Source organism: Sphingomonas hankookensis, assembly GCF_028551275.1.
In the GTDB taxonomy this organism is placed as follows: domain Bacteria; phylum Pseudomonadota; class Alphaproteobacteria; order Sphingomonadales; family Sphingomonadaceae; genus Sphingomonas; species Sphingomonas hankookensis_A.
In genome coordinates, this window is record NZ_CP117025.1 from 3,250,065 (window position 1) to 3,307,735 (window position 57,671).

The 57,671-nt window shown below is 67.1% G+C and carries 43 protein-coding genes and 1 pseudogene (1 of these 44 only partly in view); 23 read left to right on the forward strand and 21 right to left on the reverse strand.

All coding sequences use genetic code 11. The features are described 5' to 3' along the window. Window positions 1–3: 3 nt before the first annotated feature. Complete coding sequence (locus tag PPZ50_RS15490; protein WP_066689305.1) at window positions 4–825, reverse strand: hypothetical protein; 822 nt, start codon at window positions 823–825, stop codon at window positions 4–6. A gap of 126 nt (window positions 826–951) precedes the next feature. Between PPZ50_RS15490 and PPZ50_RS15495 the strand changes: the two genes are divergently transcribed. The 8 genes from PPZ50_RS15495 to PPZ50_RS15530 all read left to right on the forward strand — a co-directional run bounded on the left by PPZ50_RS15495 (window position 952) and on the right by PPZ50_RS15530 (window position 9,496). After that, on the forward strand, window positions 952–1,629 hold the full coding sequence (locus PPZ50_RS15495; RefSeq protein ID WP_232307891.1) for a DUF4129 domain-containing protein: 678 nt from the start codon (window positions 952–954) through the stop codon (window positions 1,627–1,629). Continuing rightward, window positions 1,626–2,852, forward strand: coding sequence for a hypothetical protein (locus tag PPZ50_RS15500; RefSeq protein WP_066689299.1), 1,227 nt, complete (start codon window positions 1,626–1,628; stop codon window positions 2,850–2,852). The genes PPZ50_RS15495 and PPZ50_RS15500 overlap by 4 nt, the downstream gene beginning before the upstream one ends. Next, complete coding sequence (locus tag PPZ50_RS15505) at window positions 2,849–3,805, forward strand: AAA family ATPase (RefSeq protein WP_126014981.1); 957 nt, start codon at window positions 2,849–2,851, stop codon at window positions 3,803–3,805. The genes PPZ50_RS15500 and PPZ50_RS15505 overlap by 4 nt, the downstream gene beginning before the upstream one ends. Then, window positions 3,802–5,034: a DUF58 domain-containing protein gene (locus PPZ50_RS15510; RefSeq protein WP_066689293.1), complete on the forward strand. Its 1,233-nt coding sequence runs from the start codon at window positions 3,802–3,804 to the stop codon at window positions 5,032–5,034. The genes PPZ50_RS15505 and PPZ50_RS15510 overlap by 4 nt, the downstream gene beginning before the upstream one ends. Further along, complete coding sequence (locus PPZ50_RS15515; protein ID WP_272815456.1) at window positions 5,031–6,023, forward strand: stage II sporulation protein M; 993 nt, start codon at window positions 5,031–5,033, stop codon at window positions 6,021–6,023. Before PPZ50_RS15510 ends, PPZ50_RS15515 begins: the two co-directional genes overlap by 4 nt. 22 nt (window positions 6,024–6,045) lie before the next feature. Then, window positions 6,046–6,912 carry an RDD family protein gene (locus tag PPZ50_RS15520; protein WP_066689290.1) on the forward strand — a complete coding sequence of 289 codons (867 nt, stop codon included), beginning with the start codon at window positions 6,046–6,048 and terminating at the stop codon, window positions 6,910–6,912. 47 nt (window positions 6,913–6,959) lie between these two features. After that, complete coding sequence (locus tag PPZ50_RS15525; protein ID WP_272815457.1) at window positions 6,960–8,729, forward strand: sensor domain-containing diguanylate cyclase; 1,770 nt, start codon at window positions 6,960–6,962, stop codon at window positions 8,727–8,729. Between the two features lie 98 nt (window positions 8,730–8,827). After that, a complete protein-coding gene (locus PPZ50_RS15530) occupies window positions 8,828–9,496 on the forward strand; it encodes a hypothetical protein (RefSeq protein WP_066689287.1) in 669 nt (222 codons plus the stop codon). Window positions 9,497–9,632: 136 nt separating this feature from the next. Here PPZ50_RS15530 and PPZ50_RS15535 read toward each other — a convergent pair whose 3' ends face one another. The 7 genes from PPZ50_RS15535 to PPZ50_RS15565 all read right to left on the reverse strand — a co-directional run bounded on the left by PPZ50_RS15535 (window position 9,633) and on the right by PPZ50_RS15565 (window position 18,557). Then, complete coding sequence (locus tag PPZ50_RS15535; RefSeq protein ID WP_066689286.1) at window positions 9,633–10,472, reverse strand: HpcH/HpaI aldolase/citrate lyase family protein; 840 nt, start codon at window positions 10,470–10,472, stop codon at window positions 9,633–9,635. Further along, the gene (locus PPZ50_RS15540; RefSeq protein ID WP_066689285.1) at window positions 10,469–10,918 is read right to left on the reverse strand and encodes a MaoC family dehydratase; all 450 of its coding nucleotides are present in this window, start codon (window positions 10,916–10,918) and stop codon (window positions 10,469–10,471) included. Before PPZ50_RS15540 ends, PPZ50_RS15535 begins: the two co-directional genes overlap by 4 nt. Next, the gene (locus PPZ50_RS15545) at window positions 10,915–12,774 is read right to left on the reverse strand and encodes an acetyl/propionyl/methylcrotonyl-CoA carboxylase subunit alpha (protein ID WP_272815458.1); all 1,860 of its coding nucleotides are present in this window, start codon (window positions 12,772–12,774) and stop codon (window positions 10,915–10,917) included. Before PPZ50_RS15545 ends, PPZ50_RS15540 begins: the two co-directional genes overlap by 4 nt. Window positions 12,775–12,886: 112 nt before the next feature. After that, window positions 12,887–13,795, reverse strand: coding sequence for a DUF3088 domain-containing protein (locus tag PPZ50_RS15550; RefSeq protein ID WP_272815459.1), 909 nt, complete (start codon window positions 13,793–13,795; stop codon window positions 12,887–12,889). A gap of 445 nt (window positions 13,796–14,240) precedes the next feature. Beyond that, window positions 14,241–15,836, reverse strand: coding sequence for a carboxyl transferase domain-containing protein (locus tag PPZ50_RS15555; RefSeq protein ID WP_272815460.1), 1,596 nt, complete (start codon window positions 15,834–15,836; stop codon window positions 14,241–14,243). Beyond that, the gene (locus tag PPZ50_RS15560; protein ID WP_272815461.1) at window positions 15,833–16,993 is read right to left on the reverse strand and encodes an acyl-CoA dehydrogenase family protein; all 1,161 of its coding nucleotides are present in this window, start codon (window positions 16,991–16,993) and stop codon (window positions 15,833–15,835) included. The genes PPZ50_RS15555 and PPZ50_RS15560 overlap by 4 nt, the downstream gene beginning before the upstream one ends. A 370-nt stretch (window positions 16,994–17,363) precedes the next feature. Then, window positions 17,364–18,557, reverse strand: a complete 1,194-nt coding sequence (locus PPZ50_RS15565) for an MBL fold metallo-hydrolase (protein ID WP_272815462.1) — start codon at window positions 18,555–18,557, stop codon at window positions 17,364–17,366. Window positions 18,558–18,655: 98 nt separating this feature from the next. Between PPZ50_RS15565 and clpB the strand changes: the two genes are divergently transcribed. Beyond that, window positions 18,656–21,232 (forward strand): ATP-dependent chaperone ClpB, encoded by a 2,577-nt coding sequence (gene clpB, locus PPZ50_RS15570; RefSeq protein ID WP_272815463.1) that lies wholly within the window; start codon window positions 18,656–18,658, stop codon window positions 21,230–21,232. 60 nt (window positions 21,233–21,292) lie between these two features. On the opposite strand, the gene PPZ50_RS15575 is transcribed toward clpB, so the two are convergent. The 5 genes from PPZ50_RS15575 to folD form a co-directional block, all read right to left on the reverse strand. Beyond that, entirely contained in the window at window positions 21,293–24,370 is a 3,078-nt protein-coding gene (locus PPZ50_RS15575) for a TonB-dependent receptor plug domain-containing protein (protein WP_272815464.1), read from the reverse strand. Between the two features lie 259 nt (window positions 24,371–24,629). Further along, window positions 24,630–24,764: a hypothetical protein gene (locus tag PPZ50_RS15580; RefSeq protein ID WP_269746891.1), complete on the reverse strand. Its 135-nt coding sequence runs from the start codon at window positions 24,762–24,764 to the stop codon at window positions 24,630–24,632. A 206-nt stretch (window positions 24,765–24,970) separates the two neighbouring features. Beyond that, window positions 24,971–27,997 (reverse strand): TonB-dependent receptor plug domain-containing protein, encoded by a 3,027-nt coding sequence (locus tag PPZ50_RS15585; RefSeq protein WP_420038494.1) that lies wholly within the window; start codon window positions 27,995–27,997, stop codon window positions 24,971–24,973. A gap of 283 nt (window positions 27,998–28,280) precedes the next feature. Next, window positions 28,281–28,901, reverse strand: a complete 621-nt coding sequence (locus tag PPZ50_RS15590; protein ID WP_066689270.1) for a MarC family protein — start codon at window positions 28,899–28,901, stop codon at window positions 28,281–28,283. Further along, complete coding sequence (gene folD, locus PPZ50_RS15595; RefSeq protein WP_066689268.1) at window positions 28,898–29,773, reverse strand: bifunctional methylenetetrahydrofolate dehydrogenase/methenyltetrahydrofolate cyclohydrolase FolD; 876 nt, start codon at window positions 29,771–29,773, stop codon at window positions 28,898–28,900. Before folD ends, PPZ50_RS15590 begins: the two co-directional genes overlap by 4 nt. Window positions 29,774–29,884: 111 nt before the next feature. Here folD and PPZ50_RS15600 point away from each other — a divergent pair, with 111 nt between their 5' ends. The 4 genes from PPZ50_RS15600 to PPZ50_RS15615 all read left to right on the forward strand — a co-directional run bounded on the left by PPZ50_RS15600 (window position 29,885) and on the right by PPZ50_RS15615 (window position 34,279). Further along, on the forward strand, window positions 29,885–30,187 hold the full coding sequence (locus PPZ50_RS15600) for a GIY-YIG nuclease family protein (protein ID WP_084401393.1): 303 nt from the start codon (window positions 29,885–29,887) through the stop codon (window positions 30,185–30,187). Window positions 30,188–30,369: 182 nt separating this feature from the next. Then, the gene (otsB, locus tag PPZ50_RS15605; RefSeq protein WP_066689266.1) at window positions 30,370–31,113 is read left to right on the forward strand and encodes a trehalose-phosphatase; all 744 of its coding nucleotides are present in this window, start codon (window positions 30,370–30,372) and stop codon (window positions 31,111–31,113) included. Continuing rightward, a complete protein-coding gene (locus tag PPZ50_RS15610) occupies window positions 31,110–32,906 on the forward strand; it encodes a glycoside hydrolase family 15 protein (protein WP_066689264.1) in 1,797 nt (598 codons plus the stop codon). Before otsB ends, PPZ50_RS15610 begins: the two co-directional genes overlap by 4 nt. After that, on the forward strand, window positions 32,903–34,279 hold the full coding sequence (locus tag PPZ50_RS15615; protein WP_066689262.1) for an alpha,alpha-trehalose-phosphate synthase (UDP-forming): 1,377 nt from the start codon (window positions 32,903–32,905) through the stop codon (window positions 34,277–34,279). The genes PPZ50_RS15610 and PPZ50_RS15615 overlap by 4 nt, the downstream gene beginning before the upstream one ends. A 392-nt stretch (window positions 34,280–34,671) precedes the next feature. On the opposite strand, the gene PPZ50_RS15620 is transcribed toward PPZ50_RS15615, so the two are convergent. After that, window positions 34,672–36,192 carry a fumarate hydratase gene (locus tag PPZ50_RS15620; protein WP_272815465.1) on the reverse strand — a complete coding sequence of 507 codons (1,521 nt, stop codon included), beginning with the start codon at window positions 36,190–36,192 and terminating at the stop codon, window positions 34,672–34,674. 120 nt (window positions 36,193–36,312) lie between these two features. On the opposite strand from PPZ50_RS15620, the gene PPZ50_RS15625 reads away from it, so the two are divergent. From PPZ50_RS15625 to trhO, 6 genes are all read left to right on the forward strand, one after another. Continuing rightward, window positions 36,313–38,379, forward strand: coding sequence for an EAL domain-containing protein (locus PPZ50_RS15625; RefSeq protein ID WP_272815466.1), 2,067 nt, complete (start codon window positions 36,313–36,315; stop codon window positions 38,377–38,379). A 183-nt stretch (window positions 38,380–38,562) separates the two neighbouring features. Beyond that, window positions 38,563–40,701, forward strand: a complete 2,139-nt coding sequence (gene ligA, locus PPZ50_RS15630) for an NAD-dependent DNA ligase LigA (RefSeq protein ID WP_272815467.1) — start codon at window positions 38,563–38,565, stop codon at window positions 40,699–40,701. A 153-nt stretch (window positions 40,702–40,854) separates the two neighbouring features. After that, complete coding sequence (locus tag PPZ50_RS15635; RefSeq protein WP_272815468.1) at window positions 40,855–43,371, forward strand: TonB-dependent receptor; 2,517 nt, start codon at window positions 40,855–40,857, stop codon at window positions 43,369–43,371. A gap of 148 nt (window positions 43,372–43,519) precedes the next feature. Beyond that, window positions 43,520–44,620, forward strand: coding sequence for a sensor histidine kinase (locus tag PPZ50_RS15640; protein ID WP_272815469.1), 1,101 nt, complete (start codon window positions 43,520–43,522; stop codon window positions 44,618–44,620). Beyond that, the gene (locus PPZ50_RS15645) at window positions 44,617–45,429 is read left to right on the forward strand and encodes a LytR/AlgR family response regulator transcription factor (protein WP_066689248.1); all 813 of its coding nucleotides are present in this window, start codon (window positions 44,617–44,619) and stop codon (window positions 45,427–45,429) included. The genes PPZ50_RS15640 and PPZ50_RS15645 overlap by 4 nt, the downstream gene beginning before the upstream one ends. After that, the gene (trhO, locus tag PPZ50_RS15650; protein WP_272815470.1) at window positions 45,429–46,361 is read left to right on the forward strand and encodes an oxygen-dependent tRNA uridine(34) hydroxylase TrhO; all 933 of its coding nucleotides are present in this window, start codon (window positions 45,429–45,431) and stop codon (window positions 46,359–46,361) included. The genes PPZ50_RS15645 and trhO overlap by 1 nt, the downstream gene beginning before the upstream one ends. Window positions 46,362–46,473: 112 nt before the next feature. Here trhO and PPZ50_RS15655 read toward each other — a convergent pair whose 3' ends face one another. Then, window positions 46,474–46,764 carry a DUF3297 family protein gene (locus tag PPZ50_RS15655; protein ID WP_066689243.1) on the reverse strand — a complete coding sequence of 97 codons (291 nt, stop codon included), beginning with the start codon at window positions 46,762–46,764 and terminating at the stop codon, window positions 46,474–46,476. Window positions 46,765–46,856: 92 nt separating this feature from the next. Then, window positions 46,857–47,270 (reverse strand): hypothetical protein, encoded by a 414-nt coding sequence (locus PPZ50_RS15660; RefSeq protein WP_066689242.1) that lies wholly within the window; start codon window positions 47,268–47,270, stop codon window positions 46,857–46,859. Between the two features lie 141 nt (window positions 47,271–47,411). On the opposite strand from PPZ50_RS15660, the gene PPZ50_RS15665 reads away from it, so the two are divergent. Continuing rightward, a complete protein-coding gene (locus PPZ50_RS15665; protein WP_272815471.1) occupies window positions 47,412–47,810 on the forward strand; it encodes an EVE domain-containing protein in 399 nt (132 codons plus the stop codon). Between the two features lie 278 nt (window positions 47,811–48,088). On the opposite strand, the gene PPZ50_RS15670 is transcribed toward PPZ50_RS15665, so the two are convergent. Then, the gene (locus tag PPZ50_RS15670) at window positions 48,089–49,372 is read right to left on the reverse strand and encodes an MFS transporter (protein WP_066689239.1); all 1,284 of its coding nucleotides are present in this window, start codon (window positions 49,370–49,372) and stop codon (window positions 48,089–48,091) included. 142 nt (window positions 49,373–49,514) lie between these two features. Continuing rightward, the gene (locus PPZ50_RS15675) at window positions 49,515–50,345 is read right to left on the reverse strand and encodes a 2-keto-4-pentenoate hydratase (RefSeq protein ID WP_066689237.1); all 831 of its coding nucleotides are present in this window, start codon (window positions 50,343–50,345) and stop codon (window positions 49,515–49,517) included. A 118-nt stretch (window positions 50,346–50,463) separates the two neighbouring features. Here PPZ50_RS15675 and PPZ50_RS15680 point away from each other — a divergent pair, with 118 nt between their 5' ends. Beyond that, a complete protein-coding gene (locus PPZ50_RS15680; RefSeq protein ID WP_066689235.1) occupies window positions 50,464–51,501 on the forward strand; it encodes a LacI family DNA-binding transcriptional regulator in 1,038 nt (345 codons plus the stop codon). A 130-nt stretch (window positions 51,502–51,631) separates the two neighbouring features. Next, complete coding sequence (locus PPZ50_RS15685; RefSeq protein WP_066689233.1) at window positions 51,632–53,173, forward strand: carboxylesterase/lipase family protein; 1,542 nt, start codon at window positions 51,632–51,634, stop codon at window positions 53,171–53,173. Between the two features lie 134 nt (window positions 53,174–53,307). Here PPZ50_RS15685 and PPZ50_RS15690 read toward each other — a convergent pair whose 3' ends face one another. From PPZ50_RS15690 to PPZ50_RS15700, 3 genes and pseudogenes are all read right to left on the reverse strand, one after another. Then, on the reverse strand, window positions 53,308–53,658 hold the full coding sequence (locus PPZ50_RS15690) for a cupin domain-containing protein (RefSeq protein WP_232307894.1): 351 nt from the start codon (window positions 53,656–53,658) through the stop codon (window positions 53,308–53,310). A gap of 84 nt (window positions 53,659–53,742) precedes the next feature. Then, a pseudogene (locus PPZ50_RS15695) lies at window positions 53,743–54,495 on the reverse strand (ThuA domain-containing protein); the annotation flags it as partial. Beyond that, window positions 54,393–55,772 carry a pectate lyase family protein gene (locus PPZ50_RS15700; RefSeq protein ID WP_126014217.1) on the reverse strand — a complete coding sequence of 460 codons (1,380 nt, stop codon included), beginning with the start codon at window positions 55,770–55,772 and terminating at the stop codon, window positions 54,393–54,395. The gene PPZ50_RS15700 and the pseudogene PPZ50_RS15695, both read right to left, overlap by 103 nt. Before the next feature lie 233 nt (window positions 55,773–56,005). On the opposite strand from PPZ50_RS15700, the gene PPZ50_RS15705 reads away from it, so the two are divergent. Beyond that, on the forward strand, window positions 56,006–57,671 hold the 5' portion of the coding sequence (locus PPZ50_RS15705) for a TonB-dependent receptor (protein ID WP_272815472.1). The gene runs 1,172 nt beyond the window's last position; the window shows 1,666 of its 2,838 coding nt (coding positions 1–1,666); it begins with the start codon at window positions 56,006–56,008; the stop codon falls past the right edge of the window.

Here is a 57,671-nt window from a genome sequence, read left to right on the forward strand (position 1 = left end):
TGGTCACGCGAAGACGGTTTCGAGGTCGTGGGTCCCCGACCCTTCCTTCGCGGTGCGGATTTCGTGGTAGACGGCGGCGGTGCCGGTCGCGGGCAGCACGCCGAGCAGCGTCGCGAAGACCGCGCGGATCACCGAAGCGGTCCAGCCGCCACCGGCACCCAGCAGCAGCACGATCGGCCCCTGCACGAGCAGGCTGACGACCAGCCACAACAGGCCGACGATGACGAGCAGCAGCAACAACCGCCAGCGCATGCCGCGCATCAGCTGGCTGCTGCGGGAAAAACATTCGAGCGCGCCCCGCCCTTCGGCCGCCATCACCGGCACGACGACGAACCAGGTCAGGATCACGAAGATCGCGGGCAAGAAGAACAGCACCATGCCGGCGAATACCGCGATGCCGAACAGCAGGAACATCGCCAGCGCCGGCAGGAACCGCCGCAACGCCATGCGCAGCGTCGCCGCCGGATCGACCGGTCGCCCCGCCAGCGTGTCGACCGCTAGGCCCGCCATGAACACCATGACCGGGGGATAGAGCAGCAGCCCGAGCATCCCCAGCGGCGCGACCGACGACCCGGCCTCGACCAGCCGGTCGGCGTCATAGGCGTTGGGCGCGAACAGCGGCATCAGCAGTTGCGCGGGCGCATTGAGCAGCGCGCTGGCGGCGAACAGCGGTAGCGGGGCACCGCCGATCGCCGCGAAGCTGTTGGAGATCACGCGGCCCATCGCAAAGGGATAGGGCGAGCGCCGCGCCTCGAAAAACGCACCCACGATCGCCGCCACCAGGAACAGGAGGGGCAGCAGCAACAGCAGGAATAGAAACGTCATCACCGGCAGGTCCCCCGGAGCCGCCCCGGCCCTTAACCGAAAGTTAGGGTGGAAAAGCGTTGCATGTAAATCGGCGATTTGCTCCAAGCGTCGCCATGCCACCGGCGGTGACAGGGGGACGGGAGTTTGGCGGGGGCTGAAGCGGCGGACGGACTGGGCCAGGCCGCCGCATCGGTGCCGCCGATCGATTCGGCGAAGGTCGATGCCGCGTGGAAGACGATCCGCGCCGACGGGTCGATCCAGTTCGACCTGCCCGAAAAACTGCCCGAACCGCGCGATCCGCCGCCCGAATGGCTGGAACCGGTACTGCGCGCGATCGGCAATTTCGTCCAATGGGTCGGCGGCGGCTGGCAGGTGATCCTGTGGGTGATCGGCATCGTCATCGCAATCGCGCTGCTGTTCGCGCTGGTGCCGTCGCTCCGCGAATGGATCGCCGAACGGCTCGGCCGTCGCCGCGTGGTGGAGGAAGCGCCCCCCTGGACACCGACCGAAACCCGCGCGCGCGCGCTCTTGGAGGATGCGGACGCGCTGGCGGCTGAGGGTCGGTTCGACGAGGCGGTCCACCTGCTGCTGTTCCGCAGCATCGACGACATCGTCGCATGGCGCGGCGACGTGGTGCGCCCGGCCGATACCAGCCGCGACATCGCCCGTGCCGAGGCGCTGCCGCCGCACGCGCGCGGCGTGTTCGCCGGTATCGTCGCGGCGGTCGAGCGGAGCCTGTTCGGCGGGCGGGCGCTGGGCGCCGACGACTGGCAGCGCGCGCGGGCAGACTATGCCGGCTTTGCACTGAAGGGCGCGCGGTGAGCCAGCCCTCCCCCTTTGCCGCGCGGACGGTCGTCATCCTGGTCATCGGCGGCGCGCTGCTGCTGCTCGCCTCCATCCTGATGTCCGGCTTCGGCGACGAGATCGCGCGCGCGACCGGAGAGGCACCGGCGGCGGATCGCAAGGACGGCGCGGGCTATCATGCGTTCCAGCGGCTGGTCGAGGCGGTGCAGCCGCCCGAGGGGGACGTGACCGAATCGACGGCAGCGGCGTCGATCCTGATCCTGACCCCGACCGAGGCGACCCGGCCGGAGGATGTGCGCGCGATCGTCAATCAACGCATCGCGCTGGCATCGCGGATGACCGGCGGCGACGATTTCGTTGCAAGAGAGGGGCATCCGCTGCTGCGCTATGCCACGCTGATCATCCTCCCCAAATGGCAGGTCGAAAAGCTGCCGTTGCAGGGCGGCCGGGTGCAGCGCACCGGCCAGGTCGATGGCGCCAAGTTGCAGCAGCTGGTCCCGGCCGAGGCGGAATGGCATACCGAGGACCGGTCCGACATCGGCGTGATGCGGGCGGAATATCCTGGCCTGCGCGCCTTCGCCCTGCCCGACCGCCGGGTGAACGCGATGGCCGGCGACACCATCACCCCGCTGATCGGTGCGCGCGACGGCGCGGCGGTGCTGGGGCAGATCGGGTCGAGCGACACGTTCGTGCTGGTCGATCCCGATCTGGTCAACAATCGCGCCATGGCCGACGAGCGCAATGCGAAGGCCGCGCTGGCGATGCTCCGCGCGATCGATCCCGAACATGACGGGCGCGCGCTGTTCGATCGGTCGTTGCATTACACGCGGGGCGACCGCAATCTGGTCAAATTGCTGTTCCTGCCGCCGTTCCTGGGCGTCACGCTGGCGCTGATCGCCGCTGCCGTGCTGGCGGGGATCGCCGCCGCCGGGCGGTTCGGCCCGCCGCTGCGCGAAAGGCGCGCGGTAGCCGCAGGCAAGCGCGCGCTGATCGACAATATCGTCGCGCTGACCCGGCTGGCCGGGCGTACCCCGCTGGTCGGGCCGCGCTATGCCGACATGATGCTGGAGCTGCTGTCGCGGCGGTTGCTGGCGGGCGAAGCGCCCTCGGCCGACCGGCTCGACCGGGTGCATCCCGGCTATTCCGAACTCGACCGTCGCCTGCGCGATGCCCGCACCGAGAGTGAGGCATTGGCGGCGGCGAAGGACCTGACCGCATGGAAGAAGGAAACAGGCGCATGACGCTCGACGAGGTACGGTCGCTGGGATCGGCGATCGACCGGGAGATCGCGAAGGCGGTCGTGGGACAGGCGGATGCCGTCCGGCTGCTGACCATCGCGCTGTTCTCGGCCGGTCACGTCCTGTTGGAAGGGCCGCCGGGCACCGCCAAGACGTTGCTGGCGCAAAGTTTCGCGCGGACGCTGGGGCTCGATTTCGGGCGCATCCAGTTCACGCCGGACCTGATGCCCGGCGACATTATCGGGTCGAACCTGTTCAATTTCCAGACCTCGACCTTCGCGCTGACCCGCGGGCCGGTCTTCTGCGAACTGCTGCTGGCCGACGAGATCAACCGCACCCCGCCCAAGACGCAGGCGGCCCTGCTGGAAGCGATGCAGGAACGGCGCATCACCATCGACGGGCGGACCGAGCATCTGTCCGACCGCTTCACCGTCGTCGCGACACAGAACCCGATCGAGCAGCAGGGCGTCTACCCGCTGCCCGAGGCGCAGCTCGACCGGTTCCTGTTCAAGATCGCGATCGGCTGGCCGAGCCTCGACGCCGAACGCGCGATCGTCGCCCAATATGGCAGCCGCACCGGCACCCCGGCCCCGCAGGATTCAGGCGTGGCGCAGGTGGCGGACGGCGGCGCCATCGCCGCCGCGATCGATGCGGTGGGTCAGGTGCGGCTGGTCGACGAGGTGATCGACTATATCGTGCGGCTGATCCGCGCGACCCGCGAGCATGGCGACCTGTCGTCGGGTGCGTCCCCACGCGCCGCATCGGCGCTGGCGGCGGCGGCGCGGGCGGGCGCGGCATTGGACGGACGCGACTATGTGATCCCGGACGATGTGAAGGCACTGGCCCCCGCCCTGCTGCGCCACCGGCTGATCCTGTCGCCCAGCGCCGAGATCGACGGACGACGGGTCGATGACGTCGTCGCCAGCCTGATCGCATCGGTCGAAGCGCCGCGATGATCGTTCCCACGCCCCGTGCCATCCAGCTGACCGCGCTCGCCGCGCCGGTCGGGCTGGCGCTGGGCGTGCTGGCCCCGGCGGCGTGGATCGCGGCGCCGTTATGGATCGCGGGCGTGCTGGCGCTGATCGTCGCCGATGCGCTGCTGGCGAAGAAGCCGGTGCTGGCGATGCCGGAGGGGCTGCCCGCGACGCTGAACATCGGCGAGCGCTTCACGCTCGGCAATGCCGACATGGCCGCCGACTTCGACGGGCCGATCAAGCGGACCGCCCCGGGCAGCTTTCGTGCCGAGCGACGCGGCAAGGCGCGGCTGCGGCGGCTCTGGGCGCGGCGCGCGGGGCCGATGGGGCTGGCATGGCGACAGGCGACCGGCCGCGCCGATCGCGATATTCCGATATTGCCCGACATCCGCCCGGTTCGCGACCAGGGAATGCGGCAATATCTCAACAGCCTGAGCGTCGGGAACCGGCTGCGCCGCGACCATGGCGACGGGCAGGACTTCCAGGTGCTGACCGATTTCGAGGCCGGCATGGAACGCCGCGCGATCGACTGGAAGGCATCGGCCCGCCATGCATCGCTGCTGGCGCGCGAATTCCATACCGAACGCGACAATATGATCGCGTTCGCCATCGATGCCGGGCGGGCGATGACCGATCCGGTCGGCGATATCCCGCGCATCGACCGCGCGGTGTCCTCGGCCCTGCTGGCGGCGTTCGTGGCTCTAAAGTCCGGCGACCGGGTGCGGCTCTATTCGTTCGGCGCGCGGCCGCAGGTCGACAGCGGCAGCATCGGCGGGGGCACGCGCGGCTTCGCCCGGCTGCACCACGCCGCCGCCGATATCGATTACGGCGCGGAGGAGAGCAACTATACGCTCGGCCTCGTCACGCTCGACCAGAAGCTCGACCGGCGCGCTTTGGTGGTGATCTTCACCGAATTTACCGACACGACCAGCGCCGAACTGCTGCTCGCCGCCGCGCAGCGGATGCTGAAGCGGCACCGCGTCCTGTTCGTGCTGTTCCGTGATGTCGAGCTGGAGGGATTGCGCGATGCCGAGCCGGGCCATGCCGACGATCTTGTCCGCGCCCATGTCGCGCACCTGCTGCTGCGCGACCGGGCGATCGTGGTCGAACGGCTGCGGCGGATGGGGATCGACGTGATCGAGGCGACGGCGGACGCCATGCCGCTCGCCCTGGTCGAACGCTATCTGAACCACCGGGAGCGCGGCCGATGACCGTCACCTTCGCCACGCACCATTTCCGCGCCGAACGCGAGGGCGACTGGGCACGGCTGGAAGCGCTACTCGACCAGCTGGAAAAGAAATCGCCGCGCCGCCTGTCGGACGAGGATCTGGTCGACCTGCCCCGCCTGTACCGCGCGACCCTGTCGGCGCTGTCGATCGCGCGGGCGACGTCGCTCGACGCGTCGCTGGTCGGCTATCTGGAGGCGCTGTCGACGCGGGCCTATTTCGCGCTCTATTCGGCGCGCGAGCCGTGGTGGCAGCAGGTGAAGGCGTTCTTCGTCAGCGGCTGGCCGCGCGCGGTGCGGGCGATCGCGCCCGAACTGCTGCTGTCGACCGCGCTGCTGATCCTGAGCGCGTTCGCCGCCTATCACCTCGTCCGCAGCGATCCGGCATGGTATTCGGCGATGATCTCGCCCGAACTGGCGAGCGGACGCGACATGAATGCGAGCGCCGCGACGCTGCGCGCCTCGCTCTATTCGCCGCCGACCCAGGGCGGGCTGCACGTTTTCGCCACGTCGCTCTTCACCCACAATTCCCAGGTCGCGATCATGGCCTTCGCGCTGGGCTTCCTGTTCGGCATTCCGACCATCATCCTGTCGGTGCAGAACGGGGCGATGGCGGGTGCGATGTTCGCGGCGTTCGTGCCGCACGGGCTGGGCTGGGGCCTGTTCGCGTGGCTGATGATCCACGGCACGACCGAGATCGGCGCGATTGCCATCGCCGCGGCCGCGGGGTTGCATATCGGCCGCGCCATCGCCTTTCCCGGCGAACGTACCCGCATGGCGGCTGCTGCCGACGCCGGGCGGCGCGGGACGGTGGTGATGATCGGCGTCATCCTGATGCTGCTGGTCGCCGGACTGCTGGAGGGGTTCGCCCGGCAGCTGGTCATCGACGACAGCGCGCGGCTGGCGGTGGGCGGGTTCATGCTGGCGCTGTGGACGCTCTATTTCACCGTCGGGGGCCGTCGTGGCAAGGCGTGAGCGAAAGCCCCGCCGGCCGCGCATGCCGCGCACGCTGGAACGGCAGCTGGTCACGCCCGAGGGGGTCCCGCTGAACCTGCGGCTGGGGTCGGCGGGTGCGCGTGCCGGTGCCTTCGTGATCGATGCGATCATCATGCTGGCGGCGCTGATCGGCGCGTCGCTGCTGATCCTGGCGCTGGCGATCGGGGGACCGAGGGGTGCTGCGTCGATGTATGCGGTGGTGTGGCTGCTGGGGTTCTTCCTGCTGCGCAATTTCTACTTCGTGCTGTTCGAGGCGGGCAAGCGCGCCGCGACGCCGGGCAAGAGGCTGATGAAGCTGCGCGTGGTGTCGCGGGATGGCGGGCGGCTGACCGGATCGGCGGTGCTGGCGCGCAACCTGATGCGCGAGATCGAGATATTCCTGCCGCTGATCTTCCTCGCCTTCGCCTTTGCCGAAGGGATGGCGACGGCGTGGACCGCGACGCTGGCACTCGGATGGTCGTCGATCCTGCTGTTCCTGCCGCTGTTCAATCGCGACCGGCTGCGCGGCGGCGACCTGATCGGCGGCACCTGGGTCGTCGAGCGGGAGACGCGCAAGCTGGGCGAGGATTTGCTGGTGCAGACCGCGCATGAACAGGACCGCGCCCGCATCGCGCCGTTCACCGCCGCCGAGCTGGACACCTATGGCGCGTTCGAACTGCAGCGACTGGAAGAGGTGCTGCGCCGCAACGACCGCGCCGACCTGTATGCCGTGGCCACCGCGATCCGTCGCAAGCTGGGCCGGCAGGAGGAAGGCTATGACCATGCCTTTCTCGAGGCCTATTACGGCGCGCTGCGCCATCATCTTGAACGAAAATTGCTGTTCGGACAGCGCAAGCGCGACAAATACGACCGGATTGAAGCGAGTTAGACTTAGGTTATACTAGGCGTTAACGGGTCCCGCGCCATGGAGACGCCATGGGGATGACGACGAACAGGCAACGGATCGGACTGGCGACGGCGCTGGCCTATTTCGTCTTTTCGTCGTTGACGATCCTGTCCAATCATCAAGGCGGCCTTGCCAGCCTGGCGCCCGCTACGCCGTTCGCGCTGGCACTGCTGATCGCGCGACCGCGGCGCGACTGGACCGCGATCCTGATCGGCGGAACGATCGGCAGCATGGCCGCGACGTCGCTGTTCGGCTTCGGCCCGCTGGCGGCGGCGCCGATGGCGATCGCGAAGGTTGGCGAGGTCGGCCTGGCGGCATGGCTGTTCCGCAAGTTGCGCGGACGGCGCGGCTATTTCGGGTCGCTCGACCGGATCGGGCGGTTCGTCGCATCGGTCGGTATCGTCGCCCCGGCGCTGGGCGCGACCGTCGCCGCCACCGTCGCCGCGCTGAAATTCGGCCTGCCGTTCGACCGGCAATGGCGCATCTGGTTCGTCGGCCACAGCCTGAGCATGATCACGCTGACGCCGGTGCTGTCGCTGATCCTGAGCGGTGCGATCGAACGGCGGTGGCGCGATGCCAGCCGGCAGTTGCGGATCGAGGCGACGGTGCTGATCAGCGCGACGGCGGCAGTGGCGGTGGCGGTGTTCTTTCAGAACGAACGGCCGCTGCTGTTCCTGCCCGCGCTGCCGGTGATGCTCACCACCTTCCGCCTGGGATTGCCCGGGGCGGCGGCGTCGGCGATCGTGCTGGCGGTGATCGGCAGCTATGCGACGCTGCACGGCATGGGGCCGACCAGCTTCATCGGCGGCGACCTGCAGGGGCGGATGGAGTTCCTCCAATTCTATCTCGCCTGCACCGTACTGACGACCTTTCCGGTCGCCGCCGACCTCAGCCGGCGACAGGCACTGTACCGCCGGTTGCGCGAAAGCGAGGCGCGCTATCGCCTGCTGGCCGACCATTCGACCGATATCGTGCTGGGCATCGATCGGGGCGGGCGCATCACCTACCTCTCCCCGTCGATCGAACAGATTGTCGGGCGCAACCCGGCGCAACTGCACGGGCGCCGCGCGCTGGAGATGGTACATCCGGTCGATCGCGACCTGGTGCTGGTGTCGCATCGCGACGCGCTGACCGATGTTCAGGGCACGCAGATCGTCGAATATCGGGCGCGGGTGACCAATGGCGCGCTGCGCTGGTTCGAATCGCATACCCGCGCGGTGCAGGACGATGACGGCCGGGTGACCGGCACCGTGTCGATGATCCGCGACGTGTCGCATCGCAAGACGCTGGAGGCCGAACTGTCGCGCGCGGCGTCGACCGACCCGTTGACCGGCCTGGCCAATCGCCGGGTGTTCGATGCGGCGCTGGCGCAGCGGATCGAAATCGCCGCGCAAGGGGGAATCGCCGGCTGCGTCGCGGTGTTCGACATCGACCATTTCAAGGCGGTCAACGACCGGCACGGCCATGACGCCGGCGACCATGTGCTACAGGCATTCGCCCGGATCGCGCGCGGGGTGATGCGCGACGGTGACGTCGTCGCCCGGCTGGGCGGCGAGGAGTTCGGCATCCTGTTCCCCGGCACCGGCATCGAACAGGCGCATTGCCTGTCCGAACGGCTGCGCACGACGCTGGCGGCGACCAAGCTGCGCCACGGAGCGGCGATCGTCGAGCTGACGGTCAGCGCAGGCATCGCGCCGATCGACGGCATGGGCGGTGCAGCGGCGGTGCTGCGCGCGGCGGATACCGCGCTGTACGGAGCCAAGGCCGAAGGGCGCGACCGGCTGCGGCTGGCGGCCTGACCTTCCCATCGCGGCACGCCTGGCGGCGATTGGCGGTGTCGACCGGTGCGCGATCGGTGCTAGGGTCGGCGGCTATCGGTGACTGTGGAGGGGCTGCTTTGCGCGAGACATGGTATCGCGACCCGCGACTGGGGCTGGCCGCGGCGGTGCTCGCCGCCGTCGTGGTCGGCATCGCGGCGGGATCGGCCGGACTGCCCGGTTGGCGCATTCTGCTGCTGGCGCTGGCCGGGTTCGCGCTGGTGGCGTGGGGCTGGTTCGCGGTGCAGGGCATCGCCTGGCTCTGGCGGCAGCCCGACCGCGCCGATGTGCTGCGCGCGCTGACCCTGCAGCGCAGCCAGCATGCCTTCAACCATGCCGCGTGGAGCCGGTTCGACCGCGACGCGGCGATGCTGCGGATGCTGCTGGCCGAACGCGCGCTGATCCCGATCGAGGCGGAACTGGTGCGCCACGCGATGGCGGTAGAGCAGTTCGACGCGGTGGCGGAGACGCTGCCCGGTTTCTCGCAAGCCGCGGCGCATTGGTACGATATCGCGTCGCAGGGCCATGGCGGCCTGCCCCCCGCCACCCCGGTGCCGACGCCCGCCGCGCTGGAGGAAGCCGCGCAGCAGGTGCCGGCGACGCTGACGTCAGAGGAGGATCGCCGCGCGGCGCTGCATTATCTGGCGGTGCGCAAGCGGCTGGCCGCCGACCGGGCGGCGGTCGAACGCGAGCGGACGGCGGCGCTGCGCAAGCTGGCCGCCCCGCCACCCAGCCCGCCGGTGGAGTAAGGTCGCTTCCCCTTTCGGGGAGCCGTGGCCGGGGGCGATGTTCGACGGGGTTCGCCTTCACAACGTAACCGCGTCGTCCGCTGACAGCCCCCTCCACCATGCTGCGCACGGTCCCCCTCCCCGTGCCGGGGAGAATTTAGCGTCGGGCCAGCACCCTGCGCGCCTGCTTCAGATGGGGGGCGTCGACCATGCGGCCATCGACTTGCAGCACCCCGGCCTCCGGGTTCGCGGCGAAGGCATCGACGATCACCTGAGCGCGCTCGACCGCCTCGGCCGAGGGGGTGAAGGCGGCGTTGATCGCCGCGACCTGTGCCGGGTGCAGCGCCATCATGGCCGTGAACCCGTCGCGGGCGGCGCGGGCGGCATAGGCGGCGAGGCCCGCTTCGTCGCGGATCGCGGGATAGACGGTGTCGATCGCGGCGACCCCGGCGGCAAGCGCGCCGAACAGGGTGAGCGAGCGGGCGAGTTCATAGGGCGCGGTGTAGCGGCCATCCGCCTCGCGCGAGGTCGTTGCACCGATGGCGGCGGGCAGATCCTCCGCGCCCCAGGTGATGCCCAGCAGCCGGTGGGCGACCGCGGCATAGCTGCCGAGCTGAAAGATCGCCGCCGGGGTTTCGGTCGCGATCGGCAGCAGCGGCACCTCGGCCAGTCCGCGCGCGGCGAGCAGCGGGTCGAGCGCGGTGATGGTCGCCTGCCCTTCCGCCTTGGGCACCATGATCGCATCCGGGCGGGTGCCGGCCAGCGCGTCGAGATCGGCGAGCGCGAGCGGCCCGTCGACCGGGTTGATCCGGACGATGCGCGGGAGCGATGCCTCCTCTGCCAGCCAGTCGCGAACGGCAGTGCGGGCGGTGTCCTTAGCAGAGGCGGCGACCGCATCCTCGAGGTCGAGGATCAGCGCGTCGGCGCCGCTTCCCGCCGCCTTGGCGAAGCGATCCGCCCGGTCGCCGGGGACGAACAGCAGCGAGCGGAGCCTCATGGGCGCCGCTTCAACAGCGCGGTGCGCAGGCAGCGGCAGACGACCTCGCCGCGCTGGCTGTGCAGTTCGTGGGTGAAGGTGACGATCCCGGCATCGGGACGCGAGCGGCTGTCCTTGAGCGCGGTCACCTCGGTCGTGGCGCGCAGCGTGTCGCCAAGGAACACCGGCTTGGGCATCACCAGCTGGTCGTAGCCGAGGTTCGCGACCAGCGTGCCGAGCGTCGTTTCCCCCACCGACAGCCCGATCATCAGCGCGAAGGTGAAGGTCCCGTTGACGAGGATCTGGCCGAATTCCGACGCCCTTGCCGCCTCCGCATCGATATGCAGCGGCTGCGGGTTGTGGGTCATGGTAGAGAACAGCAGATTGTCGGTCTCGGTCACGGTGCGGCGGATCGGGTGTTCGATCCGGTCGCCGATCTGCCAGTCGTCGTAGAAGCGTCCGGTCATGCGGCGTCCTTTTCGATGCGGGCAAGCAGCACCCCTTCGGCGACCTGTGCGCCCGGCGCGGCGGACAGGTCGGCGACCATACCGTCGAACGGGCTGAGCAACGCCTGTTCCATCTTCATCGCCTCCAGCACCACCAGCCGCTGCCCGGCGGTGACGCGGTCACCCGCCGCGACCTCGACCGCGACGATGCGGCCGGGCATGGGCGAGAGGATCGCGCCGTCGCCGGCCGAGGCGCCACCGCCCTGCCCCGCGACCGGCGCGGCGAAGGGAAAGGCCTCGCCATCGGCGAACAGGACGCGCTCACGGCCGAGCTGTGCGACGGTGCCGCCGGTAACGGGCGTGGCGATGCGGGTGGCGCCACCGATGCTGACCGCGACGCGATCGTCGGGCGCGGCGTTGAGGCGGAAGCCAGTCAGCGCGCGCCATGGGTCGGTCGGGTCCGCCCGTACCAGCACCGCAGCGGCAGCTCCGACGGCGGCGTCGGACACGTGGCCGTCGGGGACCAGCCGGTCGGCATGGCGTTCGATGAAGCCGGTATCGATCCGCTGCCCCACGAAATCGGGGTCGCCGGCACAGCGGGCGAGGAAGGCGGCGTTGGTGCGGACCGGCCAGACCTGGACCGATGCGGCTGCGGCGGCGAGCTTCGCGGCGGCGGCGGCGCGGTTGGGGGCATGGACGATCAACTTGGCGATCATCGGGTCGTAATGCGGCGTCACCGCATCCCCCTGCCGCACGCCGGCATCGACGCGGATGTCGGTGGGGAGATGCAGGTGGGTCAGCGGTCCGGTCGAGGGCAGGAAGCCGGTCGCCGGGTTCTCGGCATAGAGCCGCGCCTCCATCGCCCAGCCGGTGATCGACAGTTCGTCCTGCCGTTTGGGCAGAGGCTCGCCGGACGCGACGCGGAGCTGCCATTCGACGAGGTCGGTGCCGGTAATCGCCTCGGTCACGGGATGTTCGACCTGCAGCCGCGTGTTCATTTCCATGAACCAGATGCGGTCGGCGCGCAGGCCATCCGAGGCATCGGCGATGAATTCGATCGTGCCCGCCCCGGCATAGTCGACCGCGCGGGCGGCGCGGACGGCGGCGTCGCAGACCGAGGCGCGGGTTTCCGCGTCCATGCCGGGGGCCGGCGCTTCCTCGATCACCTTCTGGTGGCGGCGTTGCAGCGAGCAGTCGCGTTCGAACAGATGGACCGCATTGCCATGGGTGTCGCCGAAGACCTGCACCTCGATATGGCGGGGCGACAGGATGTATTTCTCGATCAGCACGCGGTCGTCGCCGAACGATGCAGCGGCTTCGCGGCGGCAGCTGTCAAGGGCGTCGGCGAAGGCGGACGCGTCGTCGACGCGGCGCATCCCCTTGCCCCCGCCGCCGGCCACCGCCTTGATAAGGACCGGATAGCCGATCGCGTCGGCCTCGGCACGCAGGCGCTCGGGCGACTGGTCCTCGCCGAGATAGCCGGGGGTGACCGGCACGCCGGCGGCGATCATCCGAGCCTTGGCCGCGTCCTTCAGGCCCATCGCGCGGATCGCCGAAGCGGGGGCACCGACCCAGACGAGGCCGGCGGCGACGACCGCTTCGGCGAACTCGGCATTTTCGGACAGGAAGCCATAGCCGGGATGGATCGCGGCGGCGCCGGTCGCGCGGGCGGCGGCGAGGATTTTCGCCTGGTCGAGATAGCTTTCGCGCGCCGGGGCCGGGCCGATGCAGACGGACTGGTCGGCTTCGGCGACGAAGGGCAGGCCGGCATCGACGTCGCTATGGACGGCGATGGTCCGCACCCCCAGCCGGCGGGCGGTGCGGAGGATGCGGCGGGCGATTTCACCACGGTTGGCGATGAGCAGCGATTCGATCATCGCGCCGCTCCGAAGGTGGCGAAGGTGCCGCATAGCGATGCTTTTTCGGGGGCGTCGGCGCGGCGCCCGGCGGGCGGGACAGGATAGGTCGGGCGGGCGTTGTAGGAAAGGGTCATGGATGCGCCTCCGGGAAGCCGTGACGGACGTGCAGCGCGTGGAGCAACGCCTTCAGATCGCTGACAAAATAAGTGCCGTCATGCCGTCCGTCGGCGAGGGCCGGATCGGCATTGGGGGCGAGGACCAGCAGCGGCAGGTTCTGGTGCGCCTCTCCCACGACCGCGATCACCGCGTCGCGCGGGCGGGGATAGGGGATGCGGATGACGTCCAGCATCGTCGCCTTGTCCGGAAAACGTGCCAGCAGGCCGTCGATGGTGACACAGTCGCGGCAATAGAAGGTCCGGTCGGGATAGGCCGGGTCGGTAAAGCTCGCTTCGAGCAGATAGAGGCGGTCGCGCATGGGCTGTTCCATCAGGGTCGGGTCGCGGTCGGGATCGGTCGCGCGGGGGTCGGTGGTCGGGATCGGGCGGTCGGGGTCGACGCGCGCGCCCATCAGGGCGGCGGCGGCGAGCGCGAGGTCGCGGGCGCTGACCTCCGCCGGGGTGGCGGGCGGGGGTTGCAGCGGATCGGCGAAGGCGGCGCGCGCGGTCGCCGGGTCGGCGGCGAAGGCGGCGGCGAGCGCCCGCGCGACTGCTTCGGGGAGCGGCGTCGTGGCACCTTGCGCCGGGGTTGCGGTCGGGGCCATCCCCTGCCCGTCGGCCGGCGGGTTCGCGGCGACCTGCGCCTCCACCTCCGCCGTCACGCGGGCGACGGTGGCGATGAAGCTCGACAGCGCCAGGCCCGGCGGCAGGCTGGCGATGGCGCGGGTGACCATCGCCACGATCGCGTCATAGGCGACGGTGTCGATGCCGAGCGCGGTCGTGGGGGTGGTGGGGGTCGCCGGCGGCTGTGGTTTGCCGGGGGTGACGGTGACGTCGTGCGGGCCGGGCGGGCGGATGGGAGGGAGGCTGGGGATGGTGGTCATGCCATCAGCCCCTCACGGCAGTCGCCGTACCCCAACGAAGGCGGGACGTCTGCGAAAGTCCGCTTCACCGTATCCCCGCGCAGGCGGGGATTCAGAGCCACACACGCAAGCCCCAGTTTTGCCTGGCCCTGGCCCCCCGCCTGCGCGGGGGTACGGTTGCGTTTTCGGGTACGAGCAAGACTTTCGCAGCAGTCTCGCGAAGGCCGGGGTCCGGTTGTGGGCCGGGTGCGGTTATGCGGCAGCGTCGCCCGACTGGGCCCCGGCCTGCGCCGGGGTACGTCCAGTTTGCTGGGTAAGGCTCCGCCCCACGCGACCGCGTACCCCCGCGCAGGCGGGGGTCCAGGGTTATCAGCCACCACGGCCGGCGTTCGTGGCTCTGGATCCCCGCCTTCGCGGGGATACGGGGGGCCGTAGGGATACGGGCGGGGTGCGCGGAGGGCCGCCATCACATCCGGAAGATGCCGAACTGTGCGCGGTCGGCGATCGGTGCGTTGAGCGTTGCCGACAAGGCGAGGCCCAGCACGTCGCGGGTCTGTTCGGGCAGGATCACGCCGTCGTCCCATAGCCGCGCGGTGGCGTAATAGGGGCTGCCCTCCGCCTCGTAACGGTCGCGCACCGGGGCCTTGAACGCCTCGGCCTCCTCAGGCGTCCAGTGGTCGGCGTCGCGATGGACGGTCGCCAAGACGCTCGCCGCCTGTTCGCCGCCCATCACCGAGATGCGGCTGTTCGGCCAGGTGAACAGGAAGCGCGGCGAATAGGCGCGGCCGCACATGCCGTAATTGCCGGCACCAAAGCTGCCGCCGATCAGCACCGTGAGCTTGGGCACCTGCGCGGTGGCGACGGCGGTGACCAGCTTCGCGCCGTGCTTGGCGATCCCCTCCGCCTCGTACTTGCCGCCGACCATGAAGCCGGAGATGTTCTGGAGGAACAGCAGCGGCGTGCGGCGCTGGCAGGCGAGTTCGATGAAATGCGCGCCCTTTTGCGCGCTTTCGGAGAACAGCACGCCGTTATTGGCGAGGATCGCGACCGGCATGCCCCAGATACGGGCGAAGCCGCAGACGAGCGTCGTGCCGTAGAGCGGCTTGAATTCGTGCAGCTCCGAACCGTCGACCAGCCGGGCGATCACCTCGCGCACGTCATAGGGCGCGCGGACGTCGGTGGGGATGATGCCGGCAAGGTCGGCGGGATCGTGGAGCGGGGCGCGAGGTTCCGCCAATGCGATCTCGGCGCGGCGCGGCGGCGGCAGGGTCGCCACGATGTCACGGACGATCAGCAGCGCCTGTTCGTCATCCTCCGCGACATGATCGACCACGCCCGACTTGCGGCCATGGGTGTCGGCCCCGCCCAGTTCCTCGGCGCTGATGACTTCGCCGGTCGCGGCCTTGACCAGCGGCGGGCCGGCGAGGAAGATCGTGCCCTGGTTGCGGACGATCACCGTCTCGTCGGACATGGCAGGGACATAGGCGCCGCCGGCGGTGCAACTGCCGAGCACGCAGGCGATCTGCGGAATGCCCTTCGCCGACATCTGCGCCTGGTTGAAGAAGATGCGGCCGAAATGGTCGCGGTCGGGAAAGACCTCCGCCTGATGCGGCAGGTTCGCGCCGCCGCTGTCGACCAGATAGATGCACGGCAGATGGTTTTCGGTCGCGATCTCCTGTGCGCGGAGATGCTTCTTGACCGTCATCGGGAAATACGCGCCGCCCTTCACGGTCGGGTCGTTGGCGACGATCATCACCTGCCGGCCATGGACCTGACCGATGCCGGCGATGACGCCCGCCGCCGCCGCTTCGTCGCCGTACATTCCGTTCGCCGCCAGCGCGCCGATTTCGAGGAACGGCGAGCCGGCGTCGAGGACACGGTGGATGCGGTCGCGCGGCAGCAGTTTCCCGCGGGAAACATGGCGTTCGCGGCTGCGTTCCGGTCCGCCCAGCGCCGTCGTGGCAATGCGGGCGCGCAGTTCGTCGGCGAGCGCTTCGTTATGCGCGGCATTGGCGGCGAAGGCATCCGATCCGCGATCGATCAGGCTCGGCAGCACCGTCATTGTGCGCGCGTCCCCTCGCCCAGCAATTCGCGACCGATCAGCATCCGGCGAACTTCGTTGGTCCCGGCACCGATGTCGAGCAGCTTCGCATCGCGGAAATAGCGTTCGACCGGCCAGTCGCGGGTATAGCCCGCGCCGCCCAGCGCCTGGATCGCGTCATTGGCGACCTTTACCGCATTTTCGGACGCCAGCAGGATCGCGCCTGCCGCATCGTGGCGGGTGGTACGGCCGGCGTCGCAGGCGCGCGCCACGGCATAGACGTACGCACGGGCGGAGTTGAGCGCGACCGACATGTCGGCGATCTTGCCCTGCATCAGCTGGAACGCACCGATCGGCTTGCCGAACTGCTTGCGCTCCGCGACATAGGGCAGGACGGTGTCGAGGCACGCCTGCATGATACCGAGCTGGATACCCGACAGCACGACGCGTTCGTAATCGAGACCCGACATCAGCACGCCGACGCCGCCGTTCAATGGCCCCATGACGTTGTCGTCGGGCACGAAACAGTCGTTGAACACCAGCTCGGCGGTGGGCGAGCCGCGCATGCCCATCTTGTCGATCTTCTGCCCGATCGAAAAACCGGCAAAGTCCTTCTCGATCAGGAAGGCGGTGATCCCCTTCGATCCGGCATCGGGCTGGGTCTTGGCATAGACGACCAGGGTCGCGGCATAGGGCGCGTTGGTGATCCAGAACTTCGTGCCGTTCAGGCGCCAGCCGCCATCGACCTTGTCGGCGCGCAGCTTCATCGAGACGACGTCGGAGCCGGCGCCGGCTTCGGACATGGCCAGCGAGCCGACATGCTCGCCGCTGATGAGCCTGGGCAGGTATTTCGCCTTCTGCTCCGCATTGCCCCAGCGCGCGATCTGGTTGACGCAGAGGTTGGAGTGCGCGCCATAGGACAGGCCGACCGAGGCGGAGGCGCGCGCCACTTCCTCGCAGGCGACGACATGTTCGAGATAGCCGAGGCCGAGGCCGCCATCCTCTTCGCTGACGGTGATGCCGTGCAGGCCGAGCGCGCCCATTTCGGGCCATAGCTCGATAGGGAAGCGATCCTCCGCATCGACCGCCGCCGCTACGGGTGCGATGCGGTCGGCGGCGAAGCGCTGCGTGGTCTCGCGAATGGCATCGGCCATCTCGCCGAGCGCGAAATCGAGCATGTCTCTCTCCAATGGTCCGGTCTCTGCCGGATCGTATCTGTCGTTACTATTAGGCCGGCGGGCCTGGTCAACGCAAGCATCGCATCGTCAGCCCGGAAGCAAGGTAAGACCGGCGGCCAGGCCCCCCTTCCGTATCCCCGCGCAGGCGGGGATCCAGAGCGACCAGCACCAGCCCTCGCTTTGTGTGGCCCTGGACCCCCGCCTGCGCGGGGGTACGTGCTGGCACTTCCAGCGGCATTGGACGCCGACGCCTGGACCCCGCCTGCGCGGGGGTACGGGTGTCGCCATCGACCTCGCCCTCCTTGCTGGCCCTGGCCCCCCGCCTGCGCGGGGGTACGGTACGGTTCTGCCCGGCGGTCGGAACGACCATTCATCGCAACGCATTGCCGGCCGGACCGTCGAGACAGCGCAGGACGGCGGCACGGTCGAACGGCGCTGCGGCAGGCGTGGTCGTCGGGGCGATGTCGACCGGGCGGCCGATGGTGGCCGCGCCGAAGCGGCGGTCGCCCTGCCCTGCGCAACGCTTCGCCGCGGTGAGCAATTTGGGCGGCGTCGCCCAGCCTTCATAGGACAGGCGGAACGTGCCCCAATGGATCGCCATTCCCCTCGACGCGCCGAGCCGGCCGAACACGTCGAGCGCATCGACCGGGCCGATATGCGCGCCGCTCGCCATCTGTCCGGGCTGGAAGCGGAAGGCGCCGATGGGGATCAATGCGAGGCGGATCGGGCCGAGCGCGGCGGCCTCTCGCACCCACTTGCCGTCGCCCATGCCGGTGTCGCCCGCGAAGAACAGATTGCCGCCGGGCAGTTCGACGACGAAAGCCGACCACAAGGCGCGGTTGCGGTCGACGAACCAGCGGCTCGACCAGTGATGGTTGCGCACGACATGGACGGTGGCGCCGCCCACGCGCTCCGCCTGTCGCCAGTCGAGCGCGGTCGCGGCCATGCCGGCGCTGCGCAGGATCGCGTCGTTGCCGAGACTGGTGACGATCGCCGGGCGGTCGCGGTCGTACAATGTCTTGAGCGTCGACAGGTCGAGATGGTCGTAGTGATTGTGGCTGATGAGGATCAGGTCGATCTTCGGCAGGTCGGCAAGCGCGATGCCGGGTGCCGCGACCCGCTTCGGGCCGAAGCCGAACGGGCCGGCGCGGTCGCTCCAGACGGGATCGGTCAGGATGTTGAGGCCGGGGGTCTGCACCAGCACCGACGCATGGCCGACCCAGGTGACGCGCATCGGCGTCTGCGCCGGTTCGCGGGCGGGACGGGTCGTGGCGGGGAGCAGTTCGGCGGGCTTGGCGGGGGTCACCGGCACGTGATCGGGCCAAGCCGGTCGGCCGTCGGCCCCCGTCGCCTGTCGCCAGAGATAGCCACGCCTGCTGCCGCCCGGAGGCGCGGCGGTATCGTCGCCATCGGGATTGAAAAAGCGTGCGCCATCGAAATGGTCGCCCGCGACCCCGCGATAATAGATGCGGTCGAGGAAGCGCGGCACGATTGTCACGGCAAGGCACAGGGCCGCGACGATCCACACGATGGTCCAGACCAGCCCCTTGATGATGCGCCCCATCACTCCCGAACGTCCCGGTGCGATTTTCGATGCGCCGGCACTCTTGTGTTGCTCATTTACCACACCATATCGCCGGCAACATCACAGGGGAGCATCCCATGAACCTAGAGAAATTCACCGATCGCGCGAAAGGCTTTTTGCAGGCCGCGCAGACGGTCGCGATCCGCAACAGCCATCAGCGGATCAGCCCGGAACATATCCTCAAGGCGCTGCTCGACGACGAGCAGGGCATGGCGTCGGGCCTCATCAACGCCGCCGGCGGCGACGCGCGGCGCGCGAATGCGGAGACCGATGCCGCGCTGGCCAAGGTGCCGTCGGTGTCGGGTTCGGGGGCGCAGTCCTCGCCGGGGCTGGACAACGACACGGTGCGCCTGCTCGACCAGGCCGAGCAGATCGCGACCAAAGCGGGCGACAGCTTCGTCACCGTCGAGCGGCTGTTGCTGGCGCTTGCGCTGTCGCCCGGCGCGGCGGGCAAGGCGCTGACCACCGCTGGCGTCACCCCGCAGGGGCTGAACGCCGCGATCGACAAATTGCGCGGCGGGCGCAGCGCCGACACGGCGGGGGCCGAGGATCGCTATGACGCGCTCAAGAAATTCGCCCGCGACCTGACGGCGGCGGCGCGCGACGGCAAGCTCGATCCGGTCATCGGCCGCGACGAGGAAATCCGCCGCACGATCCAGATTCTTGCCCGCCGGACCAAGAACAATCCGGTGCTGATCGGCGAGCCGGGCGTCGGCAAGACCGCCATCGCGGAAGGCCTCGCGCTGCGTATCGCCAATGGCGACGTGCCCGATGGCCTCAAGGACCGCGCGCTGATGTCGCTCGACATGGGGTCGCTGATCGCCGGCGCGAAATATCGTGGCGAGTTCGAGGAACGGCTGAAGGGCGTGCTCGACGAGGTGAAGGGCGCCGATGGGCAGATCATCCTGTTCATCGACGAGATGCACACGCTGATCGGTGCGGGCAAGTCCGAAGGGGCGATGGATGCGGGCAACCTGTTGAAACCGGCGCTTGCCCGCGGTGAACTCCACTGCATCGGTGCGACCACGCTCGACGAATATCGCAAGCATGTCGAAAAGGACCCCGCGCTCCAGCGGCGGTTCCAGCCGGTGTTCGTCGGCGAACCGACCGTCGAGGACACGATCAGCATCCTGCGCGGGCTGAAGGAGAAGTACGAGCTGCACCATGGCGTGCGGATCACCGACGGCGCGCTGGTGTCGGCAGCGACGCTCAGCAACCGCTACATCACCGACCGCTTCCTGCCCGACAAGGCGATCGACCTGATGGATGAGGCCGCCAGCCGCATCCGCATGGAGGTGGAGAGCAAGCCCGAGGAGATCGAAAGCCTCGACCGTCGCATCCTGCGCATGAAGATCGAGCGCGAGGCGCTGCGCCGCGAGAGCGATGCGGCGAGCATCGACCGGCTCGACACGCTGGAGGAGGAACTGGCCAATGCCGAGGAGCAGCTGGCGGGCCTCACGACGCGGTGGCAGGCGGAGCGCGACAAGATCGCTTCCGAAGCCAAGCTCAAGGAACAGCTCGACGCCGCGCGTGTCGCGCTGGAACAGGCGCAGCGGTCGGGCGACTTGGCCAAGATGTCCGAGCTGACCTATGGCACCATCCCGACGCTGGAAAAGCAACTGGCCGAGGCGCAGCAAAATGCCGGCGGCGCGATGCTGCGCGAGGAAGTGACCGCCGACGACATTGCCGCCGTGGTCAGCCGCTGGACTGGCATCCCGGTCGACCGGATGCTGGAGGGCGAGCGCGAGAAGCTGCTGACGATGGAAGCGGCGCTGGGCAAGCGGGTGATCGGCCAGGCCGAAGCGGTGCGCGCCGTCGCCACCGCCGTCCGCCGTTCGCGTGCCGGTCTACAGGACCCGAACCGGCCGCTGGGGTCGTTCCTGTTCCTTGGGCCGACCGGCGTCGGCAAGACCGAGTTGACCAAGTCGCTGGCCGAGTTCCTGTTCGACGATCCCAACGCGATGGTGCGGATCGACATGAGCGAGTTCATGGAAAAGCACGCGGTCGCCCGGCTGATCGGTGCGCCTCCGGGCTATGTCGGTTATGAGGAAGGCGGCGTGCTGACCGAAGCCGTGCGGCGTCGGCCCTATCAGGTCGTGCTGTTCGACGAGGTGGAGAAGGCGCATGGCGACGTCTTCAACATCCTGTTGCAGGTGCTGGACGATGGTCGCCTGACCGATGGGCAGGGTCGCACGGTCGATTTTTCGAACACGATCGTGATCCTGACGTCGAACCTCGGCTCGCAATACCTGACCAACCTCGCCGACGGGCAGCCGGTCGAGGAGGTCGAGCCGCAGGTGATGGACGTGGTCCGCGCGCATTTCCGGCCGGAGTTCCTCAACCGGCTGGACGAGATCATCCTGTTCCACCGCCTCGCCGCCGATCACATGGCGCCGATCGTCGACATCCAGGTCGGGCGCGTCGGCAAACTGCTGGCGGACCGCAAGGTGAAGATCGAACTGACCGACGCCGCGCGGGCGTGGCTGGGGCGGGTCGGCTATGACCCGGTCTACGGCGCGCGACCGCTGAAGCGTGCGGTGCAGCGCTATCTGCAGGACCCGCTGGCCGACCTGATCCTGCGCGGCGAGGTCCGCGACGGGTCGACGGTGCGGGTCGACGAGGGTGACGGGGCGCTGAGCCTAAGCGTCGCGTAACGAAAAAGGCGGCGGGGGATCGCTCCCCCGCCGCCCATTCGTCTGGCTGGACCGGCTCGCTTAGAAGCGGGCGCGAGCCTGGACCGTGTACGACCGACCGAAGATGATCGGGCCGTACCAGGTGGTGTCGACGCCACCCTGATCGAAATAGCCGTTCGGGGTGCGCTTCGCCTTCGCGTTCAACAGATTGTTGACGATGAAGGTGAAGTCGAACTTTTCGCCCACGCCCTGACGCACGGTCAGGTCATAGTAGCTGAGCGTCGGCGTGACCGGATTGACCGGCAGACCGAAGTCTTCCTCGACGCGCGAGACGAAGTTCCAGCGGCCCTGGATCGACGTCCGGTCGAGGTCATAGCCGACCGTCAGCGTCGACTTGTACGCTGGGATCGCACCACCATTGCCGCCCGACGACTTGCCGGCGAACTCCGTATCGTCGAGCTTGTAGCTGTTGGTCCAGGTGAAGACTTCCTGGAAGCGCAGCTTGCCGTTGAAACCGAACTGATCCAGCGGGAGGATCAGGTTCGCCGCCGCATCGATACCGTTGGTGCGGCGCGTGCCCTGGTTGCCGGTGGCGGTATTGATCGCGTCGATCTGCCCCGTACCGGCGTTACGACGGATGCGGTCGCAGGCCGTCGAGACATTCTGAACGTAGCACTGATTGATGAAGAACCCGGCACCCAGCGTGGTGATCAGATTTTCGATTTTGATGTTGTAGTAGTCAACGGTCAGCGAAAGCGTACCGAAACCGATCTTCGGCGTCAGCACCGCACCGAGCGTGTAGGTTTCGGCCTTTTCTTCCGAGATATTCGGGTTGCCGAACGCAAAGGCTTCGACCTGGCTGTTGTTCTGCAGGAACCCGTTATAGCCACCCGCCGCTGCGAATGCCGGGGTCTGCGCCGAACAGATGGCGAGCGCTTGTGCGGTGCGGCTGGCACCGGCGTTGCAGGGATCGACATAGCTCGGGAAGCCCTGATCGCCGTTCTGGAAGAGTTCGATGATCGAGGGAGCGCGTGCTGCCTTGTTGTAGATACCGCGGAAGCGCATCCAGTTGATCGGTGCCCACTGGGCGCCGGCCTTCCAGTTGAACAGGCTGCCAATGGTCGAATAGTCGGAGTAACGGGCACCGGCTTCCACGGACAGGTCGTGGAAGAACGGAATTTCGGCGAGCAGCGGAACGCGGATTTCGCCGTAGCCTTCCTTCACGTTAATCGAACCGCCCTGACTCTGCACAGCGTTGAAGCCGTAGATGTTGCCGGTGCGCTGCGCATCATCGACGGTCACGGCGCCGCGGTCGGTGCGAACTTCACCACCGAGCGCGATCTGGACGTCGCCATAGGGGAGCTTGAACAGCGAACCCGACACGTTGGCAGCGGCACGGACCTGTTCGAACTCGCGTGATTCCTTGGTGTCGATGCGTACGAACGACAGCATCGCCGGGGTCAGCGTATTGGCGCCGAAAATATTGACCGGCACGCAGCCCGGCAGCGAACCGGTCGGGCAACCGTTCAGCCCCTGAGCGACTGCAGTGCGGTTGATATTACCCAGCGACGTCGCCAGCGCATCGACCTTGCCATAGCTGACCGTCGCGTCCCAGTTCCAATCTTCGCTCAGTTTGCCCGACAGCGTGCTGCGAATGGTGAAAGTCGTCGAATCGTAGATGCCGACGCGTGGGCCGGTTTCGCTGAAACGACGCGCATAGGTGAACGGTGCGGTCGGGTTCGGACGGCTAGCCAGGGCAATACGCAGGTCGGCCGGCAGCAACGGGCTGTTGTACGGAACGCTGATGCCCGTAGCGGGCGTCGGCGCGAGATTGACCGTCTGCGAGGTATCGACGTAGTTCGCCAGCACCTTCAGCTGGATGTTGTCGGTGATCTCGTACCGCGCCGTCGACGTCAGGATCAGCCGTTCGTACGGAGTCTGCAACAGGTTCAACGGATTGAAGTTGAAGCGGCTCGATCCCGACGCGCGATCGGCATAAGCACACAGGCCGCTGCCGAAATAGGGGCTCAGCTGGCCGTTGCTGTTGAACGACAGCGTACCGCCGTTGACGGCCACCCCGGCAGTCGCCGGATTACAATCGGTATTGGCCGCCGCAAAGGTGCCGGGAAGCAACGTAGCAAGATTGCGGAACGGGTTTGCAGCATTGTTCGACACCTGGCCCCACGGCGGCGTACCCGAGCCACCGGACGCGTATAGATAGTCGTTGTTGGCAGCGGAAATCAGCTCCAGCGGACGGCCAACGCGGATTCGGTCGTCGCCTTCCGCCTCAGTGCCCGCATCGTTGTAAATCAGGACCGATGCCGGCGTCGTAATCCGACGATCGCCTTGGCCGATCGCTTCACGGGTATAGTAGCTACCCGACAGAGTCAGATTGCCGCGACCGTCGTTGAAATTGCCTCCGAGCACGCCCTGGACGTTGAAGGTCGCCCCGTCACCCTGCTCGTTGATGCCGTACTGGGCCGACAGTTCGGCACCTTCGTAGCGGTCCTTGAGGACGAAGTTGACGACACCCGCGATCGCGTCCGAACCGTACACGGCCGACGCACCGCCGGTGACGACGTCGACGCGCTCGATCAAGCCGGTCGGAATGGTGCCGATATCAACGACGCCGGTCGCCGACGATGCGGGAACGCGCTCGCCGTCGATGAGGATCAGCGTGCGCTGCGGGCCCAGACCGCGAAGATCGAGGGTCGAGAAGCTCTCACCGCCCTGGTTGTTGGACACGCGGGTGTTGCCTGGGATCAGCTGCGGCAGTTCGTTCAGCAGCGTTTCAACGGTGACGGTGCCGGTCAGGTTGAACTGCTCGGCGGTAACCGTCGTCACCGGGCTGGGTGCGTCCAGATCGGGACGGGCGATACGCGAACCGGTGACGGTGATTTCCTGGGCGGTATCGTCGGTCGACGAATCTACCGGCCCCTGCGCGACCTGCGCCATCGCGGGCGATGCCACGCCGAACAAAAGCGTGGATGCCAGCAGAGCGCTACGTGCGTTCATCTTCATATATGCCCCTATTCCCCAAAGCACCGTAATCCCGATGCAATATTGCGAGACTAACGGCGTCCGAAGTTGCGAGGCAATTCTTGGAAACGGACCAGACACAAAATGCGAGATATCGTGTTTTTTCGGTAACAGTGGCAACTACAGGGGCACTTTGGCGGTAATTTTAGTCAAATAATTGCAATGCATGGGCTAATAGCAGTATCAATGTATTCTTACGATTGTCAGACGACCGTTGTTTTCTGATAATCGATACATGCCAATGTACTAAAAAATTGTACTATTTTACTGTACTATAACAGCATAGCGCCAGCAAATTTGCCGCTTCTTACGGCAACATGCACAAAAAATGGGCGCCCCGTTGCCGGAGCGCCCATCAGTTTCACCAAGGTCGGTGGATTTAGAAGTCGACCCGTGCACCGACGCGGATGAAGCGGCCGAGGATGTTCGCGCCGGACCAGGCCGGGTTGAACTGGCCCTGGCTGTAGGCGGCGCTGGGGTCGAACGGGGCCTTCAGGTCAAGGACGTTCAACACGTTGGTGTAGATCGAGAAGCGGTCGCTGACCTTGTAGGTCGCCGACGGACTCCAAGGAAAGGAAGTCCGAGGTCAAACTACTGCGCGACCAGTGCAGGGAGCAGGCTCTCCACGAGACTTCAGCATCCGCCAAACCTCACCCACCCAAACAAAAAGGGGCAGCTCCTTGCGGAGCCGCCCCTCTTCTGGCGTCGATGGAACGGTTCTTACAGACCGACCTTCACACCCGCGCGGAAGTACCGGCCGAGGATGCCGAGGCCGCCCTGCACCGGGTTGTAGAGGTGCGCGCCATAGGTGACGTTGTCGAGCGGCGGCAGCCGGTCGAACAGGTTGATGGCGTTCACGTAGAAGGTGAAGCGATCGTTGACCTTGAACGAGGTGTTCAGATCGACGGTGATGTAATCGCTGACCTTGCAGGGGATGGTGCCGTCCGAAAGGCCGCAGTCACCCGCGGTGCCCGGACCGGTCTGGTCCTCCGCCGACAGGTCATACCCGTCGAAATAGTTGACCGTCGCGCTGACCAGCACGTCACGGAACTCGACCGTGTTCAGCCACGTACCACGCCACTGCGGCGTGCCCGAGCCTGCCGTCAGGTTGTAGTTGCCCAGCGTCCCTTCGTAGCGTTCCTTCGAACCGTCGGGGAAGGTCGTGCTCAGTTCGAGTATGTAGCTCGCCTCGAGGTTGCTCGACACGCGCAGGTCGTCGTTGAAGCGATAGTTGGCGTTGATCCCGAAATCGATGCCTTCTGACTTGATCGTGTTGGCATTGATGAAGGGCGACTGCACGAACGCGATGCGCGGACGCGCGGTCGGGTTGTTAATGTCGACCGCGTCCGGGATGACCGTGTAGCCGGCCGGGATCGCCTGACCCGCATAATAGGCGGCAATCGCCGGAGCGTTGTTCGCGGTCGTGATCGCGTCGGTCTTCTTGATGTTATAATAGTCTACCGTGAACGACACGTTGCGGATCGGTTCGAACAGGATGCCGGCAGTGTAGCTGCGCGACTTTTCCGCCTTCAGGTCCGGGTTCGAAATGCTCGTCTGACCGTAGGTCGCTGCCGAGATGTAGGACGGGCAGCGGGTATAGGTCGCCAGCGAGCAGCCATATTGCGACAGGAAGGCGTCGTTGTAGATGCCCTGCGTCGCGCTGACGTAACCGGTGGTCGGGAAGGTCGCATTGGCTTCGCCGAACGACGGGATACGGAAGCCCTTCGACCAGGTACCGCGCACCACCAACTGGCGGATCGGGGTGAACTTCGCACCGATCTTCGGCGAGAAATTGTCCTGGCCGCTCGAGTACTTGTCGTACCGGCCCGAGGCGTTGATCAGGAACTGATCGACGATCGGCGCTTCGAGTTCGGCATAGGCCGAATAAACGGTGCGGTTACCCTTGGCTGCGAAGCCGTTCAGGCGGAAATAGCGCTGCGTCGGGCCGTTGATGTCGCTATTGGCGCTGGGCGCATCGACCGCTTCGTAGCGGATCGCGGTGCCGACACCGATGGCGAGCGGACCGCCGGGCAGTTCGAACAGCGACGTCTGGACGCTGGCCTGTGCCTGGTACAGGTCGGACGTGGCGTTGTTGATGTTTTCCGGCGCGATCTGGTCCAGCACCGCCTGGCTGTTGGCCTGCGGATTGATGAAGTTGTAGCTGCCGGTGTTGACCGCGTTCAGCAGGTTCTGAATGCGGACATAGCCGTTCGCGCGGGTCTGCAGGTCGATGTGCATCGCCGTCGCGCCGACATTGTAGCTGACATTGTCGGTGATGTCGCCGGTAACGCCGAGTGCCGCACGATAGGCGCGGGTGCGCGTCTCGTTTTGTTCCCGCAGGTTCGGGATGCGCCCGATGATCGCCGCCGTCTGGTTCTGCGCCGCGAACGGGTTGTTCGGGTTCAACACCCGGTCGGCCGCGGTCGAGCAGTTCACGCCCGACTGGCAGATATAGACCGGCAACTGCAGGATGGTGTTGTTGCCATAGGCAGCGATATTCGCCGAGGTGCTGTAGCGCGGGAAGTAGAACCCGGCCGGCGCATTGCCGCGGATCGTTGCCGGCAGACCTTCATAGAAGGTGTTGGTCTGCAGGAAGTTGAATTCGCCATAGGCTTCGCCATTGTCGCCGAACTTCGCGGTGGCGCGGGCCGAACCGCCGAAGCGTTCGATACGCGGCGCAATGTTGCCATAGAGCAGGGTCAGGTCTTCCTGGCACACCACGCCATTGGCCGGCGCGGCGGCATTTTGCGCCAGCGCCAGTTCGGCGGTGCTCAGCTGCGCAGTGGGCAGGCCCTGGCAACCGTTCAGATACTGATAGCGGCTCGACACGCCCGGGATCGCGGCGCCGGTGATGGGATCACGCGGACGGACCGCGAACGGCGTGGTGATTTCGAAACCGCCGGTGTTGCCATCAGCTTCCGTGCCGTTCAGCACGCCGTTGGCACCGCAGTTCCCTTCGTAGCACACCTGACGCAGATCGTCGGTGTTGTAGGGATAGCGGCGGTTGGCGGCGCGCAGCGCTTCCGAACGATAATAGAAGCCGCTGCCATAGATGTTGAAGCCGTCGTCCGACAGGTCGCCGATACCGGCGGTCAGAGACATGCGATACTGGCTCGCATCGCCCCGCTCGGAAATACCGGCTTCGGCGCGGCCACCGACGCCCTTGAACTGCTTCTTGGTGATGATGTTGACGACGCCCGCGACCGCGTCCGCGCCGTAGAGCGACGATGCACCGTCGCGCAGGACCTGCACTTCCTGGACGATATCGTCGGGGATGGTGTTCAGGTCGACGAAGTTGCGCGTGCCGTCGTCGGCCAGCGGGTAATAGGCGCCACGCAGGCCGTCGAAGAGCACCAGCGTCGAGTTCGACGACAGGCCGCGCAGCGACACCGCCGACGCACCGCCGGCGAAGGCGCCGTTGGCGGTGAACGAGTTGGTCAGCGCCGGGCCGTTGTTCGACGACAGCGTCTGCAGGCCGTCCTGGATCGTCGCGAGACCGCGGCGGTCGAGGCTTTCGGTCGTCACAACGGTAACCGGCGACGGCGTTTCGGCGTCGGCGCGGCGCAGCAGCGAACCGGTGACGACGATCGTCTCGTCGTCTGTCTGGGCGGCGGTGGTCGTCGGAACGGTCGCCGGCTGGGCGGCCGGCTCGTCGGCCGTTACCGTCGACTGCGCGAAGGCCGGACCGGCGATCGTGCTGACGATGAGCGCGGACAAAGCCGCTCCGTGGCGCAACGACGTGCGCATTGAGATGGCAACCATGGAAACAGCAATCCCCTTTAACCCAGACGGGCGTTCCAAGCGGCCGACCCGCATCGCTGGCGGGCCGAACCGGGCAAGTATCGGGCGTTACAAGCCTATTTGTAAATACGGATGGCTGTATTCTAGAAATTACGTGTCAGCTGTAACTATTGCGCAACACTTTGTCATAGAACGGATAGTGTGAGGAAACGATCCGCCCGTGGCGAAGCGGCATGCCGCCGCCTCGCAAGCGTTGCGAAGACCCGCCCGGACCGGTCGGAAAACGGCGTTACAGGAAGCTCGCGCGGACCCCGTCGATGACGAACTGCGCCGCCAGCGCCGCCAGCAGCACGCCGAGCAGGCGGGTGATGACCGCCTCGATCCGCGCGCCCAGCAGCTTCATGATCGGGCCGGCCGCCAGCAAGGCCGCAAGCGTCAGGGCGAGGATCGTGCCCAGCGCCCCCAGCACGACGGCGCGCGCGCCCCAGTCGCCGACCTGGCTCATCAACAGCATGACGGAGGCGATCGACCCCGGCCCGGCGATCATCGGCATCGCCATGGGGAAGGTCGAGACGTCCTCAACCTCGGGGGTTTCGATGATCTTCTGCGCGCGGTCCTCGCGGCGCTGGGTGCGCTTTTCGAACACCATTTCCAGCGCGATCAGGAACAGCATGATGCCGCCCGCGATGCGGAAACTGTCGAGGCTGATCCCGAGCGCCTTCAGCAGCGCCTGTCCGAACAGCGCGAAGACGACGAGGATCGCGGTGGCGATGCCGACCGCGCGGATCGCCATCGACCGGCGCTGGATGTTCGACGCGCCAGTGGTCAGGCCGGCATAGATCGGCGCGCAGCCCGGCGGATCGATCACCACGAAAAAGGTGATGAACGACGAGACGAACAGCTCGATCACAGTGTCTTGTCGTCGAACGCGATGCCTGCCCGGCGATACGCCGCGACCAGCGTGTTGCGCAGCAGGCAGGCGATGGTCATCGGCCCGACCCCGCCCGGCACCGGGGTGATCGCGCCCGCGACCTCCTTCGCCGACGCGAAGTCGACATCGCCGACCAGTCCCGCATCGGTGCGGTTGATGCCGACATCGATCACGGTCGCACCGGGCTTGATCCAATCGCCCGGCACAAAGTTGGCCCGCCCCACTGCCGCCACGACGATATCGGCGCGGCGGACATGGTCGGCCAGGTCGCGGGTGCGCGAATGGGCGATGGTGACGGTGCAGCTCTCGGCGGTCAGCAGCGCCGCCATCGGCTTGCCGACGATGTTCGAGCGGCCGACGACGACCGCGTCCATCCCCGAGAGATCGCCCAGCACGTCGCGCAGCAGCAACAGGCAGCCATAGGGGGTGCAGGGCACCATCCCTGGCAGGCCGGTCGCCAGCCGGCCGGCATTGACCGGGTGAAAACCGTCGACATCCTTGTCCGGGTCGATGGTCAGCAGCACGGCGTCGCTGTCGAGATGCTTGGGCAGCGGCAGCTGGACGAGGATGCCGTCGACCGCCGGATCGGCGTTCAGCTGTTCGACCCGCGCGATCAGGTCGTCCTGCGACACATCGGTCGACAGGCGATGTTCGAAGCTGGCCATGCCCGCCTCGCGCGTCGCCTTGCCCTTCGAGCGGACATAGACGGAGGACGCCGCATCCTCGCCCACCAGCACGACCGCGAGCCCCGCCGGACGACCGGCAGCGGCCGCGAAGGCGGCGGCATGGGTGGCGACACGCGCGCGCAAATTCGCGGCGAAGGCTTTTCCGTCGATGATCCGGGCAGTCATAGGGGTTGCATAGAGGGTGGCGGCAGGGTTCGCCACCCCCGGATTTTGCTCCCCCACACACACGTCACCCCGGGCTTGACCCGGGGTCTCGCTTCTTCTTCTCTTCACATCATGGACGGAGAGCGGCAGGGAGGCTGGGTGTACATCATGGCCGACCGCTATCGTGGTGCGACCTATGTCGGTGTTACCGCTGATCTCTTAATTCGTATTCATCAGCATCGAACCGGTCACGGTTCGATCCATTGCGCCAAGTACAATCTTGCCCGCCTTGTCTGGGCCGAACGCGGTGACGACATTCTCGCGTGCATCGCGCAGGAAAAACGCATGAAGCGCTGGCACCGGGACTGGAAGTTCGAACTGATAGAACGCGGCAATCCAGATTGGCGTGACCTTTCTACAACCATCTTCGGGTGAAGAAGCGGGACCCCGGGTCAAGCCCGGGGTGACGAGGTGGAAGCGGCTAAGCCAACTCCCCGCCGTTGCGATCCGGGCGGGGTCAAGCCCGGGGTGACGTGGAGGCGCGGAGGATGCGCCCCCACGTCAAAATACACCGCACCTGCGAAACGATTTCCCCCGACCCGGCGTTCATCGGACCGATGCCCTACCAGGACCTCCCTCCCCCGCCCGCCGGCCTGCTCGACGACGCCGGCCTGTTCCTCGATTTCGACGGCACGCTCGTCGACCTGGCCGACCGGCCGGACGGCGTGGTCGTCGGCGACTCGCTCCACGCGCTGCTGCGCCGCCTGCCCGACCGGCTGGGCGGACGGGTCGCGATCGTCAGCGGGCGGTCGGTCGAGCAGATCGACGGCTTTCTGGGCGATACGATCCGCGACTTTGCCGTCGTCGGCAGCCACGGCGCGGAAATCCGCCCGGCCGGTGGCACCACCCTGCTGCCCGATCGCCCGGCCAGCCTGACCGCCGCCGAACGCGCGTTCAAGGATCGCTTCGCCGACGACCCGCGCATTGTGATCGAGATCAAGACATTGGGCGTCGCGATCCATTATCGCGGCGCTCCCGAAGTCGAACAGGAGGCGCATGCGCTGGTCGACGCCTTCGCGCAACGCGACGGGCTCACGGCACAGGCAGGCAAGATGATGATCGAACTGCGCATGGCCGGCCATGACAAGGGCACCGCGATCGCGACCCTGTGCGAGGACGCGCCCTTTGCCGGCCACGCGCCGGTGTTCGTCGGCGACGACCTGACCGACGAACCGGGCATGGTGGTCGCCGCGCATCATGGCGGGGCGGGCATCTTGATCGGACCGATGCGCGATACCGCCGCCGCCTACCGGCTGGACGATGTCGCCGCCTTTCTCGACTGGCTGGAGAAGAATGCATGACCGCGACGATGGACCTTTGGCCGATCGGGAATTGCCAGGTATCGGCGCTGGTCGACCGTAACGGACGGTTCGTCTGGGGCTGCCTGCCGCGAGTCGATGGCGATCCGGCCTTTTCCTCGCTGCTCGACGACCGGCGGCGCGGGTCGGACGGCGCGTTCGGCTTCTGGGAGATCGATCTCGACGGCTGTGTCGAGACGCAGCAGACCTATATCCGCAACACGCCGGTGCTGGTGACGCGCCATGTCGACGGCGACGGCAATGCGATCGAGGTCGTCGATTTCTGCCCGCGCTTCAAACGGCACGACCGCATGTATCGCCCGGTCGCCTTCTGCCGGATCGTGCGCCCGATCGCGGGGTCGCCGCGCATCCGCGTGCGGCTGCGCCCGTCGGTCAACTGGGGCAGCGCGCAGGCGGAGCGGACGCGCGGGTCGAACCATATCCGCTACCTGCTCGACAGCGAAGCGATCCGCCTGTCGACCAGCGCGCCGGTCGGCTGGATCGAGGACGAGCGGCTGTTCCGGGTCGAGCGCACGCTGCATTTCTTCCTTGGGCCGGACGAGAGCTTTTCCGACGAGCTGCCGGCTTCGGTCGAGCGGATGCTGAAGAACACCATCGACGAATGGCGCCACTGGGTCCGCGGCCTCGCCACCCCGGTCGAATGGCAGCAGGCGGTGATCCGCAGCGCCATCACGCTGAAGCTATGCCAGCACGAGGAAACCGGCGCGATCGTCGCCGCGCTGACCACCTCGATCCCCGAACATGCGAATAGCGGGCGCAACTGGGACTATCGCTACTGCTGGATCCGCGACGCCTATTATACGGTGCAGGCGCTGAACCGGCTGGGCGCACTGGACGTGCTGGAGGGGTATCTCGAATATTTGCGCAACATCGTTGACAATGCCGCCGACGGGCAGATTCAGCCGCTCTATGGCGTGGGCGGTGAGGCGACATTGGTCGAACGCGAGGCGGAGGGGCTGGACGGCTATCGCGGCATGGGTCCGGTGCGCGTCGGCAACCAGGCCTATGAGCAGATCCAGCACGACGCCTATGGCCAGATCATCCTGTCGAACGCACAAGGGTTCTTCGACCAGCGGCTGTTCCGCGTCGGCAAGCAGGCCGATTTCGAGGCGCTGGAGCCGATCGGCGAGCGGGCATGGGAAAGCTACGACAAGCCCGATGCGGGCCTGTGGGAACTGCGCACCAAGAGCCATGTCCACACCTATAGCGCGGCGATGTGCTGGGCGGCGTGCGACCGCCTCGCCAATGTCGCCGGCACGCTGGGCCTGACCGAGCGCGAGATCTTCTGGCGCGACCGGGCGACGGCGATGCGCGCCAAGATCGAGCGCGAGGCATGGCGGCCCGAGACGAACCGCATGTCGGCGACCTTCGGCGGCGACGATCTCGACGCCAGCATCATCCAGCTGCTCGACCTGCGCTTCCTCGAACCGAGCGACCCCCGCTTCATCGGCACGCTGGAGGCGGTGGAAAAGGGTCTGCGGCGCGGCAGCCACATGCTGCGCTATGCTGTCGAGGACGATTTCGGCCTGCCGCACACCGCGTTCAACGTCTGCACCTTCTGGCTGATCGAGGCGCTGCACGCGACCGGCCGCTATGACGATGCGCGCGAACTGCTGGAGGAGATGCTGTCGCGCTGCACCCCGGCGGGCCTGCTGTCCGAGGATATCGACCCCGAAACCGGGGAATTGTGGGGCAATTATCCCCAAACCTACTCGCTGGTCGGCATGATCAATTCCGCCGTCCTGCTGAGCAAGTCATGGAATGTCGTCAGATGAGTCGCTTGATCGTCATCTCGAACCGGGTGCAGGCCCCGCAGCCGGGCACCGGCGGCGGTGCGCAGGGCGGCCTTGCCGTCGCGCTGAACGCCGCGCTGGCCGAGGAGGACGGTATCTGGTTCGGCTGGTCGGGCGATACCAGCGACAATCGCGAACTCCGCTTCCAGACCTATGGCGGCGTCACCAGCGCGGTGATGGATCTGTCCGAGCAGGACGTGGAGGAATATTATGACGGCTATGCCAACCGGACGCTGTGGCCGCTGTTCCACTACCGGCTCGACCTGACAGAGTTCGAACGCGATTTCCAGGGCGGCTATGAACGGGTCAACCGCGTGTTCGGCGAACGCATCGGCCCGCATATCGAACCCGACGACCTGGTGTGGGTCCATGATTACCACATGATCCCGCTGGGCTGGGTGCTGCGGCAACAGGGGATCACCAACCGCATCGGCTTCTTCCTGCACATCCCGTGGCCGCCGCGCCGGCTGCTGACCGCGCTGCCCGACCATCGCCGGCTGGTCGAGGCGCTGTTCGCCTATGACGTGGTCGGGTTCCAGAACGAGGAATGGCTCGACAGCTTCTTCAACTATGTGAAGGAGGAGATGGACGGCACGGTCGACGGCAACAACGTCACCGTCGGCGGGCGCACCATCTGCGCGATCAGCTGCCCGATCGGGATCGAGGCGAAGGACTTCATCGCCGGCGCCGCTGGGCCGGTGGCGCGCGCGGCGCAGCTCAACCAGCTCGAAAGCGCGGTCGGGCGCAGCCTGATCGTCGGCGTCGACCGGCTGGACTATTCGAAGGGGCTGCCCGAACGCTTCGCCGGCTACGAACGCTTCCTGCAGAACCATCCCGACCGGCGGGCGTTGGTCTATCTGCTGCAGATCGCCCCGCCGTCGCGCACCGCGGTGCAGACCTATCGCGACATCCGCAACAACCTCGAACAGATGTCGGGGCGGATCAACGGGGCCTATGCCGATACCGACTGGGTGCCGATCCGCTATGTGAACAAGGGCTATCCGCGCGAGGTGCTGGCCGGCATCTACCGCGCGGCGCGGATCGGGCTGGTAACCCCTTTACGCGACGGCATGAACCTGGTTGCGAAGGAATATGTCGCGGCGCAAGATCCGCGCGATCCGGGCGTGCTGATCCTGTCGCGCTTTGCAGGTGCCGCGCAGCAGCTGTCGGTCGGGGCGCTGATGATCAATCCCTATAGCGCCGAGGACATCGCCGACGGCATCGACAAGGCGCTCCGCATGCCGCGCGCCGAGAGGATCGACCGGTGGCAGGCGATGATCGAAAATGTGGTGGAAGAGGACGTCATCTGGTGGCGCAAGCGGTTCATCGACGCGCTGTCGGCGGAGACGCAATAGCCGACCTGCGCGTCACCCCGGGTTTGACCCGGGGTAACGCTTCCTTGCGGCGGTAGAAGAAGAAGCGGGACCCCGGATCAAGTCCGGGGTGACGTGGGCGGGAAGGAAGTGTCCCGCCCCCGGCCCCCGGCCCCCGTCATCCCGGCGCAGGCCGGGATCCAAGGTTCCGCATGCGCCGAAGTCTTGGGGGTATGCGGTACGGTGGATCCCGGCCTTCGCCGGGATGACGAAGGGGAGAGGTAACGGCTCCGTGCCACTCCCTCGTCGTTCCCGCGCAGGCGGGAACCCATAGACGCTGACGGTTCGGATAGAGGCGCGAGCGTTGCGGCTATGGATTCCCGCCTTCGCGGGAATGACGACGGGGGCGTTACCGGCACACCTCGAACGAGTGGTCACGCCCCCTCGAGCAACCGCTCCTTCGCAATCTTCTCCCGCCACACCAGCGGGGCGAGGTGGTGGACATTCTGCCCTTCGCTATCCACCGCGACGGTGACCGGGAAGTCCTGCACCTCGAACTCGTAGATCGCTTCCATGCCGAGGTCCTCGAAGCCCACGACCTTCGACCCCTTGATCGCCCGAGCGACGAGGTACGCCGCCCCGCCGACCGCCATCAAATAGGCCGACTTGGCCTCCGCAATCACCTTGGTCGCGTCGGCACCGCGCTCCGCCTTGCCGACCATCGCCAGCAGCCCCTGGTCGAGCATCATGCGGGTGAACTTGTCCATGCGGGTGGCGGTGGTGGGGCCGGCCGGGCCGACCACTTCCTCGCCCACCGGATCGACCGGACCGACATAATAGATCACCCGGCCCCGGAAATCGACCGGCAGCTCCTCGCCCTTGGCGAGCATGTCGGCGATCCGCTTGTGCGCGGCGTCGCGGCCGGTCAGCATCTTGCCGTTGAGCAGCAGCCGGTCGCCATGCTTCCACGTCGCGACGACTTCGGGCGTCAGCGTGTCGAGATCGACGCGGATCGCCGCCTTATCCGGCGTCCAGTTGACGTCGGGCCAGTCGGCCAGATTTGGCTGTTCGAGATAGGCGGGGCCGCTGCCATCCAGCGTGAAATGCGCGTGGCGGGTCGCGGCGCAGTTGGGGATCATCGCGACCGGCTTGGACGCGGCGTGCGTCGGCCAGTCGAGAATCTTGACGTCCAATACGGTCGACAGGCCACCCAGCCCCTGCGCACCGATGCCGAGCGCATTGACCTTGTCCATCAGCTCGATGCGCAGCGCCTCGACATCGCTCTGGGGCCCGCGTGCCTTCAGCTGGCCCATGTCGATCGGTGCCATCAGCGATTCCTTGGCGAGCAGCATCGCCTTTTCGGCGGTGCCGCCGATGCCGATGCCGATCATGCCCGGCGGGCACCAGCCGGCGCCCATCTGCGGGATCATCTCCAGCACCCAGTCGACGATCGAATCGCTGGGGTTCATCATCTTGAACTTGGACTTGTTCTCCGACCCGCCGCCCTTGGCCGCGACATCCACATAGACCTTGTCGCCCGGCACCATTTCGACGTGCAGCACCGACGGCGTATTGTCCTTGGTATTGCGCCGGGTGAACGCCGGATCGGCGAGGATCGAGGCGCGCAGCTTGTTCTCCGGGTGCAGGTACGCGCGGCGCACGCCTTCGTCGACGACCTCCTGCAACGACCGGTCGCTGTCGAGCCGGCAATTCTGCCCCCACTTCACGAACACGGTGACGATGCCGGTATCCTGGCAGATCGGGCGATGCCCCTCCGCACACATCCGGCTGTTGGTCAGGATCTGCGCGATCGCGTCCTTGGCGGCCGGCGACGTCTCGGCGGCATAGGCCTCGCCCAGCGCGCGGATGTAATCCATCGGGTGATAATAGCTGATGAACTGGAGCGCGTCGGCGACGCTGTCGATCAGGTCGGTTTCGGTGATGGTGACGGTCATCGCGTGGTCCATGTCTGTCGAAAAATCTTTCCCGCCCTACAGGGGGACGACACTGGCTTGCAAAGAATTCGTTCACTTGTCGCACGCTATCCTCCCTTCGTATCACCCGGGGGAAGCGCATTGGCGAGCGGCGGTTTGAAGGCGGCACTGCGATCGTTGGTCCAGGGGACCGACGACAACGCACGCTCGCCCGGCGACCCCAGCCGGCGCCTGATCAGCGAAGCCGAGCATCACAGCCCCAACTGGTTCTGGCAGACCGACCGCAATGGGCGGATCTCCTATCTGAGCGACAAGATCGTCTCGGTACTGGCCGCCGCCGGGATCGATGCGATCGGCGCATCGTTGGTCGACGTGCTGCGCATCGCCGGCAGCGATTCGACCGCCGGCGACAACGAACGCACCATCGCCTTTCACCTGTCGGCCCGCACCGCCTTTACCGACTATGCCGTCACCCCCGCCTCAGCCACGCATACCGACCGCAGCTGGACCGTATCGGGCAGCCCGTTCACCGACCCCTATGGTCGGTTCGAAGGGTTCGTCGGCACCGGCACCGACATGGCCGCCGTGCGCCAATCGGATGCGGCGATCACCCGCCTCGCGCTGTTCGACAGCCTGACCGGCCTTGCCAACCGGCAACGGATGCGGATGTCGCTGGAACAGACCCTGGCCCAGCCGGGCTATGACGGCACCGCGCTGTTCCTCCTCGATCTCGACCGATTCAAGGCGGTCAACGACACGATGGGCCATCCGGTCGGCGACGCGCTGCTGAAGCAGGTGGCGCAGCGGCTGGAGCGGACGGTCGGCGATGCCGGGCTGGTCGGGCGGCTGGGCGGAGACGAGTTCCAGGTGATCCTGCCGCGCATCGCCAGCCGGTCGGACATGGTGACGCTGGCGCAGGCGATCATCACCGCGCTGTCGCAGCCCTATTTCCTGAACGGCGCCGCGGTATCGATCGGTTGTTCGATCGGCATCGCCGTATCGCCCGATCACGGCGCGACCCCCGACGCGCTGGTCGCCAATGCCGACCTCGCCCTCTATGCCGCCAAGGATGCCGGGCGCGGCGTCGCCCGCTTCTTCCACGACACCCTGCTGGATGGCGCGCGGTCGCGGCGACAGATGGAATCCGACCTGCGCGTCGCGCTGTCGCTCGACCAGATGCGCATCGTCTACCAGCCGGTCGTGGCGCTCGACGACAGCCGCATCACCGCGTTCGAAGCACTGCTGCGCTGGGAGCATCCGACGCGCGGGTCGCTCGAACCCGCCGAGTTCGTCGGCGTGGCGGAGGAGTGCCAGCTGATCGAATCGATCGGCGAATGGGTGTTGCGCACCGCCTGTCACGATGCCGCCGCCTGGCCCGGCGAGTCGCGGCTGGCGGTGCCGTTGTCGGGGGCGCAGTTCGCCAACCCCGCCCTGCCCGCGATCATCGCCAATGCCGTCGCGCGGTCGGGCCTGTCGCCCGAACGGCTGGAACTCGACCTCGACGAAGCCAGCGTGCTGCGCGACATGCGCGCCGCGGTCGGCAGCTTCGCCGCGCTGCACGGGATCGGCGTCCGCCTCGCGCTCGACGATTTCGGCGCGGGACCGGCGTCGATGTCCTGCCTGCGCCGGTTGCCGTTCGACCGGATCAAGCTCGACCGATCCTTCGTGCGCGGCGTGAGCGATCCCGAAGGCCGCAACGCCGCCGTCGTCCGCGCGATCACGACTCTGGGCGAGGCGCTGGGCATCGATGTCACCGCCAAGGGCGTGGAATATCAGGACGAACTGAACGCGCTGCGCGATCTGGGCTGCTCCGACGTGCAGGGTCTGCTCTATGGCCCGCCGGTCGACAATGCGGCGGCGGCATCGCGGCTACTGGCGGAGGGCGGCGCGATGACCCCGCGCGGTCCCAAGGCGCCGCGCGCGCCGCGCACCCGCATGCTGCGCTCGACCACGATCGAGCTGAACGGCACGCGCCGCTCCGCCCGCATCCGCGACCTGTCGAGCGACGGCGCGCTGATCGATCTCATCGATTTCGACGAAGCCGCGATCGGCACGACGCTCCGGATCGATACCGGCGGCGGGCAATGGGTGGCGGCGACGCTGCGCTGGGCAGAGGACGGCCGCGCCGGGCTGCACTTCGACCACCCGATCACCGTCGAACGCCGCGTGACCATCCGCCGCAGCAGCGTGCGCGAACCCGGGGCGTAACGCTCCCCCCTCCGTCTCCCCCCCGTTTGCTTCGAGCGCAGGTTCGAGCCTGTCGGGAACCGCAGTCGAGAAGGGGTTGCCCCAATCACGACGTTCTCGACCACCGCTTCTCGACAAGCTCGAAGCTGCTCGAACCGAACGGGAGCCTTGATCGCCCCGCATCCCCCCGATAGCGCTGGCGCCATGACCACCCAGCCGCTCCCCGCCACCCAAGACGATGCCCGCGCCGAACTGGCCGATCTGGCCGAGCGCATCGCGCGGGCCGACACCGCCTATCATGGCGAGGACGCGCCGGAGATCAGCGACGCGGAGTATGACGCGCTGGTCCGCCGCAATCGGGAAATCGAGGCGGCCTTCCCCGCGCTGGTCCGCAGCGACTCCCCCTCGCTGCGTGTCGGTGCCGCCCCCTCCGGCCATCTGGCCAAGGTCGCCCATGCGCGCCCGATGCTGAGCCTGAACAACGCATTTGCCGACGAGGACGTGGCGGAGTTCGTCGCCAGCGTCCGCCGCTTCCTGCGTCTGTCCAACGACGAACCCGTCGCGCTCACCGCCGAGCCGAAGATCGACGGCCTGTCCTGTTCGCTGCGCTACGAAGGGCGCAAGCTGGTCCGCGCGCTGACCCGCGGCGACGGCGCGGTCGGCGAGGACGTGACCGCCAATGTCGCGACCATCGCCGACATTCCCCAGACCCTGCCCGCCGCCGCGCCGGACGTGTTCGAGGTGCGCGGCGAGGTCTATATGGCCAAGGACGATTTCGCCGCCCTTAACGCCCGACTGCTCGCCGACGCCGCCGACCCGGCGAAGGCGCGGCAATTCGCCAATCCGCGCAACGCCGCCGCCGGATCGCTGCGGCAGAAGGACGCCACCGTCACCGCGTCGCGCCCGCTCAAATTCCTGGCGCATGGCTGGGGCGAGGTCGCCGCCCTCCCCGCCGACACCCAGGCCGGCGTGGTGGAGGCACTGAAGGACTGGGGCTTCCCCATCGCCGACGCGTTCCAGCGCTGCGACGGCGCCGCGCAAGCCCTCGCCGTCTATCGCGCGATCGAGGCGGCCCGCGCCGACCTGCCCTATGACATCGACGGCGTGGTCTATAAGCTCGACCGGCTCGACTGGCAGGAGCGGCTGGGCTTTGTCGGCCGCGCCCCGCGCTGGGCGATCGCGCACAAATTCCCCGCCGAACGCGCGCAGACCACGCTGAAGGCGATCGATATCCAGGTCGGCCGCACCGGCGCGCTCACCCCCGTCGCCCGACTGGAGCCGGTGACGGTCGGCGGCGTCGTCGTCACCAACGCGACGCTGCACAATGCCGACGAGATCGAGCGGCTGGGCGTCCGTCCGGGCGACCGCGTCGTCGTGCAGCGGGCCGGCGACGTCATCCCGCAGATCGTCGAGAACCTGACCCGCGACGAAGTGCGCGCCCCCTGGACCTTCCCGACCAGCTGCCCCGAATGCGGTTCGCTCGCCGAACGCGGCGAAGGCGAAGTCGTCGTGCGCTGCACCGGCGGTCTCGTCTGCCCGGCGCAGCGGGTCGAGCGGCTGATCCATTTCGTATCGCGCCACGCCTATGACATTGCCGGGTTGGGGCTGGTCCGGGTCGAGGAATTTTTCCGCGACGGCCTGATCGCCTCGCCCGCCGATATCTTCCGCCTGCACAACCACCGCGACGCACTGATCCAGCGCGAGCGCATGTCCGAGCTGGTCGTCGATAAGCTGCTCGCCGCGATCGACGCACGCCGCAGCATCGGGCTCGACCGCTTCCTGTTCGCGCTCGGCATCCGCCATGTCGGCGAAGTCACCGCCCGCGACCTCGCGCGGCGCTACGGCACGATCGAGGCGTTCCTCGACATGATCGAGCGCGCGCTGGCGGTCCGGGCCGAGACCGTGCCGGCGATCGGCGAGAACGACCGAAAGTTCGTCCTGCGCCGCGGACGCGCCCTCGTCGCGGCGGTCGAGACGGCGGGCATCGGCCCCGAAGTCGCCGACGCCCTCCTCGCCTTCTTCGCCGAAGAGCATAACCGCGCCGTGGTCGACGACCTGCTGCGCGAAGTCACCCCCCTGCCGGTCGAGCACAAGGCGGTCGCGTCCGAACTGACCGGCAAGACCGTCGTCTTCACCGGCAAGCTGGAAACGCTCAGCCGCGACGAGGCCAAGGCGCAGGCCGATGCGCTGGGCGCCCGCGTATCGGGATCGGTGTCGAAGAAGACCGACCTGGTCGTCGTCGGCGCGGATGCGGGGTCGAAACGGGCAGAAGCGGAGGAACTGGGCATCCGCGTGATCGACGAGGCGGCATGGGCCGAGATCGTATCCGCTGCAACAACGTGACGTTTTTGCAACGCACACAAAGAGACTGAGTTCCCCGCTTTCGGTTGTCGCAAAATAGAAATATGGCGCGTCCATTGGCGCCGGGACGGTGAATGCCACCGCCTGAACCAGCGTACCGAGTCGCGCCACGACCTTGCGATTCAAAGGGGACTTATGAACACCAAGCTCTATGCCGGCGTGGCCTTTGCCGCGCTCCTGCTCCCGGCCTCCGCCTTTGCGCAGTCGACCGGCTCGACCGATTTCGAATCGGAAGAAATCGTCGTGACGGGTTCGACCGTGAACAACGGCGTCGACGGCATCAAGATCCCCGACGGCCCCAAGGCGCGCGTCGTGCTGGATCAGGAATTCCTGGCCAAGCAGACCCCGGGCAACACCGTCCTCGACGCGTTGAACATCGTTCCCGGCGTCAACTTCACCCAGAGCGATCCGTTCGGTTCGTCGGGCGGCAACATCCGTATCCGCGGCTTCGACGGCAACCGCGTCTCGCTGACCTTCGACGGTTTCCCGCTGAACGATTCGGGCAACTACGCGATCTATTCGAACCAGCAGCTCGACCCCGAGCTGGTTGACGAAATAAACGTCAACCTCGGCGCGACCGACGTCGACAGCCCGACCGCATCGTCGTCGGGCGGCACGATCAACTATCGCACGCTGATCCCGTCGGAAACGCTGTCGGCGACGCTGGTCGCGTCGTATGGTGATTTCGATTTTCACCGCGTGTTCGGCCTGATCGAGACCGGCAACCTGACCTCGTTTGGCACCCGCGCCTTCCTGTCGGCGTCGAAGGCGTCGAACGACAAATTCCGTGGTCCGGGCGAAATCCGCAAGCAACAGTTCAACGCCGGCATCTATCAGCCGCTCGGTGATAATGGCGACTTCATCCGCATCTCGGGCCACTATAATGAGAACCGGAACAACCAGTATCGCAACCCGTCGGTCGGCGACATCCGCAACCTTCTGGGCACTGGGGTCATCCCCGCGAACGCATCGGCGACCCCGGAAAATCCGATCCGCATCGATCTGAACAACAGCCAGTTCGAAACGGTCAGCAACTTTGAAAATAACGAATTCTGCAACCGCCCGACCCCGATAAACGGTGCCGTTCAGAACGAATCGACCGGCGATGCTGCCAACTGTTCGAACTATTATGGCGTCCGTATCAACCCGTCGAACACCGGCAACGTGCGCGCCAACTCGCGCTTTTCGCTGACCGACAACCTGACGCTGACCCTCGACGGGTCGTATCAGTATGTGCTGGCACATGGTGGCGGTACCTCGACTTTGGAAGAGACGTCCGCGCGTGCGCGTGGCACGGCGAATGTCCAAGGTGTCGACTACAACGGTGATGGCGATTTCGGCGCAGTTGTCGGCGGTGTTTTCCGTCCTGATGTCGTCCGCTTCTTCTCGCCAAACATCACCAACACCAACCGCTACACCGGCATCGCGTCGCTGCGCTACGACTTCAACGAAGACCAGCGCGTCCGTGTCGCCTACACCTACGACAATGCGCAGCATCGTCAGACCGGCGAATGGGGCTATCTCTATTCGAACGGCATGCCGGAAAACCCGTTCTCGGGCCGCAACGGCCGTCCGGTGCTGACCGCCGACGGCTTCACCCTGACCCAGCGCGACCGCAAATCGGTGGCGTTGCTCAACCAGATCTCGGGCGAGTACATCGGCCGCTTTTTCGACCGTAACCTGACGATCCAGGCCGGATTGCGCGTGCCGTTTTTCAAGCGCGATCTGGAAACCTACTGCCCGATTGAGGCACGCGGTTCGGGCTTCGCCTATTGCACCAGCGAACCGGCGGCGGGCCTGCGTATCATCGCGCCGGACGCGGTTGTGCCCACGACCGGTGCGACCCCCTATTACGCGCCGTTCGCAACGACCTATAAGTACGACGCGATCCTACCGAACGTGGGCTTCACCTACAATTTTGTCGACACCAACGTCAGCATGTTCGGCAGCTACGCCAAGGGTCTGTCGGCGCCGCGTACCGACAACCTGTATCGCGCGCCGTTCATCGGCGTGGAGCCGGAAAAGACCGACTCGTTCGATCTCGGTCTGCGCTACAACAGCCGCATGATCCAGTCGCAGCTGACCGGCTGGTACATCGGCTACAAGAACCGCATCGTGACCTCGTTCGATTTCGATCAGGGCATCTCGTTCGACCGCAACATCGGCGCGGTGGAAAGCTACGGCTTCGACGGCACCGTCACCGTGCGTCCGGCCAGCTGGCTCGGGCTGACGGCGATCGCGTCGTACACCCACACCGAACTGCTCTCGAACGTGCAGACCACCGGCACCACGGTCGTTGCGACCCGTGGCAAGAAAGTCACCGAAACCCCCGAATGGCAGTTCGGCGGACGTGCCGAGTTCAACTACGGCCCGCTGAACGTCGGCGTGCAGGGCAAGTGGGTTGACGAACGCTTCGCAACCGACCTGAACGACGTGGTCGTCGGTGCCTATACGCTGGTCGATCTCGATGCACGCTTCAGCCTCGAGCCTTATGGTCTGCGCCGTACCAGCCTCGCGCTGAACGTCCGCAACCTCTTCGACGAACGGTATTTCGGCAACATCAGCACGCAGGTCGACGCACGTTCGGGCAATCCGAACTTCACCGTCGGCTACCCGCGCACGGTCATCGGTTCGATCAAGTTCGGCTTCTAAGCCCGACCCGATCCAACCAACCGCGAACCGCCGTCCCGGCAACGGGGCGGCGGTTTTCGTTTGGGGGCCGCTTGCGCTAAGGCCATTTTGCCAACCCGCCCCCGCCCCGCTATGACCATGCGGGGGCACAAGACGACTGACGGAGCGCATGACGCCGAAGCCCGCCATTTTCTCGCGCCCCTTCTTCGAACAGAAGAACCGCGCCTTCTGGCTGCTGCAGGCGGCCGGCTGGACCGGCTATCTGCTGCTGCGCTCGGTCTCGACCGTGGCCAGCGCCGCGTCGCTCAAGAATGTGCTGGGCAATATCGTCGAGGTGATCGTCGGCTATTGCCTGACGCTGCTGATGAGCGTGCTCTACGGCTATTATCGCTCGCTGCCGCGCGTGCCGGCGATCTTCCTGACGATGTGCACCTTGTCGGCGGCGACCTTCGCCTATTCGCTGATCGACGCCTTCGTCTTCACCTTCATCCGCAACGTGTCGCCCGATGTCAGCCTGTCGCTGGTGCTCGGCACGCTGTTCCTGAACTTCACCGTGCTGACCGGCTGGTCGGCGCTCTATTTCGGGATCAATTTCTACCTGGTGGTCGAACAGCAGGTCGACGAGATGCGGATGCTGGAGATGCAGGCGTCGTCGGCACAGCTCGCCATGCTGCGCTATCAGCTGAACCCGCATTTCCTGTTCAACACGCTGAATTCGATCTCGACCCTCGTCCTGCTGAAACAGACCGAGAAGGCGAATGTGATGCTCAGCCGCCTGTCGTCGTTCCTGCGCTACACGCTCGCCAACGAACCGACCGCGCACGTCACGCTGGAGCAGGAGGTTGAAACCCTCAAACTCTATCTCGATATCGAAAAGATGCGGTTCGAAGATCGCCTGCGTACCTGTTTCGACATCGATGCCCGCGTGGCGCACGCGCGGTTGCCGTCGCTGCTGCTGCAACCGTTGGTCGAAAACGCGATCAAATATGCCGTCACGCCGCAGGAGGACGGGGCCGATATCGCGATCACCGCTCGACTGGCCGGGGATCGGGTGCAGATCGCCGTGTCCGATACCGGGCCCGGCTTGATCGACGGACCGAAGCGGCCGACGCTTTCCACCGGTGTCGGCATTCAGAATATCCGGGACCGGCTGGCACAGGCGTACGGCCCCGACCATCGTTTCGAAACCCGCGCCGGCAACGACGGCGGGTTCGTGGTCGAGATCGAACTGCCCTACCAGACGCAAGACGTTACCAAAGAGGCTGCATGACCATCCGTACCATCCTTGTCGACGACGAATCGTTGGCGATTCAGGGCCTCGAACTGCGGTTGCAGGCGCATGAGGATGTCGAGATCATCGACAAATGCCAGAACGGCCGCGAAGCGATCCGGTCGATCAAGACCCATAAGCCCGACCTCGTCTTCCTCGACATCCAGATGCCGGGGTTCGACGGCTTTTCGGTGGTGCAGGGGCTGATGGAGGTCGAACCGCCGCTGGTGGTGTTCGTGACCGCGTACAGCGACCACGCGATCCGCGCGTTCGAGGCGCAGGCGGTCGATTACCTGATGAAGCCGGTCGAGGAATCGCGCCTCGCCGATACGCTCGATCGCGTGCGCCAGCGCCTGTCGGAAAAGCGCGGCCAGGCCGAGGTCGAGAAGCTGAAGGAAGTGCTCGCCGAAGTCGCGCCGGACACCGCGGCGGAAATGGAAGCGGCCGATGGCGCGAACGACGACGCGGTCGGCGCCAACCGCTTCGAAAAGCTCATCAACATCAAGGATCGCGGCCAGATCTTCCGCGTCGATGTCGACACGATCGAGATGATCGAGGCGGCGGGCGACTACATGGTCATCAACACCGGCGACAATTCGCTGGTGCTGCGCGAGACGATGAAGGACCTTGAAAAGCGGCTCGACCCGCGCCGGTTCCAGCGGGTGCACCGCTCGACCATCGTCAATCTCGACCTCGTCAAGCAGGTGAAGCCGCACACCAATGGCGAATGTTTCCTGATCCTCGAATCGGGTTCGCAGGTGAAGGTCAGCCGCTCGTACCGCGACGTGGTGGCGCGCTTCGTCCACTGATGACCGGGCTGACCGTCGCGGCACTCTACCGCTTTACGAAGATTGCCGACCCGCAGGCGGTCCGCGACACGCTGGAAACTGTGCTGGCCGAGGCGGGGGTTCGCGGCACGCTGCTGATCGCCTCGGAAGGGGTCAACGGCACCATCGCCGGCAGCGCGGAGGGCATCGCCACCGCGCTCGCCGCGATCCGCGCCCTGCCCGGCTGCGAAGACCTGACACCGAAGTTCAGCCATGCGGCGACGATGCCGTTCCACCGGCTGAAGGTGCGGGTGAAGCGCGAGATCGTAACGATGGGCGTGCCCGGCACCGATCCCAATCGGATCGTCGGCACCTATGTCGCCCCCGCCGACTGGAACGCGCTGATCGCCGACCCGGAAACGGTCGTGATCGACACCCGCAATGCCTATGAGGTGAAGGTCGGCACTTTTGCCGGCGCGGTCGATCCACAGACCGACAGCTTCCGCGACTTTCCCGACTGGTTCCGCGCCAATCGCGACATGCTGCTGGCCGGCAAACGCAAGGTCGCGATGTTCTGCACCGGCGGCATCCGTTGCGAGAAATCCACCGCGTTCCTGAAGGGCGAAGGCGTCGAGGACGTCTATCACCTCGACGGCGGCATCCTGAAATATCTGGAGGAAGTGCCCGCGCAGGCGAGTGCGTGGGAGGGCGAATGCTTCGTCTTCGACGAACGCGTCGCGGTCGGCCATGGGCTGACGCAAGGCACCCACGCGCTATGCCGCGGCTGCCGCATGCCGGTCAGCCCGGAAGAGCGCACGTCACCGTTGTTCGAGGAAGGCGTACAATGCCCCGCCTGCGCCGGCACCCGCGACGCCGCGACGCTGGCGGCGAAGGCCGAACGGCACCGACAGGTGATGCTGGCCGCCAGACGCGGCGAACAGCATGTGGGTAAGCGGATGGCGCGGGAAGCCTAGCCTCCACAATCCGCGCCACGAACGTCACCCCAGCGCAGGCTGGGGTCTCTCCGTAATCAGGCGCGCTCCTCGCCGCAGGAGGCCCCAGCCTTCACTGGGGCGACGCCCTCTATTACTCCGCCTCGCCGCCCTTCGTTTCGTCCGCAGGCGCATCCGCACCCTCGGCCGGCGTCTGGAAATAGGCTTCGACCGGGCCCGACAGCTTGATGGTCAGCGGCTGGCCCTTGCGGTCGACCTTCTTGCCGAGGCCGACGCGGATCCAGCCTTCGGAGATCGAATATTCCTCGACATCGTTGCGCTCGGCGCCCTTGAAGCGGATGCCGATGCCGCGCTCCAGCACGGGCTGGTCGAAATGCGGGCTGCGCGGATTGATCGAGAGGCGATCGGGGGGCGTATCAGTCATGGGCGCGGCCCATGCCGCAAAACGCCGCGCCCGCCAAGCGGAAAGGGCGGAGGATCGCTCCCCCGCCCCGCCGCATGTCGTGCGGTCAACAATCAGTTACAAACGCGCACGCGCACCGTCTGGTCGTAATAGGGATCGTAGCGCCGCTCGACCCAGCACCGCTGATAGTTGTTGTAGCGATAGGCGTAATAGCCGTCGTTCGGATAATAGCCCCGCTGGCGATAGAAGCGGTCGTCGTAATTATAGGCATAGCCCCGGTCGCGATAATAGCGATCGCGGAACCGCCGGTCGTTCGCGCTCGACGCCAGCGCCGCGCCGATCGCGAGGCCCGCAATGCCGGCGACGACCGCCGCACCGCCATTGTCGCGGCCCCGGTGCCAGCCGCGGTCGTAGCCACGGTCCCAGCCATAGCCGCGGCGCCACTGTGCATCGGCCGGCGCGGCAGCGGTCAGCGCCGTCGCGGCCAGCGACAACCCCAGGCCCGCCTTGGTCAGCAAGCTATTCATGCCAATCTCCTCAACCTGCGTGGGGGCCAGCAAGGCCCTTGTCACGACGACGCATCTGCGCCGATGATCGAGTCGATAGCACCGGGCGACTGAACGGACGCGGAACCGGCCATTCACCGGCGGTTTAGGGAAGGGGTAACCATGGCACACTGGCTGTTGAAGTCCGAACCCGACAGCTATGGCTGGAACGATCTGGTCCGCGACGGCGGCACCGAATGGGACGGGGTGCGCAACCACGCCGCCGCAAAGCATCTGCGCGCGATGGCGGTCGGCGACGACGCGATCTTCTATCATTCGGGCAAGGACAAGGCGGCGGTCGGCATCGCGCGCATCGCCCGCGCGGCGCAGGCGGATGGCGACGAAGGCTGGGTGTCGGTCCGCGTGGAGCCCGACCGCGCCCTGCCCCGCCCCGTGACGCTGGCGGCGATGAAGGCGGCGGTCGGGTTGCAGGACATGGCGATGCTGCGCCAGTCGCGGCTGTCGGTGTCGCCGGTGACGGACGGGGAATGGACGGCGCTGATGCGTTTGGCGGGGGAGTAGCGACTTCTCTCCAACAACCCCGTTTGGTTCGAGCAGCTTCGAGCCTGTCGAGAAGCGGCCGTCGAGAACTCCCCGTTTGGGGCAAGGCGTTCTCGACAGACGCTTCTCGACTACGCTCGAAGCTGCTCGAACCAAACGGAGAAAACCAACCCCCACCGTTCGTCCTGAGTAGCCGCTGAGCCTGTCGAAGCGGCGTATCGAAGGACCGCCCCAAATGCTTCGATACGAGCCTTCGACTTCACTCAGTCTCTACTCAGCACGAACGGAGTGGCGGAGCCTCAAGCCCCCTCCACCCGCGCCAACCGCGGCGACAACACATGCACCAGCAGCAACGCCACGAAATACGCCGACCCGGCAACGAAGAACAACGGCGCATAGCTGCCGATGCTGTCCAGCACATAACCGGCGTACTTCGCCATCAACATGCCGCCGACCGCGCCGACCGTCCCGCCGATGCCGACGACCGACCCCACCGCCGCGCGCGGGAACAGGTCGGACGGCAGCGTGTAGAGGTTCGCCGAAAAAGCCTGATGCGCCGCGGTCGCGATCCCGATCACCAGCACCGCAACCCACAGATTGTCGATCGACTGCGCGAACAGCACCGGCAGCACCGCCACCGCGCAGACGAACATCGTCGCCTTGCGCGCGAAATTGACGGTCCGCCCGCTGGCGATCAGCCGCGACGACAGCCATCCGCCCGCAACGCTGCCCAGGTCCGACAACAGATAGATCGCGACCAGCGGCGGCCCGAAGCTGAGCAGATCGAGGTCGTAGCGGTCGCCCAGATAGCCCGGCAGCCAGAACAGGAAGAACCACCAGATCGGATCGATGCAGAATTTGCCCAGCGCATAGGCCCAGGTCTCGCGCTTCGTTACCAACCGGCGCCACGCGATCGGCTGCACCGGATCGGCCGGGTCCTGCTCGATCCATGCCAGTTCGGCCGTCGACAGCTTCCTGTGCTCACGGGGGGAACGGTAGAAGGCCAGCCACGCGACCAGCCACACCAGGCTGACGACGCCGGTCACGACGAACGCCATGCGCCACCCATAGGCGAGCGTCAGCACCGGCACCGCCAGCGGGGTGATGATCGCGCCGACATTGGCCCCGGCGTTGAACACGCCGATGGCAAAGGCGCGTTCCTTGGCCGGGAACCATTCGGTCACCGCCTTGATACCGGCGGGGAAATTGCCCGCCTCGCCGACGCCCAGACCGAAGCGCGCCATCGCGAATTGCGTCACGCTATACGCGCCGCCATGGGCGATATGCGCGACCTGCCAGATGACGAAGGCGACGGCATAGCCCATGCGCGCGCCGATCACGTCGACGATCCGCCCGAACCCGATATAGCCGATCGCATAGGCCATCTGGAAAAAGAAGATGACGTTGGCGAAATCGGTTTCGGTCCAGCCAAGGTCCTTGGACAGGGTGGGTTTCAGCACCCCGATCATCTGCCGGTCGACATAGTTGATGACCGTCGCCATGAACAACAGCGCGACGATCCCCCAGCGATAGCGGCCCGCGCGCGTCGCCGCACGTTCGATGCCGTCAGCCTGCTCCGTCATTCCACGCCTCCGCTTGCATCCTCTGCGGATCGGCCCGTCTGTCGGGGCCGATTCCGCGGTGTTGGTTAGGGGTGACGGCTCGCTGCTTCACCGTACCCCCGCGCAGGCGGGGGTCCAGAGCCACGAGATCAAGCCGTCGCGATCAGGAACCCTGGACCCCCGCCTGCGCGGGGGTACGGTCTGAATCCGCCGCACCGCCCGCCGCCACGATCCCGCACGCGACGCGCATCGCCCCGAACTCCGCCTCGAACCGCTGCCCCGGCCGGATCTGGTGCACGCCCGTCACCGCGCCCGACGACACCCAGGTCCCCGGCGTCAGCGGCACCCCGCGCGCGGCGAGGCAGTCGACCAGGAACGCCACCGCGCCGATCGGCCCGTCGAGCATCGTCCGCGCGGTCGCCGTGCCGACCACCGCGCCGTCGATCCGCGATTCCACCGGCCAGTCGAGAAAGCCCAGTTCGCGCCAGCCGGGCACTTCCGCCCCGATCAACAGCCCGTAATTATTGCCATAATCGCTGATCGTGACCAGCGGCCCGTCGGCATTGATCCCGGCATAGGGCGAACTGGCGATCTCGATCCCGACATGGACCGCATCGACCAGGTCCAGCGCCTCGTCCAGCGACAGCCCGGTCCGCCCCGGCTCCGGCGCCCGGCCGATCCGCACGCAATATTCCGCTTCGGCCGCGGCAAAGCCGTCGGCGATCACCGCCATTGCGCCCGCCTCCGTGCCGACGACCTGATCGGCGAAGATCGGCCCGGCCAGCCGGTTGGCACCCAGCGCGGTGTCCAGCGGCGCGTTGATCCGCCCGACCTTCCATCCCGCGACCGTGCGGCCGTCGATGGCGATCGCGCGGTCCTGAATGGCATAGGCCTCGGCCAGCGTCGTCGGCGCCTCCCCCGGATAGGGCGACAGGCCCACCGCCTGCCGCCGTGCCGTCACGAACGCCTGCGCGATCCGATCGCGATTACCCATGCCCCACAGCCTCTCTCAAATCCGCGATCGGCGTATAGGAAACCGGTGTCACACGCAAGGCGGCGAAATCGTCCTTCGGGACATTGGCGGATCGTTCCGGTCAAGCTATCGAAGCTGCATGAAGAAAACCGGCCAGCCGACCATCAACGACGTCGCCCGACTGGCCGGAGTCTCGAAAAAGACGGTCAGCCGGGTCATCAACCAGTCGCCGCTCCTGAATGGAGAGACGCGGGACAAGGTTCAGGCGGTCATCGCCGACCTCGGCTACATTCCCAATCCTCAGGCGCGCGCGCTGGCACTGCGCCGCAACTTCCTGATCGCGCTCATCCACGACAATCCCAATGCGCAGATGGTGTTGCGCGTGCAGCAGGGCTTGCTGGAGGTGTTGCGCGACACCGAATTCGAACTGCTCGTCCATCCGGTCGATCGGGGCGCGCCCGACATGCGCGACGAAATCCGCCGCTTCCTCGAACGGCAGCGTCCCTATGGCGTGATGCTGCTCCCGCCCATTTCCGAAAACGACGCGCTCGCGGCGCTGTGCGCGCAGATCGGCTGCCGCTATGTCCGCATGGGGTCCGCCGCGTTCGACGATCCCGCCCACATGGTCTCGTCGAACGACCGGGAGGCGGTGCGCGGCGCGATCGATCATCTGCTCGCCGCCGGCCATCGCCGCATCTGCATGATCGCCGGCCCGCACGGCTTCCGCTCCGCCTTCGAACGGCAGCAGGGGTATGAAGCGGCGATGGAGGCGGCGGGGCTCGGCGTGCAGCGCACCTGGATCGCGCAGGGCGACTATACCTTCGAATCCGGCATGCGCGCGGCCGAACGGCTGCTCGACCTGTCGCCGCGTCCGACCGCGATCTTTTCCTCGAACGACGAAATGGCCGCAGGCGCGCTGCACATCGCGCGGCAGCGCGGGCTGGACGTGCCGGAAAACCTGTCGATCGTCGGGTTCGACGATACCTCGATCGCCTCGCACCTCTGGCCGCCGCTCACCACGGTCCGCTGGCCGATCGCCACCATGGCCCGCGCCGCCGCGCTGAAGCTGATCGGCGACGATGACGACGAACCCGACGCCGACGCCCCCCCGGCGGAAGAGACGATGTTCGTCTCGACCCTGATCCGCCGCGCCTCGGTCGCCAAACCGCAGGAGTGACTTGCGGGGAAGAATGACACCGATTACCTTGCCTCGATAGCGTCGCTCCGGCGCAGGCTGGAACATCCCTCCGCAAGCGCGCCGTCAGCCGCACGCACGGAGTCAGCGCGACGTCGAAGGGAGAGGACCCATGCACCATCTACCGATCGCCCGCCGCGACCTGATCGCCGGCGCCGCCGCACTGGCGCTGGTCCGCCCCGCCCGCGCCGCACCGCGCACCGCCGACCCCGTCGTCACCGCGCCGGCCGGACGCTGGCGCGGAACCACCGAAGCTGGCGTCCACGTCTTTCGCGGCATCCGCTACGGCGTCGACCCGACCCGCTTTCGATTTCAACCCGTTACGGCGCCCGCTCCGTCCCGCGACACGCTGGCCGCGACCGATTTCGGGCCGTCCTGCCCGCAACGTGCCAACATCGACGACCAGAATGAGGATTGCCTGTTCCTCAACGTCTGGACCCCCGATGCCCGGCGCGGCGCCAATCGCCCGGTCATGGTCTATTTCCATGGCGGCGCCTACACGACCGGCACGGTGGTCGATCCGCTGGTCTACGGCCACAAACTGGCGGCGGACGGCGACGTCGTGGTGGTGACGGTCAACCACCGGCTGAACGCGCTGGGCTATCTCTATCTCGCCCGGCTCGACCCGCGCTTTCCCGACAGCGGCAATGTTGGACAACGCGATCAACTGCTCGCACTACGGTGGATACGCGACAACATCGCCACCTTCGGCGGCGATCCGTCCCGCGTCATGCTGTTCGGCCAGTCGGGCGGCGGGGCGAAGATCGCGACCCTCCTGGCGATGCCCGACGCCACCGGCCTGTTCCACGCCGCCGCGACCATGAGCGGCCAGCAGGTCACCGCCTCCGGCCCCCTCAACGCCACCCGCCGCGCCCAGGCATTCCTCGCCCGGCTCAAGGCCACCCCCGCCGAAGCCGCGACCCTGCCGATCGCCCGCCTGGTCGACGCATTGGCGGCCGAGGACCCGATCCTCGGCGGCGGGGTCTATATGGGGCCGGTGCTCGACATGCGGTCGCTTCAGCGCCATCCCTTCTGGCCCGACGCCCATCCGCTCGGCCGCCATATTCCGTTGATTCTAGGGAATACCCGCGAGGAGACCCGCGCCTTCATCGCGCCGCAGCCGGACCTCCACTGGACCAATCTGGCCGAACGCATCGCCCCGCAGCTGCGCGTCGACGCCCCGCCCGAATGGGTCGTCGCCCAGTATCGCGCGCAATTCCCGGCGATGACGCCGGAGGATATCCTCTACCGCGCGACCACCGCCGGGCGCAGCTGGCCGGGACAGGTGATCGAGGCGGAGGCCCGCGCCGCCGCCGGTTCGCCCGCCTGGGTCTACCAGCTCGATTATGCCTCGCCCGTCCGCCCCGGCGGCCGCGCTGCGCATACCGACGACATTCCGCTGGTGTTCGGCACGCTCGACGCCCCCGGTTCGATGAGCGGCACCGGCCCCGCCGCCCGCGCCCTGTCGCAGCGGATGATGGCCGCCTTCGTTTCGCTCGCCACCCATGGCAATCCCGGCCGCGACTGGCGGCACCACACCCTGCCGACCCGCGCGACGATGGTGTTCGACACCACCAGCCAGGCGGTCAACGACCCCCGCCGCTGGGAACGCGAACTCTTCGCCCGCTTCCCCTATATTCAGCCGGGAACCTAGCGTTTGATCCCCCTGCATCGAACCAGACGTCATCCCAGCGCAGGCTGGGATCTCCCGGTGATGGCACGCGGCAAGAGCCGCTTGACACCCCAGCCTTCGCTGGGGTGAGGCTTCCAATCGGATGGATCAGGCCCTTACCGCACCGGCATCGCCAGCGGATAGGCGATCGTCAGCGCCAGCGGCTTGGCCCCACGCTGCGCGATCCCGACCTCGGCCCCGGCATAGAGATAGACGGTCGTGCCCGCCGCCACCCGGCGCGTCACGCCGTCGCTGGTCACGTCGCCCTCGCCCGACAGCAGCTGATACACCTCGTCATGGTCGATGCGGTGGACGCCGATCGCGGCGCCCTTGTCCAGCGTGCGGCGGCGGAACTCCATCGTCCGGCCGGGCACGCGGTCGGTGATCCGCCAGGCGGTGCTCATGCCGATCTTTCCATGCGGCGGCGCCTCGCGCACCCGCGTCGTCGCCTCGTCGATCACGACCATGGCCGGCGCCTTGCCCCGACCGGTCGCCCAGTCGAGCGCTCCGCCGACATGGGCGAGCACCCGCGCATCGGCCCAGCTCTCCTTGCGGTGGCCAAGGCCGGAGTAGACCACCCGCCCCTGCCCGACCCGGTGTGCCCACGCCAGCGGCTTCGGGTTCACGTCGCTCGCCCCGATCGACTGCGGATCGAACGTCAGCAGCTGATCGAGATCGGTCGACAGGTCGCGAAAGCCGTACCATTCGTCGGCAATGCGGAAGCGCTCGGGCAGGCCGTCGATCGCCGGATGCCGCTCGGCCGATCGCATCACCTCCGCCTCCGGCACACCCGGCGGATGCTGCGCGAAGCGCCCGCCGATCATCCGCGCATACCAGGGCCAGCTATAGTGCGAATCGGCTGCCGCATGGATCGCGACGATCCCGCCGCCGCCTTCGACATAGCGTTGCAGCGCGTCCCGCCGCGGCCCCACGAACCATTCGCTCTCCGGGCGTTTCGGGTCGGTCGTGGTCGATACCAGCACGATCGCGGCATAGTCGAGCGGACGGTCGAACACCGCCGGATCATCGCTCGCCACCGGCTCCAGCCCTCGCGCGCGCGCCATCTGCGTCAGTGCGACGACGGCGACCGGAATCGAATCATGCACGAACCCGGTCGCGCGGTGGAACAGCAGCACGCGCTCTGCCGCCTGTCCCGGCACCGCGAACAGCAGCGCCAGCAGCGCGACGATCAGCCGCACGATCATTGCCGCATCGCCCGGTCGCGCGCCGACAGCGATTCCTGGATCGGCCCCTTCTGCCCCGGATAGCGTCCCGATTTCGGCTCCATCGTCACCAGATCCCATTCCGCCTCGACGAACGGCGCCGCAGTCGGCACCGGATGGGGATATTCGCTCACCTCGCGTTCGTCGTCGATGATCTTTCCACGCCCCTCGGCGACGAAGAACAGCACGCGGATGTCGTCGGCATCGCGGTCCCATGGCCGCGCGCCGGCATTGGCCAGCACATGCGTCTCGACATCCTGCGCCGGCAGCACCGGCAGCCCGGTCGGCCAGACCGGCGGGGTCTTCGCCTCGATCAGCTTCGCCCGCGTCACGCCATAGCGGCCGAACATCGGCAGCGGATTGCCATGCTTGTCGACCGCCACGTTATCGCGCCCGTGATAGCGCAGGTCGCCATCGCCGCCGAGCATCAGGAACGGCAGACCGGCATCGGTCGACGGCCCGGCGCGCATCACATTGCCGACCGCCGACAGCTTGCCCTCCTGATAGTCATGCCCGGCCCATTCCAGCGCCATCAGGTTGTAATGCACCGCCCGCGTGCCGGGGTCGTAGATCAGGTTATTGACCACCGCCGCCTGCACGCCGCCCTTCAGCAGCGGGCTGCGTTCGACATTATGGGCATAGATGTTGCGCCAGATCAGCACGCCGGTCGCGTTGTCGTGGATCAGCGACCCCTTGCTGTGCTCGCCCTTGGGATGGCTGGCATCGGCAAGGCCCTCCGACAGCAGGTTGTAGCTGAAGGTGATGTTATGGCTGGTCCCACGCCGCCAGTCGTCGGGTGTCGCCCCCTCGAACCGTGGACCGGAGGCGGAGAGATTCTCGTCCAGCGCCCAGCTCATCGTGCAATGGTCGACGATGACGTTGCGCGCCGACACGGTGTTCATCGCGTCGACCTCCCACCCCGACCGCTTGGGCTGTCCGTCGAGGCCCGGGCGCACGCGCAGGTGGCGGACGATCACGTCATGCGCGCGAATGTCGATCCCGCCGCGGATCAGCGTGATGCCGGGCGACGGCGCGGTCTGTCCGGCGATGGTCAGGAACGGTTCGGTGATGGTCAGCGTGGTGCGGCCGAGATCGATCACCCCGCCCACCTCGAACACGACGATGCGCGGCCCCTTGGCCTCCAGCGCAGCCTTGAGCGAACCGGGCCCATCCGCCGCCAGCGTCGTCACGCGGAGGATGCGTCCGCCACGCCCGCCGGGCGTCGCCGCCGCCCATCCCTGCGCGCCGGGAAACGCGCTAACCCCCGAAGACACCGCGACATTCTGTGCCTGAGCGACCGGCGTGGCCAAAGCGAATGGCAACAGCCCGTATAGGGCCAGGGCAATCCGTCGGTTCATATTGATTTCCTCTCCGCGCGCTTCTTGACAGCTTCGTCGTGACGGCACAATGTCGCGTTGACACCGGTTTCTCAAGCCGAAAACGGCGAAACCGGATTCTCGCGGCGAATCATACCATCGCGAGGAGGATCGACGGAGGCGCGGGCCGAACCGGGAACCGTGTCGCCGAAAGCAGATGGCCGGAGCAGGAGCAATAATGCTCCCGGTGTCATCGGGCAGGGAGAGGGATTGCCATGGAAGTTCGCACCGACCGCCGCCTCATTCGCGCGCTACTTGCCGCGACGTCGCTCATCGCCGTTGCCGGCGCAGCCCACGCACAGGACGCACCCGCCCCCGCCGAACCGGCCCAGACGGCGGACGATGCCGAGGGCGAGATCGTCGTCACCGGGTTTCGCGCGTCGCTGAATGCCGCGCTGAACGTGAAGCGTACGTCGGTCGGCGCGGTCGATGCGATCGTGGCGGAGGATATCGCCAAATTCCCCGACCAGAACCTCGCCGAATCGCTCCAGCGCATTCCTGGCATCGCGATCCAGCGCGACGGCGGCGAAGGCCGCGCGATCACCGTTCGCGGTCTCGGCGCGCAATTCACCCGCGTCCGCGTCAACGGCCTCGAAACCGTCACCACGTCGAGCGACGGCGCCTCGGCCAATCGCGACCGGTCGTTCGACTTCAACGTCTTCGCATCCGAACTGTTCAGCTCGATCGTGGTACACAAGACCGCTTCGGCCGATCTGGACGAAGGGTCGCTGGGCGCGGTGGTCGACCTGAACACCGGCAATCCGCTGGCCGGCAAGACCGGCGTGACCATCGCCGCCTCCGCCGTCGCGAACTATAACGACCTGTCGAAGACGGTCGGACCGCGCTTCGCCGGCCTGATCGGCTGGAAGTCGCCCGACGGGACGCTCGGCGCGTCGGTTTCCGCCGCCTATCAGGATACCCGCACCAAGGAGATCGGCAACAACACCGTCCGCTGGGCGCAGGCGCGCTTCGATTCGGTCGACGGCACGCGCTGCTGGACCGCGCCGAACCGGGGCGGCACCTATATCGCCAGCGCCGCGTGCGACCGTGCCGCTCTGTCCTTCCACCCGCGCATCCCGCGCTATGGTGAGGTCGAGCATAGCCGCGAGCGATTGGGTCTGACCGGCAGCGTGCAATGGTCGCCGACCGATGCGACCAAGGTGTCGATCGACGGCCTCTATTCGCGCTTCCGCGCCGACCGTCGCGAGAAATGGGGCGAGGTGCTGCTGCGCTCCAACGAGCGGCAGATCGACGTGCTCAACCCGACCTATGACGACAACAACAACATGGTGTCGGCGACGCTGAACGACGCGTGGGTGCGGACCGAGCATTTCTATCGCCAGTCGCAGACCGAATTCTACCAGATCGGCGGAACCTGGGATCAGGACGTCACCGACAAGTTCCGCTTCACCCTGCTCGGCGGCTATTCCAAGTCCGACGCCAGCGTGCCGGTCGAAACGACCCTCGTGTTCGACGACCGCGATGCCCAGGGCTATCGCTACGATTACAGCGACAAGAATTCGCCGCTGCTCGCGTTCGGCACCAGCGTCACCGATCCCGCGAATTTCCAGCTGGCCGAAATCCGCGACCGTCCCTCGGACGTGGTGAACCAGTTCAAGACCGCGCAGTTGCGCACCGAATGGGACGTGGCGGAGGGGTTCCAGGTCCGCGTCGGCGGCATGTGGCGGCGCTACGACTATGACATCACCGCCTTCACCCGCGACACGGCGGTGTGCGGCAATGGCGGGCGCGATCTGGTGCTGGGCACCATCACCTGTTCGGCCAGCACCGCGTTCGGCCCGAGTGCCGTTTATGGCTTCCAGGCGACGCCGCAGCTGTCGGAGCTGTTCACGCTGCGGGGGGCAAAGGCGCCGGCGGGCA

Bases quoted from the DNA above. Each gene is read 5' to 3' on its own strand.
- PPZ50_RS15490 (WP_066689305.1), bottom strand. From the start codon at position 825: ATGACGTTTCTATTCCTGCTGTTGCTGCTGCCCCTCCTGTTCCTGGTG.
- PPZ50_RS15505 (WP_126014981.1), top strand. From the start codon at position 2,849: ATGACGCTCGACGAGGTACGGTCGCTGGGATCGGCGATCGACCGGGAG.
- PPZ50_RS15510 (WP_066689293.1), top strand. From the start codon at position 3,802: ATGATCGTTCCCACGCCCCGTGCCATCCAGCTGACCGCGCTCGCCGCG.
- PPZ50_RS15515 (WP_272815456.1), top strand. From the start codon at position 5,031: ATGACCGTCACCTTCGCCACGCACCATTTCCGCGCCGAACGCGAGGGC.
- PPZ50_RS15520 (WP_066689290.1), top strand. From the start codon at position 6,046: ATGCCGCGCACGCTGGAACGGCAGCTGGTCACGCCCGAGGGGGTCCCG.
- PPZ50_RS15525 (WP_272815457.1), top strand. From the start codon at position 6,960: ATGGGGATGACGACGAACAGGCAACGGATCGGACTGGCGACGGCGCTG.
- PPZ50_RS15535 (WP_066689286.1), bottom strand. From the start codon at position 10,472: ATGAGGCTCCGCTCGCTGCTGTTCGTCCCCGGCGACCGGGCGGATCGC.
- PPZ50_RS15540 (WP_066689285.1), bottom strand. From the start codon at position 10,918: ATGACCGGACGCTTCTACGACGACTGGCAGATCGGCGACCGGATCGAA.
- PPZ50_RS15545 (WP_272815458.1), bottom strand. From the start codon at position 12,774: ATGATCGAATCGCTGCTCATCGCCAACCGTGGTGAAATCGCCCGCCGC.
- PPZ50_RS15550 (WP_272815459.1), bottom strand. From the start codon at position 13,795: ATGACCACCATCCCCAGCCTCCCTCCCATCCGCCCGCCCGGCCCGCAC.
- PPZ50_RS15555 (WP_272815460.1), bottom strand. From the start codon at position 15,836: ATGACGGTGCTGCCGAGCCTGATCGATCGCGGATCGGATGCCTTCGCC.
- PPZ50_RS15560 (WP_272815461.1), bottom strand. From the start codon at position 16,993: ATGCTCGATTTCGCGCTCGGCGAGATGGCCGATGCCATTCGCGAGACC.
- PPZ50_RS15565 (WP_272815462.1), bottom strand. From the start codon at position 18,557: ATGGGGCGCATCATCAAGGGGCTGGTCTGGACCATCGTGTGGATCGTC.
- clpB (WP_272815463.1), top strand. From the start codon at position 18,656: ATGAACCTAGAGAAATTCACCGATCGCGCGAAAGGCTTTTTGCAGGCC.
- PPZ50_RS15585 (WP_420038494.1), bottom strand. From the start codon at position 27,997: ATGCGCACGTCGTTGCGCCACGGAGCGGCTTTGTCCGCGCTCATCGTC.
- folD (WP_066689268.1), bottom strand. From the start codon at position 29,773: ATGACTGCCCGGATCATCGACGGAAAAGCCTTCGCCGCGAATTTGCGC.
- PPZ50_RS15600 (WP_084401393.1), top strand. From the start codon at position 29,885: ATGGACGGAGAGCGGCAGGGAGGCTGGGTGTACATCATGGCCGACCGC.
- otsB (WP_066689266.1), top strand. From the start codon at position 30,370: ATGCCCTACCAGGACCTCCCTCCCCCGCCCGCCGGCCTGCTCGACGAC.
- PPZ50_RS15610 (WP_066689264.1), top strand. From the start codon at position 31,110: ATGACCGCGACGATGGACCTTTGGCCGATCGGGAATTGCCAGGTATCG.
- PPZ50_RS15615 (WP_066689262.1), top strand. From the start codon at position 32,903: ATGAGTCGCTTGATCGTCATCTCGAACCGGGTGCAGGCCCCGCAGCCG.
- PPZ50_RS15620 (WP_272815465.1), bottom strand. From the start codon at position 36,192: ATGACCGTCACCATCACCGAAACCGACCTGATCGACAGCGTCGCCGAC.
- ligA (WP_272815467.1), top strand. From the start codon at position 38,563: ATGACCACCCAGCCGCTCCCCGCCACCCAAGACGATGCCCGCGCCGAA.
- PPZ50_RS15635 (WP_272815468.1), top strand. From the start codon at position 40,855: ATGAACACCAAGCTCTATGCCGGCGTGGCCTTTGCCGCGCTCCTGCTC.
- PPZ50_RS15640 (WP_272815469.1), top strand. From the start codon at position 43,520: ATGACGCCGAAGCCCGCCATTTTCTCGCGCCCCTTCTTCGAACAGAAG.
- PPZ50_RS15645 (WP_066689248.1), top strand. From the start codon at position 44,617: ATGACCATCCGTACCATCCTTGTCGACGACGAATCGTTGGCGATTCAG.
- trhO (WP_272815470.1), top strand. From the start codon at position 45,429: ATGACCGGGCTGACCGTCGCGGCACTCTACCGCTTTACGAAGATTGCC.
- PPZ50_RS15655 (WP_066689243.1), bottom strand. From the start codon at position 46,764: ATGACTGATACGCCCCCCGATCGCCTCTCGATCAATCCGCGCAGCCCG.
- PPZ50_RS15660 (WP_066689242.1), bottom strand. From the start codon at position 47,270: ATGAATAGCTTGCTGACCAAGGCGGGCCTGGGGTTGTCGCTGGCCGCG.
- PPZ50_RS15665 (WP_272815471.1), top strand. From the start codon at position 47,412: ATGGCACACTGGCTGTTGAAGTCCGAACCCGACAGCTATGGCTGGAAC.
- PPZ50_RS15670 (WP_066689239.1), bottom strand. From the start codon at position 49,372: ATGACGGAGCAGGCTGACGGCATCGAACGTGCGGCGACGCGCGCGGGC.
- PPZ50_RS15675 (WP_066689237.1), bottom strand. From the start codon at position 50,345: ATGGGTAATCGCGATCGGATCGCGCAGGCGTTCGTGACGGCACGGCGG.
- PPZ50_RS15680 (WP_066689235.1), top strand. From the start codon at position 50,464: ATGAAGAAAACCGGCCAGCCGACCATCAACGACGTCGCCCGACTGGCC.
- PPZ50_RS15685 (WP_066689233.1), top strand. From the start codon at position 51,632: ATGCACCATCTACCGATCGCCCGCCGCGACCTGATCGCCGGCGCCGCC.
- PPZ50_RS15690 (WP_232307894.1), bottom strand. From the start codon at position 53,658: ATGGTCGTGATCGACGAGGCGACGACGCGGGTGCGCGAGGCGCCGCCG.
- PPZ50_RS15700 (WP_126014217.1), bottom strand. From the start codon at position 55,772: ATGAACCGACGGATTGCCCTGGCCCTATACGGGCTGTTGCCATTCGCT.